This is a genomic window from Acinetobacter sp. Root1280, assembly GCF_001425285.1.
Classification (GTDB): domain Bacteria; phylum Pseudomonadota; class Gammaproteobacteria; order Pseudomonadales; family Moraxellaceae; genus Acinetobacter; species Acinetobacter guillouiae.
This window is the reverse complement of the sequence record NZ_LMED01000012.1, coordinates 519,045-576,715: the sequence shown is the minus strand read 5'-3', so window position 1 is coordinate 576,715 and position 57,671 is coordinate 519,045. Positions and strand designations below refer to the sequence as shown.

Genomic DNA, 57,671 nt, shown 5'->3' with positions numbered 1-57,671 from the left:
GAAGTTCGTTCAATCCATATCGCTGGTATGCCTGTGTATGAAAAAGACTATCGTCTCAGTGCTCGTTCAGTGGATTCACAACCCTGATTTTTATTCAAAATATAAAAACGAGTGCGTCAAGAGAGGATGCACTCGTTTGGTTTTAATTCAATTTAACTCAGTTGATTTTAAATGAATTAATGAAAAACTGTTTCTAACGCTTTTAATCCGACTTTAGGATCAAGTAATCCATTATAGATCTCAGGAATTTCACGTTCTACGCCAAAGAACTCATAAATTGCAATCATGGCACCACGAACAGAATATTCAACAGTAAAAACCACATCATCTTCAATTTCAACAAATTGCCCCAAGAATGCGAAGTTTTTTGCGCCTTGTGGAATAACCTGTGGGCGGTCACCAGGCTTACGGCAAGCAAATAAAGCTGATGCATAAGGCATCATGGCTGTTGTTACAATAGTGTTTGCTAGAACATGCTCAAGAATGTCATCAAAACCGAGTTGATGAATCAGTTCAGTGAGTATTTCATTGCCTGTTGCTTGTGACATCGGTTTTTTGATGTAGTCACCTGTTTGATCAATTTGGAAACCATAGCCCCAGAGGGTAAAGGTGCCTTCTGGTAAATTTGCAAAATGCGGTTGAGCAGGCACCACAATCGATAAATGCCAACCAGATTCAAACCAAGTCATCAGTGCCCCAGTGCCTGGCTGGTTGCCTGTGTAATCAATGATGCGATTTAACAGAACATCGTCTTTCATGGTGAGTGTAAAAGACTCCCATTTATGTTCATCAATGTTGCCATAAAAGGTCATTGGTCGGCCAAAGTCAGGTGCTTTTTTCGCAAGGGTTTCCCATAAGGTCCAACCATGATCAAGTCGATCACGAATAAGCGCTGGAACATCATCATTCCCAGCATAACGAGAATCTGCTGTAATTGAACCTAAAGTAAATATGGCAAGATCATTCTCTTGAAGGTTGATTTGCTCAGTACCTTCAGGAAGGTTGACATACAAACGTGTTGCACGACGTTCTAGGGTTGCGTCATCGGTTTGAAAGTCTGCATCTGTCACATAATTGCCAAAACGAACATCTACGCCTTGTTCAAGCAACCAACGTTGTAGCGGCAAAATCATGGAATCATATTGGTTGTATTTGGTTCTTTTTACCCCAGCGAGGGTATGAATGCGTGGTAACTCTTGGATAAAACGTAAGAAATAACGACGAAGTTCTGCTGCACTGTGCCATTTTTGGAAGGCAAATGTCGTACGCCACATACGCCAAAAGTTCGTTTCAAAGAAGGTCTCATCGAAAAATTCATCAATACGACGGCTGCCAATTTTTTCTTCTTTCGCTGCCAATAAGCGTAGCATTTGCGCGCGATGGCGTGTATATAAACCCAGTTTAGCGGCATCTGAAATTACATGCTGCGCATTAATTAAACGGGCTTGTGCATGGGTTTTGACTTGCTCATTGAACTCACGACATTCTTCACGAACAGAAATTTCAGGATTTTCTAAGGATGGAATACTCGAAAATAAGTCCCAAAGACATAAATATGTTTCATCTGTCAGCATCCGCCCGCCACGGGTAACCCATGCTTGTGCAGCATGTGGCGTATGGCCGCCATCCATTGAACCACCTGAGACGTCTAACTCTTCGAGAATGTGAATATTTTTAGCTGGTACTTTGGCATCACGTATGGCAAATGCGGCAGCTGCCATTCCGGCAATTCCACCGCCAATGATCCACAAATGTGCTTGGCTTGCATCTAAGCGGTTGGTTTTGTTGTTGTGCATTTTTTACCCCTGAGTATAAATATTGATTTTGGATAATTTAAAACCATAGTTTTATTATGGTTTTTTATAGCCTATAAATACATGAAAATGGAAGTTAATTTTTGTGATTAATGTGGTCTATTTTATGGCTTTTTAGGATATTTTATATACCTTGATGATTTTATTGATATAATTAAGATATTGAAAAATAAATTTTTTATTGAGTTTTTACTCTAAAAATATTTGTTTACTCTGTTTGTGGTGATAATGCACAAGTGTACTTAAATTTATGATTGAAATTTTGATGAATTTGCATTGAATAAAAGTGTAATCGCGAAATAATAAAGATTTTTATATCTTCAAAAATCGGTTGTAGCGTAAAATATCTATTCTTAAAAATAGTCTAGGTCGGGGTGTCTCTTGGAATCATTATTGATTTTGGGTTCAATTGCATTGGCATTAATGCTAGGCGCAATTAGCCCTGGTCCTACATTTGTTTATGTGGCTAAAAATTCAATTGCGATTTCTCGTAAACATGGTCTGTTTACTGCTTTAGGGACAGGCATGGGCGCAGCTTTATTTGGTTTTTTAGCTGTAATGGGATTACAGGCAATCTTATTGGCTGTACCTTCTGCATATTTAGCTTTAAAAATTTGTGGTGGTCTGTATTTACTTTGGCTGGCTTATAAAATTATTAAACATGCTAAAGATCCAATGGCACAGGCATCTGACTCATCTACGGTGATGAGTTATCAACAAGCGTTTCGTTTAGGTTTAATTACCCAGTTAAGTAATCCTAAAATTGCGATTATTTTAGCCAGTATTTTTACTGCGCTTTTACCCAAAGACATTCCAACGTATTTTTATTTTGTTTTGCCTATCTTGTGCTTCTTTATCGATGCTGGCTGGTATTCACTGGTTGCTGTTGCGCTTTCAGCGGAAAAGCCGCGCCGTGTTTATTTGAAGTTTAAGAAAGTCTTCGATCGAGTCGCGGGCGGTGTCATGACATTACTTGGTTTAAAGCTAATTTTTGGTATGAAATGATTGTTTTTACGAGCAAAAATAGTCATGCATTTTATCAGCAGACCTTGTTTGTTAAAAAATAATTAACAGTATATTTAGTTTGTGTTATATATTTATTCATTATAATGGTTTAGACCTTAGAGAGATGTAATTTTGAAAAAAATATTATTGATTGCTGCCTTAAATGGCTTGGTACTTACAGCTTGTTCTACCACTGAAAGCTCTAAAACCATCCAAGCACCTCAAGTGGCTGCTGTGACTTCAGCGGTTAAATATTCAGGTGCGAAAACAGTAGTTTCGATTGGTAAGTTTGATAACCGCTCAAGTTATATGCGCGGAATCTTCTCTGATAATGTCGATCGTTTAGGCGGTCAAGCAAAAACGATTTTAGAAACGCACTTGCAACAAACAGGATATTTTTCAGTCTTAAATCGAGACAATTTATCTGAGCTGCAACAAGAGGCTGGTTTTGGTAAAGCATCTCAATCCATTAAGGGTGCACGTTATGTGCTCACTGGGGATGTATCTGAATTTGGGCGCAAAGAAGTGGGTGATCATCAATTGTTTGGGCTACTAGGGCGTGGTAAAACTCAAATTGCCTATGCAAAAGTCAATATTAATGTTGTTGATGTAAAAACAGCAGAAGTTGTCCATTCTGTGCAGGGTGCAGGTGAATACGCGCTCAGTGAACGCGAAATTTTAGGTTTTGGTTCTACAGCATCTTATGACTCAACCTTAAATGGTAAGGTTTTAGATCTGGCTGTACGCGAAGCGGTTAATCACCTTGTCACAGATATTCAAACAAATAAGTGGTCCGTACAATAGGTTTGAATAAATGAAACGGGTTTTATTATTTTTAAGCTTTTTTGCAACGTTAACTTTGGTTGGGTGTGCATCTGGACCACAGTCTTTATATAGTTGGGGCGGATATCCACAGCAAACCTATTTAATGCTGGCGGTTCCAGAAAAAACTTCGCCTCAGCAACAAATTTTAGCGCTTGAAAAAGATGTTGAGAAAGCAAAAGCAAAAAATGCCGCAGTGCCGCCAGGTTTATATGCGCATTTGGGCTTGTTAAATCTTAATATTCAAAATGGCCCACGTGCAATTGAATATTTTGAGTTAGAGCGCCAAATTTATCCAGAGTCAACCGTATTGATGGATCGTCTATTGAAGAAAATGATCCCTCAATCGACTGAGGTAAATCCCAAATGAAAAATATGAAACAATTTTTCGTACTTGGTTTACTGATGATGCTTTTCACCGGTTGTGCGGTGTCACCTAAACAGAATCGTGATTTAGCAGCATATCGTGAGCATATCCCTAAGTCGATTTTGGTACTTCCTCCAATCAATGAGTCTCCTGATACTCGTGCAACCTATGGGTATTGGTCAACAGTAACATTGCCTGTAGCTGAAGCTGGTTATTATGTATTTCCAATTTCTGTTGTTGACACCATGTTTAAAGAGAATGGGGTGACCAATGGATTTGATGCTCAAGCAATTCCACCTCAAAAGTTAAAAGAGATTTTCGGAGCGGATGCTGCGTTATATATTAAAGTTAAAGAGTATGGTTCTAAATATCAGGTGATTCAATCTGTAGCTGCAGTTGCAGTAGAAGCCAAACTTGTAGATTTACAAACTGGTACATTACTTTGGCAAGGTGAACAGCGACTTCAGCAAGCCAATGATAATAGCAATGCAGGTTTGATTGGCGCGCTGGTCGGTGCTTTAGTTGATCAAATATCCAATCATTTGTCAGACAAAGCCTATGCTTTATCCAGTACTGTAAGCTCGCAATTATATTCACCGAGTCTAAATCAGCAAAAAGGTCTGTTATATGGACCACGATCTCCAAACTTCACCCAAAATGTGGTGAAACCTTAAGCACTGGTACTGTTTGCGAGCATCAAATAAAAACCCCAATTTAAAAATTGGGGTTTTTGTGTTTAAAGCATATTGCTGATTAGTGCACCATAGAAATCTTGTCTAAGAAGAATTTGGTTCTTTCATGACGCTCATCCGGCTTATTAAAGAAGTCATCTGTTGCACAGTCTTCTAAAATCTTGCCTTGATCCATGAAAATAACTCGACTTGAGACTTTACGAGCAAAGCCCATCTCATGAGTTACACACATCATGGTCATGCCTTCTTTTGCCAATTGACTCATGACTTCAAGCACTTCACCCACCATTTCAGGGTCTAATGCCGAAGTAGGTTCATCAAATAACATGCACACTGGATCCATACACAGACCACGGGCAATCGCAACACGCTGTTGCTGACCACCAGACAGTTGACCTGGGAACTTATTTTTGTGGGCTGCCAAACCAACGCGATCTAAATATTGCAACGCTTTTTTCTCAGCCTCTGCTTTAGAACGATTTAAAACCTTAAGTTGCCCAATGGTTAAATTATCCAAAACAGTCATATGTGGGAACAATTCAAAGTGTTGGAATACCATTCCCACACGAGAACGGAATTTTGCCAGATCAGTTTTTGAGTCTTTTAACGCTGTTCCATCAACAACAATATTGCCTTCTTGGAACGGTTCTAATGCATTTACAGTTTTAATCAGTGTAGATTTACCAGAACCTGAAGGTCCACACACCACCACAACTTCACCTTTTTCAATTGAAGTGGTGCAATCTGTAAGAACTTGAAAATCTCCATACCATTTTGAGATATGTTGTATTTCTATCATTGGCATATTGATTCTCCAATTATCGAATTATTGCTATTTTTTGATGTAAACGCTTCACAAGTCGTGAAAGCGCAAAGGAGATACAGAAGTAAACAACTGCTACAATCAGGTAGAAAGTTGCTTTGGTTTCAGCACCGTAGGTATTTGCTAAGGTATTGGCATTGCCCAAGAAGTCTGGCGCACTAATCACGTAAACTAATGATACATCTTGGAAAAGTACGATAGATTGAGTCAAAATGACAGGTAGCATGTTTCTAAAAGCTTGTGGCAACACGACATTGGACATGGTTTGTCCATAGGTGAAACCAAGTGCATAACCTGCATTGACCTGACCTTTAGAAACAGACTGAATCCCTGAACGTACAATTTCTGAAAAGAATGCTGCTTCAAAAATTGCAAAGGTCACCACACTTGAAAACAGTGGGCCATAATAGGTATCTGACTGAAACTCAAAAATCTTTGGCAATAAGAAATAGAAAATGAAGATCACTTGAATCAGTGGTACACCACGGAAGAAATCGACATAAACTTTAGCAAAATTACTGGCGACTTTATTGTTGGATAAACGCATCATGGCCAAAGGTGTGCCAATCAGAATCCCGCCAATAATCGATAAAATCGTCACCGTAACGGTAAATTTAAAACCTGCGATCAGCGTTTGAATAACATCTTGATTTTGTAAAATACTAAAATCCATGACTATTTACCCCCCGAGCCTAGACCAGGAACAGCCATACGTTTTTCAATCCAAGCCATGATCAATTTAATGGTATAGGTAATGACTAAGTAAACTGGTGTCGAAAGAATAAGAATAACAATATCTTGGGATGTTTCTTCACGCATGGTTTTGGTATAAGCAAAGAAGTTCAAAACACTCAGTGCATAAAGCACGGCAGAGTTTTTGAAAATATTCATTGCTTCAGAAGTGAGTGTTGGCCAAACAATACGATAAGCGACAGGGAGAATGACATAGCGATAACTTTGGCTTTGATTTAAACCAATTGCAAAAGCTGCATTTTTTTGTCCATTTGAAACCGTATTAATACCTGAACGTACTTGTTCAGCAATACGTGCTGCAGTATATAGACCGAGTGCAAATACCCCAACCACTGCAGGATTGTCATTGAGAATATTTTGCCACCATCCACCATGAACCATCTCTCCACTACCAGTACTTAAGCTGAGTGGTAATAATTGCGGGAATACAAATGCCCAGAAAAACAGTTGTACGATCAGGGGAATATTTCGGAAAAGTTCGACATAACAGGTACCAATAAATGAAAGCGGTTTATTGGGTAATGTACGTAAAATCCCGATGAGAGATCCAAGAAGAAATGCAATGAAAAATGCAGCAATCGCGGTCCAGACCATAGTCCAAACACCTGAGCCTAGGAGTTGTAACCAGGTTGGTGCATCTGCAACAGGGGAATAACTTTCACCACCAATCGCTTTACAGACAGATTCAGCCCATGCAGCTTTATCAAGACTATATTCATTCGAGGGGAGACAATATGCTGTCCAGTTAAGTGAGCCTACGGACATGTGTGCTCCTTGTATTTTTAATTTTATAAAAATTTATAGACCAGACTTTAAATCGAATCTGATCTATAAACCGTTGTTTTAAACTACGTTATTAGTTAATACCAGCATCCGTAGGATTAGCTTTAAGCTTTAAATATGATGAGCTCATTGGCATATTTAAATTGACATTTTTAGGTGCGATTGGTGATTGGAACCATTTTTTATATAGCGCCGCCATTTGACCATTTTTCCACATTGTTGTTACTGTTTTATCTGCGATTGCTTTATATGCTGCATCGCCTTTTGGTAACATAATGCCATATGGTTCAGAAGAAAGTACTGGACCTACAATTTTAAAGTCTTTTGGATTTGATGATTTTGCAATTAACCCTGCAAGAATATTGTCATCCATCACAAATGCTGCAGCACGGCCAGAAGCGACCATGGCAAATGAGTCTGAGTGGTCTTTACCATAAACGTTGTTTACGTTGACTTTTTCGCCTTTCTCACCCATTTTGATGTATTTGTCAGATGTAGTCCCTTGGGTGGTTACAACTGCTTTACCATTTAAATCTGCAATTGTTTTAATTGGTGCACTGGCTTTAACTGCCATGCGTACTTCTGTTGCATAATAGTTGGTTGAAAAGCTTACCTGTTGTTGGCGTTGAATAGAGTTTGTTGTCGTACCGCACTCCATATCGATATTGCCTGCCAACATTTCTGGAATACGCGTAGAAGAGGTAACTGCTTTATATTCAACTTTAAGATTTGGCATCTTGAGCGTTTTTTTTAGCTCATTGGCAAAGTTATTACAAATATCAACAGCGTATCCCATTGGTTTACCACCAATCACATAAGAAATCGGATCAGATGACTCACGGTAACCAATGATCACTTTCCCTGATTGTTTGATCTTTGCTAATGTATCTGCTGCTTGAACCTGTGAAAAAGCACCGCCAGCCATAAGTACACCAAGCGCTGTGGTTAAAACTTTTTTTGATAGTGTTTTTGTAGATAGTGTCATTTGAGTTCTCCATTACATGATTTTTTTGGCAGTTTAAGCCGCTCGTTTCTAAAATTAAGCAGTTATCGTGCCAAACCTTTTCCTTGAAACTACGATTCATCATATTTCTTTATATCATTATTTTTATACTCACTATTCCAATAAGTAAAGGATAAAAATAATAAATTTCATAAACTAGAAATGTGACTGGTCTCACAAAGTGGAACCTATTTTATTTAAATATTTTGAAATAAATAGCCCTAAAGCCATTTATTTTTGCTTATAGGTTTTAAATCTCTATTTATATAATTGATGACTATTTCAACAGATCTGGATCGAAGGTCTTTTTAAAAAATTGAATAAAAAAACGACATAATTAAAATTTATCTTTAATTGATAAATAACAAACATTTTTATGTAACGTATTCATTTTTTTTACTGGTCCTAATCCCTTTCCTGTGATATAAAAAATCAGTAGGCATGAATTTTGCATTGCTTATTCACATAAGATGAAATGAAATAATACAGTGTGGGAATTATGGGTATGAAGTTATCGGTTGGATTAAAAGTTGCAAATTCGTTGTCGCTTACGCCACAACTGCAACAAGCCATTCGATTACTGCAATTATCGAGTTTGGAGCTTGAGCAAGAAATTCAAATTCAACTTGATAGTAATCCTTTGCTTGAAAAAGTTGAAGAAGAGACACATGAAAGCCCTGAAAATGTAAAACAAGAACAACAAGAATATGAGCTTTCAGATTCTTTAAATGCCAACCACTTACCTGATGAACTGCCTGTAGATACAGATTGGGATGATGTCTATACCCATCAATCAACTGCAATGGAGCGCCCTGAGTTTGAGGATCGTGAAGACAATCGTCATTCAGAAGCATCATTAAAAGAACATATGTTGGGGCAAGTCAATTTATTGCATTTTTCTCCAGTGGATAAATTGATTGCGTATTGCATTGTCGATGCTTTAGATGAAAAAGGGTTTTTGGCTGCCGATATTGAAGAAATTGTCAGCTCAGTACAGCATCTACTACAACAAATGGATTATGACATTGAAGTTGAAGAGGATGAAGTTCTAGTTGTTTTAAAACATATTCAACGCTTAGAACCGATTGGTATTGGTGCTCGTAGTCTTGCAGAATGTCTTTTTGTGCAAATTGAGGCTTTAGCTACCACCACACTGTTTAGGAAAGAAGCGCTGATGTTGTTGAAACATTATGAGCTTTTGGTCAGTAATGACTTAAATAAACTGATTAAGCAAACGGGTTTAAATGCTGAGTTATTAAAGTCAGCAATTGATTTATTGAAAACCCTTAAGCCATATCCGGGTGCTGAATTTGAGCAAAAAGAATCAGATTATCAAATTCCAGATGTGGTGGTGTCCAAGAAAAATGACCATTGGTATGTTCAACTGAACCCAGATATTTTACCAAAACTTCGAATTAACTCATTTTATTCAGGCATGATTAAACGTGCTGATCAAAGTGATGATAATCAATATTTACGCAATCAAATGCTTGAAGCGAAAAACTTTATTAAAAGTGTTGATGAACGTCACAAAACTTTATTAAAAGTTGCAAGTTGCATTGTGCAACATCAACGTGAGTTTTTAGAAATCGGTGCTGAAGGAATGAAACCTTTGGTTTTGCGAGATGTTGCAGAAGAAGTGGAATTACATGAGTCAACAGTTTCCCGTGTCACTACCAATAAGTTTTTACTGACACCTCGTGGTCTATTTGAGCTGAAATATTTCTTTTCGAGTCACGTTGGAACCACTTCTGGAGGAGAAGCATCGTCGACGGCCATTCGAGCAAAAATCAAAAAGCTTGTTGCAGATGAAAACCCGCGTAAGCCGTTGTCAGACAATACAATTGCCAATTTATTAAAAGAAGAGGGGATTGATGTGGCACGACGGACAGTCGCAAAATATCGTGAATCGTTACATATTCCGTCTTCATCTGACCGAAAAGTGTTGATCTAAATTTTAAAGTGTGGCTATTCTAATTGTTCGTTATGACGAAATAATGAATCGCTTTTTGTCTTTTGGAGTAACTTAAATGATTGCATGATATTGAGCACAGTTTTTTCCTTGGTGAATGCTGTCATGAGATCGTTTGGGTTATGACTTTCATATTCCTATATAAGGAGAGGGATAAAGCTATGCAAATTACAATCCGTGGACATCACTTAAGTATTACACCAGCAATAGAAGAAAATATTCGAGATCGATTTACCCAGATGACCAAGCATATTGATCAGGTCAATAGTATGCAGGTCAAGCTGAGTAAAGATCATCAATTGGATAAAAGATCAAAAAAAGGCAGTGCAAATCATATTGCTGAGGCAATTGTTCGTTTGCCGGGTATAGAGCTTTTCGCCCAAGCGAGCGCTGATGATATGTATAATGCGATTACAAAATTGACAGATAAATTAAAAAGGCAATTAGATAAGCATCGGAAAATGCAGTTGGATTACCAACCAATGGAAATTTTAGCGACATAAAATTGATATTTTAAAAGAGGTTGAAAAGACCTCTTTTTTTTATCTATATTTTTTGTACAAGTTAATGAATTATTTCGGTGAGTTATAGTAAAATATCCGGTTTTTACACTGTCAGTCCTATAAGAGGTCGATGCAATGAATAGTGAACAGCTCACTGAAATCTTAAAAGCAGCTTTTCCTGATGCTGAAGTTGCTGTCAGTGGACAAGCAGGTAAATTTGACCTCCGTATTGTCGATAATCAGTTTGAAGGGAAACGTCCTGTTCCTCGTCAACAAGCTGTTTACGCGCCACTTAATTCTTATATTGCCAGTGGTGAGGTACATGCGGTAACTATTCGTGCGATGACTAAAGAAGAATGGCGCAAAGCCAGTATGTTTGGAGCTTAAGCGTCAATGGATAAATTTGTCATTCAAGGTGGTGTAAAACTCGAAGGTGAAGTTCGTATATCTGGTGCGAAAAATGCGGCTTTACCTTTATTGGCTGCAATGATTCTTGCAGATACACCGATTACATTAAAAAATGTTCCAGATCTAAAAGACGTTCGTACTTTAGTTAAGCTGATTGGTGGTTTAGGTATCACCATGAGTTATGAGGGCGAAACGGTTATCGCGGATACCTCTACACTGGATAATCAGTTTGCACCTTATGAACTGGTTAAAACCATGCGTGCATCTATTTTGGTGCTCGGGCCACTGTTGGCGCGCTATGGTAGTGCAAAAGTTTCACTTCCTGGTGGTTGTGCAATTGGTTCACGCCCTGTTGATCAGCATTTAAAAGCCTTAGAAGCTTTGGGTGCACAAATTGAGGTCGAAGCAGGTTATGTTCACGCCAAAGTGGATGGCCGTTTAAAAGGTGGTGAAGTCATCTTCGATATGGTGACTGTAGGTGGAACCGAAAATATTTTAACTGCTGCAGTATTGGCAGAGGGTGTTACAACAATTCGTAATGCTGCGCGCGAACCTGAAATTACAGACCTTGCACTAATGCTTATTAAAATGGGTGCAAAAATTGAAGGTTTAGACACAGATACCTTAGTGGTCACTGGTGTTGAAAGTCTCCATGGCTGTGAATATTCAGTGGTTGCTGACCGTATTGAAACCGGTTCATATTTGGCCGCGGCAGCAATTACGGGCGGTAAGGTAAAAACCACACATACTGACCCAAATCTTCTTGAATCTGTTTTAGATAAATTTGAAGAAATGGGTGCAGAAGTCACACGCGGTGAAGACTGGATCGAATTGGATATGCTGGGGAAACGTCCGAAGGCTGTCAGCTTCCGTACCTTGCCACATCCAGAATTCCCAACGGATATGCAAGCACAGATCATGGCGGTAAATGCCATTGGACGTGGTTTTGCAACAATTTCTGAAACGATTTTTGAAAATCGTTTTATGCATGTACCTGAGTTAGCTCGTATGGGCGCAAATATTCAGGTTGAAGGTAATGATGCTGTTGTGACAGGTGTGGAAAAATTATCTGCTGCACCTGTTATGGCAACTGACCTACGTGCTTCGTTTTCTTTAGTTTTGGCTGCTTTAGCTGCTGAAGGGGAAACCATTATCGATCGTATTTATCATATTGATCGTGGTTATGAAGATATCGAAGCAAAGTTACAAGGTCTAGGTGCCCAAATTAAGCGAATTCACTAATTTTGGGTTTTTTCTATTAAATGCTATGTTTTATTATTTTTTAATGTAAAACATAGCGTTAACACCATTATTAGTTTTAGTTATTTTTATTTTATTCTATTAAGTTCTATTATTAGAGTTAATTCAATTACGCCAAATTTACGCCACGATATTATGGCTACATTCAGACAACGTAAAGATTCATGGAGGGTTGAGGTTAGTGTAAAAGGTGTTCGTGATAGTGGAACATTCGATACTAAGACTCAAGCCAAAGCATGGGCAGCAAAAAGAGAAACTGAACTTAGAGATCAAGCAAATGGAAAGTTGCCGAGCTTTACTTTACAGAATGCTATTGATCGGTATGTACGTGAAGTTAGCATCAATAAGAAAGCGCACTATAAAGAAATAGCAAGAATCAAAGTATTTTGTAAAAGCTATCCAAACCTATGCAAAAAGCAAATTTCAAAAATAACGACTGATGATCTAGTGCAATGGCGTGATTCTCGTTTAAAGGAAGTCCAAGGGGCAACCGTAAGACGAGAAGCAACAATATTGTCAGGTATATTTACTGTAGCCAAAAAAGAGTGGAAATGGATTTATGAATCCCCTTTAACTGACTTGAGTATGCCACCAATTGCGAAAAGTCGAGATAGAAGGGTCACTCAAGATGAGATTGATAGGTTGTGTTTGGCTGCAATGTGGGATGAATCTACGCCTACAACTTCAACCCAGCAGACTATTATAGCTTTTCTTCTCGCACTTGAAACTGCAATGCGAGCGGGTGAGATTTTAACACTCACATGGGACAGGGTATTTCTGGAAGAAAGATATGTTGCACTTGATGAAACCAAGAATGGTACTAAGCGAAATGTTCCTCTTTCTAAAAGAGCTGTAGAGCTTATTGTGCATCTAAAACCACTCGATAAAACAATGGTTTTTACGTGTAAACGATCTAGTTTTAGTGCGCTTTGGATTGATTTAAAAAAGAAGTGTAAAATTGAAGACTTGCATTTTCATGACTCACGACATGAAGCGTGTACTCGATTGGCTAGAAAATTAGATGTTTTAGACCTTGCCCGAATGATCGGGCATAAGGATTTAAAAAGTTTAATGGTTTATTACAATGCTACCGCTACAGAGATAGCGCATAGATTAGATTAACGTTGTTTTCTTGGTCTACCTTTTTTAGGCTCATCATCTGATTGATTGTTTAACCAGTTTGATATTTCACCTAGATTCCAGCGTCTACCATGCCCACTTCTGGTCACATAACGTGGCTTTGGGAATTCTGGTAAACAGCAAACTGAAGAACGAAAATGTACTTCTCCATAGCCTAGAAATTCGGCTGCCTGAATATCTGTCAACCAAATATCAGACGGCGGTAGTGCCACTATAAAACTACTACCAACATTTGCTATTGCTGTCATTCAACACCATCCAATATTTTAATAAGTCAATTAAGCTTTGTTTAACAACATCCATAGATTTGGCTCTCAGCCCAAGTGGGAATACTGGCAGTTAAATAAGTCGGTTCGGGAAAATCACCACGGCGAATCATTTTCCAAAAAGTTGATTCAGCGACATTTAACAAACCCTTAGTTGCGGGTTTGTGAGATAATTGACGGCGACCCCACGATCAATATAATCTTTTACTGGACGTTCAGAGTGATACGCTAAATCTTTAATTCGGTAACGATTTTCTAGCATTTATGATCTCCATAATTTTAATTCAGTTCTAAGCTTTTGCTTCGATATGTGCATATTAGATAGGTTTGAAAAAAATAAAAATGATACTAGAAATATAAAAAAAAATAGTGCTAGAATTGTTTTACTATATTGATATTAAAGTAATTATGAAAAAAATAACTGAAAGTGATTTAAGGGAATTAAGAAAGGAAATTTTAAGATGTTTTCTTCATGTTGCTGATTCCAAGCTCGGCATTAAATTGAATGGAACTGAGCAACAATTAGTATTGCTCATGGGGGATGTCAAGAATCGAAGTATCAAAGGTTTACGTATTGGTGCCTTGTATTTGGCACTGGAGGAACTCACTAATTATTTGTTGATATTTGATGATTTACCTCAAACAGTTTTAAATAAAGAATACAAGCGTATTTTAAATAATTATATTGAATTTGGATATCATCTCTATGGGTTTGATAATAAAAAATTAAAAAATAGAATTAATGGTTTAAAAAATATTAAAAAAAGATATGAAAAAAATCTCTATGAAAAAAGACAAATTATCTATCGTGTTTTAAGGGAAACTGCATTGCAACGAGGAAAGTGGTCTACTCTTAATCAAGCAGTTAAAGAAGTTTATCCAATACTTGAAGTTGAGTTCAATAAATTTGATGAGCAATGGATTAAAACTAGGATGAAAGAACTAAAAAAACAAATTAAGCAAAATGAACTTGCTTTGAAAGATAATAAAAAACCTTCCTGCGATGAAAGTCAAATTAATTATCAGAATAGAACTTATGTAAATAAAATAAACAAGTGTAAAAGTGAGTATGAAAAGCTTGTAAAAGCTTTAAAAGCTAAAAATATTGGCGATGTTATGGGGAGAACTTTGGCTTTTAATTCAGATTATCAAGAAGAAACTATAATTAATCATTTAAGGGATTGCCCTGATGTACTGATAGAAGTTTTGAAATAAAAATATTACTATCTATGTATAGTCAATAGTGTTAATGTAATTTTTTTAAAAAACTCACTGATATTATTGCGAAAAATCAAAATAACAACTAACTTGAATGATAACAACTAACTTGAAGTGAGGGAAGTATATGCAAAATCGCATTTTGGTCCATCCAATGCTGCATCACGAAAAAAGATTTTCTGATTTTGAGACGAGCTCTTTTAATGATTTGTGTGAATACATCAGTTATCATGAATCATGTCATTACCCTGAAGAAGGCTATTTTTCAGAAATAATCGAGAAGTTGGAAGGGCATATGTATTCACTAAAAGATAGTGCAAAACTTCGGAATAAAGACCTTAAAAAAATAAATGAGAATTTTGCAAAATATTTAAGGCATAATTTAGATAATATTTTTGAGTTGATGAGAACGATGAATGAATTCTCACCAGAAGTTGGTCTATTTAAAATTAAATTTATTCAATTCGTAAAAGATTATAAGAACAATAAGAAAGATACAACTTCGTTAGATGACTCAATAAGCAAATTTATAAAAGATTTAAAAGGCTATATTAATATTGAAAAGCTAACTAAAGAAAAAAATAAATTGCGAACTCGCATTGTGAAAAATAGAACATCACTTTTACAGTATGTTGAAAATTTATTGAATGAAAATTTCGAATTAGAAATTATCCGCTTTGAAGTTTCGTATGAAGCTAATGGCATTAAACAGGAATCAATTAAAGGTTTTGCTCAGTACAGAGATCAATTATTTTACTATCTTAGTAAAATTTTACTCAAAGATAAGCTACTTGGTTATGTTTGGAAATTTCAGCCTCAGCAGAAAGATGGAAATATAAGCTGTCATATCATATTGTTCTTAAAAGGGAATGAGTCTAAATTAAGAAATAAAGAACTGGATATGGAAGATGTTAAGAAAGAGTGGTTTAGGCTAACAAATCATCAAGGGGGATATTGGGATTGTGATTCATATTTAAGATATAGGAGTCAGGGGGCAGGTTTAATTAATAATTTAGATGAAAGCAAAAAAAATGAATTAAAAAATGCAATAAAGTACCTTTCGAATCCTGATTATTTCATTAGGTTGGATTTGCCAAAAGGCATACGTGCTTATGGGCGAGGAGAGATCAAGCTACAAGCGAAATGAACGGATAATTCTTGCTTAGAATTTTAAAGGATTAATTGACTTTTGAAAGAGTATAAGTCACATGCTTATAGGTTATTTTTTGTTTTTTCTTCATAGGATAATGCTGGGTTATTAATATTATTATTCAATTTTAATCAATCTCACTTAGTAAATATACTCTACTATAACTAGTGTCTATTCTTCTAAGTAGTTGGATTGAAATAATAAAAATAAGTTAGAAGGATTGATACATGAAATTCATGTAAACAGTAAAAGATTACATGATGGTTATTTCTATGAGATAAATCTTTCATAGGTAATCAACATGAGTGAATCAGTTAACGAATCAAAAATATTAATCGAGATTGAATGTTTTGTAGAAAGTATAGTAAGTAAAAAGACTGAGCCTAAAAATTTCTATAAAGACCTAACAGACCTACTGATTCAATTTAATCAAATCTATAGTCCACCTTTTTATTATTCCGCTTCCATTGGAGCGTTCCTTAAGTTAATTAATGATTTTGATGAATGCCTAGAGTCAGGTTTCTACTCTTTGTTACTCAATAAATTAAAACAGATCCCCTTTGATAAAATACAACAAAGTTTTAAAAGACATTACCGCATACATGAACGCCGATTGCGTGATCATCGTTATGGTGAGTCTCGAAATACAAAGCAGTTAATTGCACGTATGAAAAAAGTCAGTGATGATTATTCTCGTATCTTGGTTGTACGAGTTGATTTAGCCTATCCGCTTAAACATCAAGTTCAAGTAGGTATTAAAGAATTTAGTCATCATATGAAGATATTAAGAAAAAGAATAAATGATCAAGATAAAATCTTTAAAGGATTGATCGAATCTGCTTGGGCATTAGAGCAAGGCACTGATAAGGGCTACCATTGTCACTTATTATTGGTCTATAAGGGCAGTGAGCGCTGTAAAGCCTATGGTATTGCTAAACAGGTGGGTGATTTATGGAAGTCCATTACGGGTGATTTAGGCTGTTATTTCAATTGCCATGATCCTAACTATCTCAAACAGTTTTCTGATCGAAATACTTTAGGGATTGGGATGATTCATCGTAAGAATAAGGATGAAGTGAATAATATGTTGCATACTGTAAAATACTTAGTTAGACCTGAAAAAGAAAATCAGCATCTACGTGTGAAGTGTAAAAACCGTATGCGGACATTTGCATAATTAAAAAAATCTCAGACCTACATTATCAAAAAGAGAAACACTCGTTCTCAAACAGGTCTGTACTAATGCAAACCTGTTTTGACTAATTCTGAGATAAATATTATGCAAATTCATTGTCCTTATTGCCACTCCGATCAAATCCATCGAATGACTCAACATGTTCCATACGAACGTAATGAGAACCCGAAATCATTGAATGCTTCAATCAATATGGCGAGCATTGGTGCTACATTAGCCAAAAACTTACCGACGTCTATTCCTATTACCCCATGGGTAGGAGGTCTAGCAGGCGCAGTGATTGGCGGGATTATTAGTAGTGTATTTGAGCCACCTGCACGTCCAGTACCTATTCCTATGAGTTACTTTTATTGTGCCAACTGTCAGCAAAGTTTTTATTGAATACAGTTTAAAACTTAAATTTTGGTATTAGGTCAATAAAAACCGATTTGTATATTGTACAAGTCGGTTCCTTAAGAAAGCGTAGCAAAAGTAACGAGTTTTTTGGGTTTAACTAGTGGAAACTCACAGCTTATAGGGAATTAGGCAGACCTCATATCTACGTGATACCTTAAATTTTAATTACTTGGGAAAGTATTAACTCTTAAATCTATGTGCAACATAGCCGTCTATGTGCTAAATTTTATCCTCAATGCAAAGTATCTTGTAGAGTCTCTTTTACACTAGGTCGAAAAGTAAATAAACTATAGATTAAAAAGGGGGTGTTAAGGGGGGCCATGAAGTTGCTTTTAAGCACAATCAGGAAATAGCGCTATTTCTAATTTTAATTTTACGGCCGGATAGTTATCTTAAGTTGGACATTAATATGAGTATCACAAATCTTGATGAAATAGACTATATTGCATATATTCCAGATGAGAAGCATTTGAAATTAATGATTTTAGATAGTTACTTTTGGGATGATGATAGCGTGCGTAATAGTGATATTGATGAAAAAAATACTGCTCATGCTCAATTATTAACAGATAAAATTAATTTATATGTAAAGTACATTCTTTCAGATGAAATTAGTGAGAAATTTGGTTCTCATGAAATTGAGAAAACAAGTATTGAGATAGTACAGCCAAATGAATTCAATGCATTTAGCACACTTTTTTTTGTTGATGTTACAAATTTTTTAGCTAAGAATCATATCCTGATTAGTTATAGAGTTTTTGAAGGATAATTGATAAATTTAAATGGATTAAGAGAATTTCTATTTTATAAGATGTTAATAAATCGTTGTCTTTGATTGAGAAAAGGCTGTGATTTTAAATGATGCGTGCTTAAAAAAAGAGGCTTTAACTTGGTAAACTATAGATACTTATCAGAAGTTAACCATGAGCAAAAACTAGAAGATTTATAAAGCTGAATTTAAAGCGGAAGTAATAAAACTAATTGAAGAAAATAATGGCAGTGTCTTAGAAGCCACAAGACAGCTTGGCATTTCAATGAAAAATAAAACCGATTTGTATATTGTACAAGTCGGTTTGTTTGAAAAGGAAAAAGAGCGAATAGTTCTTTTTTTGTTTGAAAAAACTAAACGAATCGGTAAAACTTTCCATTAATTTTTATATCAACATATTTGACCTGTTTTTCTGGACAGGGCATCAGTGAAACATTTAGCCCCATATCAGTTAAAGTTTCACCATCTAGACTCCATGTATCTACTTCACATGAATGACTATCTTTAGCTGTTATTTTTACTTCATTAATCAGCATATCAGGGAACCCAATAGGTTTACCTAAACTTATGGATTCTATCAAGGTAGGTTTATCCAAATTCATACTGTACATAAAGTATAAACGTGGGACAGAATCGTTATAACAATCCACACTGTATTCGTTAGCACCACAACTTTCAACGACTGGGATGGATTGAGAATCTGACTGTGTATTGGCTATTTTTGAGTGTTGTAATTCAGCTGCTGTAATAGAGGGGTTAGTCTCCAGAGTAGATAGTTGACTTGCTTCAGGTTGAGACACCTGTGATTGAGCAGGATTAATATCTGATGGAACGTTACTGCTGATTGGTGATTGCTTAGATTGATTCCATACAAGATAAGCTATTCCAGCAAGGGCAATAATAATGATCACATTGAAGATCAGTTGCAGATGATTTTTCATGTAATTATCCTTTTGATATTCTATAAAGTTAGATCACGTTGAAACTCATTTAGAACGAACAAAATGTTTCACACATCATGAAGAAAATAAGCAACCCATTCATATACAGAAATAAATAAGCAGTTGTAATGACTCATAATGTTGAGGTCTTTGCCATGAATGACTCAATATCGTTCTAAGGTGGAGCTACCTAGGTTTTTAAGCCTAGGCATGCTTATTTCTTTTTTGATCATGGATATAAGCAATAATAGAATGAGCGCAACGATTAAAAATTTGAGAATTATAGTGAAGCACAGGTCTCAACTAGTTCTTTAGCAAAAGCTTTATTGGCTTTTGTAGATATGAACGAAGCCATTTCTTTATTGTTAATAAAAACATTAATTTTTTTGGCTTTTCCTAGATGAGCGATAAGTTTATCCCAATCATTTCCATTCAGTCTGGATTGTGTTTCATTGGGTACTTCAAGTGCTTTTCCATCAATGATAAAGCTGAAAGATGATTGCTTGTTAAAGCTTGCATACGCTTTACTTCCAGTTGAGAGTTCCACTGAGTGATCAACGTTTAAAACACCGCCACTGTTGCATGAAATGGTCAATTTTTGGTTTTGACCATTTTGGAGGGAATACAAACTAAAGCCTTGTGCAAAACTATCTTGCCAGATATTGGGCGCTGCTTGAGATGTGGAATACATACACAGTATGAAAGCCATTAATGTGAATTTTTTCATGAGAAGATCCTATAGATATTTTTAGATTGGACTTTATTTAGAGCGAAGAACTAAGCCACCGATGATTAAAAGAATAAGCATTCCACCAATGAACTTACCCACGGAAGGGAACATCACCGCAGGCCAAATCACACCTTGCCCCAAGTGATAGGCAAAGGACTTATAGCTATGTTGACCCCAAAAGTTTTGATAGATGGCGAACAGTAAGCCGATAATCAAATAAGAACGGATTAACCAAGATGTAATAGATGTATTCATTTATTTTTCTCCAAGTGCAAATTTAAGAAGTAAGACAAACAGTCCGAAAAGGATCATCAAGCCAATAAAAGGTAGTCCTAGAAAACAGATGATCGCAATCACACAGATGATTCCAGCAATGACTCTCATGATTTATTCCCTCATGCATTGCAGGCCACTTTGTATCATGTCGTATTGAAATGATTCAGTCTGGCTCAGGGTGTATAGATTGTTCTTTAAACCTTCTTCTCCATATTTGCTTTCAAGTTTTTGATAGGCACATTTACAGGCAGATCGCTCCATCCCTGTAGATTGACAACCATTGATAAATTCTCGTTCAGCTTTACTGGCACAACCCAGTGTCAGTAGTGAACAGCTGATAATTAGAATTGAAGTTTGAATTTTCATCATTCTCCCCTAATTTATTGTTTTTGCTTATTTTGGAATTGATCATTTCAACAGCATGACAAAATGCAAAGACAAAGCCGTCTTATTCCAAGGACAAATAAGTCTTTAGATTGAATGTCTGTTGAATGAAAAACTAGCTGTTATGCCAAAGGCATTGCGATACCCAATAGGGCTTTAGAGAAAAGAGTAAAGAAAGAAAATGCTTAGTCATGATGACTACTCCTATATGCAATAGAAGTTCTGCCTAATCACTGCTAAATGATTATGGTGGCAGAACGAAAAGGGGTTAGCAGACTGGGCATATAGAACCAGCACGCGCGGACGCGTCCCCCTCCCGTTCTACCGCAAAGGGGGACGAGAAGGTTTCACATAGGACTTATTCTCAGAAAAAATAAGTCTGATGCGCTATATACAACGGTCTGCTAAAACCGACTGACAATGTAGGTCAGCAAGTTAAGGATAATCGTGAGTATCTCTTTAGTCAATTGAGTGATTTAAAAAGTGCTTTATTTCCATTCGATTAGAAAAAATTTCAGCTATATATCATAAACGTGAATCAAGAGATTCAATTTCATTTGAACTTTCTCACCTTTGGTCTGCTCTCTCAGCAGGCCTTTTTTATGCCCCAAGTATAGATTAGCAATTCTGCAACATTACATTTTAAAAGGAAATTCTAATGGCTCATTTAATTGAACAAATGGCTTATGTTGGACAAACCCCTTGGCATGGTTTAGGGAATCAACTGACGCAAAACCAACCGATTGATGTTTGGGCACAACAGGCAGGCATGGATTGGCGCATCGAATCCTCCGATGTTAGTTATATGGCGCAGAATGAACGTGGGCAAAGCATAATCATGCCCTATGAAGAACAACGGGTACTTTATCGTTCAGATACCCATGCACCTTTATCGGTGGTCAGTCAGCGCTTTCAAGAAGTGCAACCTCAAGAGATTCTACATTTCTACAAAGACTTGACAGAACAATCTGGCTTTGAACTCGAAACAGCAGGCGTACTCAAAGGTGGTAAGAAATTCTGGGCTTTGGCGAAAACTGGACAAACGAATGCACTCAAAGGCAAAGATGTCAGTAATGGTTATATTCTATTAGCCACGGCTTGTGATGGTACGCTTGCCACCACAGCACAATTTACTTCCATTCGTGTGGTGTGTAATAACACCTTAGCCATTGCACTGAAAGGGCAGGAAGCAAGTCGAGGTGTGGTCAAAGTGCCACATAGCACTAAATTTGACGCAGAAAAAATTAAACAGCAGTTGGGTATTTCTGTACGGGCATGGGATGAACACATGTATGAAATGAAGCAACTCAGTCAACGTAAAGTGACGCAACAGGAAGCGGCTGCTTATTTCGATGCTGTATTTAACAATACCAGTCTCAGCCAGACACAACAGGATGAAAGCATTATTCAGTTTTATCGCAATGTTGCCAATCAAGCCGAGACTACAAAAGCAGAACCCAACGGACGAGCCATGTCTAAAGTCATGACCATGTTTAATGGGCATGGTCGAGGTGCAGAACTCAGTTCAGCCAAAGATACAGCCTATGGTTTACTTTGCGCTATAACAGAACATTGTGACCACGAACGCAGAGCCATGAGCCAGGATCACCGCCTTGATTCAGCATGGTTTGGTGCAGGCGCAGGCTTAAAACAACGTGGACTAGAACAGGCTTTAAGAATGATTGCTTAAAACAGGTATCGAGGTTTTATTTAAACAATATCGCCATCACTCAGAGGATTTGATGACAGATGATAGTTTTGAGTACAAGTTTAAGATTGGGGATTTAGTGGTTTTAGTTTATCCCATTCAGGATGTGCAGGTGAGGACAGTGGACGAAATACCACACCCTCAATATCTGGTCTTAGATGGATATCGGCATATCTACCATACTGACTTTATCCGTCTTGCAACGTTTGAAGAAATTAAGCTGAGTTATCGCATCGACTAAATACAGCTTAAACATACTGATTTCACTTCTAATCCCATGCCCAAAATCGGCATGGGATTTTTTATGCACAAAATTAGATAAATACAGGAATAAACAATGAATAGTGACTCGAATATTGTAACTCCATCCAAAGCAGTAATAAAAAGCCAAGCTTTTATTGCACCACGTTTATTCAGTGCCAAACGTCTGGTAAATACCAAAAGCATGAGCCAAGCCGAATGGTTAGAAGTGCGTCGGCAAGGCATAGGCAGTAGTGATTGTGCAGCTGCTTGTGGACTTAATCCTTATATGTCAATGCTTGAACTTTGGATGATTAAGACAGGGCGGATTCAACAGAACATTGAGGATGAAAGTGAAGGACATGCACCGCTCTATTGGGGCAAACGCCTAGAGCCTTTGGTGGCTGAATACTATAGTCTACATACCAACTACAAAGTACGTCGAGTCAATGCGGTATTGCAACATCCAGATCCAGATAAACATTTTATGTTGGCAAACTTGGATTACTCGGTAGTCGGTGATGCAGATGTACAGATACTTGAATGTAAAACCGCTGGAGAATATGGCGCAAAACTATGGCGAGATGGTGTGCCTTTATACGTGCTGTGCCAAGTGCAACATCAACTGGCTGTGACAGGTAAACAAGCAGCACATATTTGTGTGTTGATCTGTGGGCATGAAACTCGAATTTTTAAAGTGACGCGTTCAGAATCGGTGATCAAGCACATCATCAATGCAGAACAACACTTTTGGGAATGTGTGGAAAAAGACACCCCACCAGATGCTGATGCGAGTGAATCAGCAGCCAAAGCCTTACAGCTACTTTATCCAGAACATATTCCACTGAGTACCACAGATTTATCCGAAGATACGCAAGCCAATCAACAATTTGAACAATTGATTAAGTCACGTCACCAAATCGAAAGACATCAAGAGCAATTTGACCTACTTAAACATCAACTGCAAGCCAAGATGCAACAGGCTGAACGAGCGACCTTTCAAATAGGTTCTGTTACTTGGAAAAAGTCCAAGGACTCCATCAGCTTAGACAGTAAGGCTTTACTCAAAGCATATCCAGAATACTTAAACCAATTTCCACAAAGCAAGCAGGGTTCACGGCGTTTCAACATCTATACAGATGATGATTGAAAGGCAATTAGCCTAAGCAAAACAGAAGACTCCAGTTAAACATCCCATACCTGAGCGTATGGGATTTTTTAAGTTGATTCCATTTTTAACCAAACAACTAAAGCAAAGAGGAAAATACCATGATTAAAGGTTTAGCCATCACACCACCCATACTCGGCAGAATCAGTATCGGTAAAGTCGTTGAAAAGAATGGAAAACGGCTGCCTGAAAAGGATGATCAATTTACCATTACTAGTCAAATTCAAGGCAAAGATGGATGGGTCAAACATCCGCTTGATGAACAACTTCGAGCCAAAGTACCGAATCAAAAACTCAGAATCATTCCAGTGCGTATGATCTTTAATGATCCCGAACTTAACCTTCGAGCTGAGTACACCTTATTTGATCGACAAACAGGGCGACCTGTGTGTATTGGCAACGGTGAGACTTGCCAAAGGCAAACTAGTCAAGGCATTGAACGTCATCCATGTCCATCACCAGATTTATGCCCATTGGCACCAGGAGGGAACTGTAAGCCTTTTGGTAGATTGCATGTCAATTTGGATGAATCGGATGAATTGGGTACTTTTATTTTTAGAACGACTGGCTTTAACAGCATTCGAACCTTGGCAGCACGCTTGTCTTATTACCATGCAGCATCCAATGGCTTACTTTCATGTTTGCCACTACAACTCATGCTCAGAGGCAAGAGCACAACTCAAAGTTATCGAACACCTGTGTACTACGTAGATTTAACACTTAGGGATGATGTCAATCTTCAACAAGCCATTCAAACAGCTAAAGAAATTGATCAGCAGAGTAAAGCAACTGGATTTAATCAAGTGGCTTTAGATCAGATGGCTAGGCAATGCTTTAGTAATGCGCGGTTTGAAGTGAATGCTGAAGAGGGATTGGATTTGGTGGAGGAGTTTTATAATGATGAAAATCAAGATACTGAAGTAGAAAAAGCACAATCTGAAACTACAGCTCGAACTAAGACAAAGCCTAAGCCGAATCAGGGTGAGGGGTTTGTGCAGGATATGCAGAAGGGATTGCAAGGAAGTGTGAGGGCAGTGAATTAATAGCAATATTTATCTTTGTTTTTCTTGAAGATGAAACTAGGATCTTGATGATCATGGGGGGATTTACCCCCTTATTTTTTTGTATTTTATCAAGTAGATAAGTTTGAAAAGGAAAAAACTTTTTTTAATGTTATGATATTTATCATTACTTACTTATAAAATATTTAGTTATGTCAGCCATACTTTCTAATCAACAAAAACAATATTTATCATGGTTGCTGACTAAAAAATCTGCTGATAACTCAATTGACTCTTTAGCATCTACATTGATTGATTCACAAGTTGATTTGAATCCACATCAAGTTGACGCAGCATTGTTCGCTTTTAAAAATCCATTATCTCAGGGCGTACTACTTGCAGATGAGGTGGGCTTAGGTAAAACGATAGAAGCAGGTTTAGTGATTGCTCAAACTTGGGCAGAGAGAAAAAAGCGCATTTTAATCATTACGCCAGCGAATCTTAGAAAGCAGTGGTATCAGGAGCTTTATGACAAGTTTGGCTTGAAGGCTGTTATTTTTGAAGCGAAAATTTATAACCAACTAAAAAAAGAGGGTAACACAAAGCCTTTTATTCAAGATGAAATTATTATCTGTTCTTATCAGTTTGCGAAATCAAAAGCAAATGACTTAAAGAACATTGCTTGGGATTTAGTCGTAATCGATGAAGCACATCGACTGAGAAATGTTTATAAAAAACAGAATGTAACAGCAAATTTAATCAAACAATCCCTAGCTCATGTGCACAACAAAGTACTATTAACTGCAACCCCATTACAAAACTCTTTATTAGAGCTTTATGGTTTGGTGAGTATTTTAGATGAGCGAGTCTTTGGAGATTTAGAAAGCTTTAAAAGTCAATTTATTACAGGGGATAAGGAAGTAACACTTCCACAACTTCGAGCAAGATTAGCAACGGTATGTAAACGAACTCTAAGACAACAGGTACAGCCTTTTGTTTCATATACGGCACGTCGTGCAATTGTTCAGGACTTTACACCATCTAAAGACGAACAACAATTAAGAGAATTGGTAGCTGACTATTTACGTCGCCCTAATTTGCAAGCTTTACCAGTTGGGCAAAGACAGTTGATTTCTCTTGTGTTGTGGAAGTTACTGGCTTCATCAACTCAGGCGATTGCTGGTGCTTTAGCCACAATGACTACTCGTCTAGAAAAGAAATTGCTTGATCAAGATTCTAATATTTTGGATGAGTTAGATGATGACTACGAAGCTTTAACAGAGTCTGGAGATGACTATGAAGAGCTTCTTGAAGAAGATGAAATTTTATCAGCGCAAGAAAAGCAAGCTATTGAGTTGGAAATTGCTGAGCTTAAAGAATTTCAATCTTTAGCTATAAACATTAAACAGCAGTCCAAAGGGCAAGCTTTACTTACAGCATTAGAAACAGCATTTGAGGCTTTGCAAGAGTTAGGTGCAGAAAGAAAAGCCATTATTTTTACTGAATCGAAACGGACTCAAGAATATTTAACTGAATTGCTGAAAGGTACATCTTATTTTGATGGTTTGGTTTTATTTAACGGCACCAATAATGATGATAAAGCGAAGAAAATCTATAAGGAATGGATTGAGCGATATAAAGGGACGGATCGTGTTACAGGTGCAAAGTCAGCAGATACACGTGCAGCATTAGTTGATTACTTTAAAGAGCAAGGTTCTGTCATGATTGCGACGGAGGCTGGTGCGGAAGGGATTAACTTGCAGTTTTGTTCTTTGATTATTAACTATGATTTGCCATGGAATCCACAGCGTATTGAGCAACGTATTGGACGTTGTCATCGTTATGGGCAAAAGCATGATGTCGTAGTTGTAAATTTTGTTGATCGAAGTAATGAAGCTGATTCTCGTGTTTATGATTTACTCTCTGAAAAGTTCCAACTCTTTGATGGGGTCTTTGGTGCAAGTGATGAAATTCTAGGAACAATTGGTTCTGGTATGGATTTTGAAAAAAGAATCGCAGAAATTTATCAGGAGTGTCGTGATCCTGAGGAAATAGCGCAAAGCTTTGAAAGTTTACAGAATGAGCTTTCAGCTGAAATTAATGAAGCAATGCTAAATACTCGTAATTTGCTGATGAATCATTTTGATGAAAATGTTCTTTATCGTATTAAGTCTGATGCTGTTCAAATTCGACAGACTTATGAGCAATATTTATTGGCATTGCTCAATGATGAATTTAGCAGTCATAAGGCAAATGTCGTATTTGATGAAAATGGTTTCCAATTAAATGATGCAATTACGATTGATGGAACATCATTCAATAAAGGCCGCTATGATCTAGCCAAAACAAATACACATGAACATGTCATACGTTTAAATCATCCTTTTGTTCAAGCCTTATTGGATCGATTCAAGGCACAAATACTCAAGCCTGCAAAATTGGTATTTGATTATGATGCTTATGGTTTACAGGTATCTAGTTTAAAGCCATTCATCGGTAATTCAGGTTTTTTAATTGCTGAATTGTTAGAAGTTTCTAGTCTTGGTCGTCTTGAGCAACATCTTGTTTTGAGTGCAATAACTAATTCAGGTGAATTTTTGGCGGATGATGATCCTGAGAAGCTTTTAAAATTGCCTATGAAATCTCAAGCTGATATTACTCAAATTGTATTGCCTGAGAAGATATGTTTAGAGCAAGAAAATCGTAAGAATAGGATTCTTGAGGAAGTCAATGTTCGAAACCTTGGATTTTTTGATCAGGAAATTATCAAACTTGATGGCTGGGCTGATGATTTAAAAAATGGTCTTGAGGTTGAGATTAAGGAAATTGATAAAGCAATTAAAGAAGCAAGAAAATCTGCGACCATAGCAGCTTCATTACAAGATAAGTTGAATTGGCAAAAGACACAGCGTGAATTAGAGATGAAGCGCACGAAGTTGCGTCGTGAGTTATTTGATCGACAAGATGAAATTGATATGCAATGTAATGAGTTGATTGGTCAATTAGAGGGGCAGCTTGAACAAAAAATTGCGATAAAGAAGTTATTTATGATTGAATGGCAATTAAAATAGGCATTATAAAATTTTGAAGATGACATATGGTTGAGGATATTCGTGATAAGCAGATTTCACGTATCGTTATTGAAGGTTATAAATCCATAGAAAAGTGTGATTTAGAGCTAAATACATTAAATGTATTGATAGGTGCGAATGGTGCTGGTAAATCTAACTTGATTAGCTTTTTTAAGCTAATAGGTAAAATTGTTGATGAGCAACTGCAATTGGCAGTTGGAGAGTCTGGTGGACCAGACTCAGTATTACATTTTGGGCGGAAAAAAACAGAACGGCTTAAAGCTGAACTTTATTTTGGTAATAATGGGTATAAATTTAGCTTAATTCCTACTCAAGATAATCGAATGATGTTTGAGCGAGAAGCATTGTGGTGGAATGTTCATGGTGATTGGAGAGCTAGAGGCGGGCATTTCGAGAGTTATATTGCAGAGCAAAAAAACAAGACAAATATTTATAATTATGTAGTTCCAGCAATTATGAGTTGGACGTTGTATCACTTTCATGATACGAGCTCGACTGCCACAGTGAAGCAAATTCATAATATCGGTGATAATGAATATTTAAGACAAGATGGGAAAAACTTGGCTGCATTTTTGTATCGGTTGAAGCAACAATATGAGTCAAACTACAAACGTATTGTAAAAACAATTCGTTTAGTTGCTCCATTTTTCGGTGATTTTCATTTACGTCCTACAGTTGCCAATCCTGAAAAAATTCAACTGGAATGGATTGAAGCTGGGCAAGATGAACCTTTTAATGCTAGCGCATTATCAGATGGTACTCTGCGTTTTATCTGTTTGGTTACAGTATTACTGTTACCTGATAAATTTATGCCAGCAACAATATTAATTGATGAGCCTGAACTTGGTTTACATCCATATGCAATCAAGGTTTTAGCTAACCTCATAAAGTCTACAGCTATAGATCATCAAATTATCATTTCAACACAGTCCGTTGAGCTACTCAATGAATTTACATTAGAGGATCTGATTGTTGTCGATAAGATTAAAGGAGACTCGATTTTTACAAGACTGGATTCGGAAAAACTATCTGAATGGCTTGATGAGTATTCTCTTGGTGAACTGTGGAAGAAAAATATCATTGGGGGGAGACCTAACCGATGAAGCGTATCTATATTTTGGTCGAAGGACAAACAGAAGAGTCTTTTGTTGATGAAGCAATGGTTCCTTTCTATGCTCAGTTAGGTATTTTTATTCAGCCAATTATTGTATCTACAAGTAAAAGTTGTAAGGGGGGGATAACCAGTTACGCCAAAATAAAACCTCAAATACTGAAGCTTTGTAAACAAGATAGAAATGCATGGGTAACCACCTTTTTTGATTTATATGCTTTACCTAATGATTTTCCAATGAAAAGTAGTTCTGGTTATAGTTCTTTAAATGATTGTCACGATAAAGTGGATTTTTTGGAGAATGCTTTACAGCAGGATATCAGTGAACAAAACTTTTTGCCCTACATTATGCTGCATGAATTTGAAGCTTTACTATTTGTTGATCCTGACAAGTTTGAATGGTGGGTTGATGACGCATCAATTATAGATAGTTTGCATCAAATCAAAGAAAGCTACTCTTCACCCGAAGAAATTAATAATAGTCCACAGACAGCACCATCTAAACGTATTTTAGGTTTAATTCCTGATTATAAAAAAGTTGTACAAGGTACAATTATTGCGATGGAGATAGGTTTAGATGAAATGCGTAGGCAATGTCTGCATTTTAATCATTGGTTGGATCGTTTAGAAAATTTAAGAGATTTATGATGTCAAAAACAAAACTTGAATTAACTTGGATTGGTAAAGATAAGCGACCACGCCTAGAGCCGAGAATTTTACTGGAAGATCCTTTAAAATCTTATCATGCAACGAATAAAGTTTCAGAAGATGATATCTTTGATAATAAATTAATTTTTGGAGATAACTTACTCGCACTCAAAGCGTTAGAACGTGAATATGCAGGTAAAGTAAAATGTATTTATATTGATCCACCATTTAATACTGGTTCGGCATTTGAGTACTATGATGATGGAGTTGAACACTCAATTTGGTTAAGTTTAATGCGTGATAGGTTTGAAATTTTTAAAAATTTATTGCGTGAAGATGGTGTGTTAGCTGTACATCTTGATGATTCTGAAGTTGCATATTGCAAAGTATTGCTCGATGAAATTTTTGGCCGTAATAATTATTTAAATACTATTTCATTGACAACGAATGATCCTTCAGGATTTAAAGCTACAGGGGCTACAGTTTTCTCTACTGCTAACTTCATATTGATGTACGCTAAAGATAAAATTTATAAACCTTTAAAAAAGATTTTTATACCTAAAGGCTATGATAGTGGGTACAATAAATATTTAATTAATAAACAAGAGCATTATTCAAAATGGACGTGGATCGGAATAGCTGAAGCTACCGCAAAACATTTAGGTTTTGATAAAGTTAGTGATGCAAAGAAAAAGTATAAAGAATATTTTGAAGATGAGGTTGCTGAGTTTGCATTAAACAATGCAGATAGGATATTTCAATTAGTCGCTATAGGTGGTGGTGCAGCAATTAAAAGAAAAGAAACTATTAATAAATCAAAACTAGTTCGTGAACAAGTATTTGTGCATCCTCATGAAGATGTACCAGATTTCTATATTGCTAATGGTCGCCAACTAGTTTTTTATGAGAAACGTCTTGTAGAAATAGATGGGATTATGACTCCAGCAGAATTAATTACAGATATTTGGACAGATATCTCATGGAATGGGATTGGACCCGAAGGAGCTGTAGATTTTAAAAATGGTAAAAAACCTGAGGCTTTAATTAAAAGAGTCTTAGATATGGCTACTGAGCCAAGAGATTTAGTTCTAGATTCTTTTGGAGGGTCAGGTACTACTGGAGCTGTAGCCCATAAAATGGGGCGTCGTTGGATTATGGTGGAATTAGGAGAGCATATCCATAGTCATATTATTCCAAGACTTAAATGGGTGGTTGATGGAAGTGATCATAGTGGGGTATCCGAAAACCTAAATTGGCAAGGTGGTGGTGGTTTCCGTTATTACAAGCTCGCACCAAGTTTGATGAAAAAAGATCAATGGGATAATTGGGTCATCAATCCTGAATATAATCAGGAAATGCTTGTTGAAGCAATGTGTAAGCTAGAAGGTTATACCTATACGCCATCAGAAACTGAGTACTGGAATCATGGTAAAGGCAGTGAAACTGATTTTATTTATGTCACAACACAGACATTGACTGATCAACAGTTACAAGCGATTTCTGAGGAAGTTGGAGAAGGACGTACTTTGCTGATTGTTGCAAGTGCATGGCGTTCTAAAAATATCGATCGTTTTATCAATCTGACTTTAAAGAAAATTCCAAACAGTATCATTAAGGCGTGTGAGTGGGGGCATGATGATTACAGTTTGAATGTTCAAAATCTACCGATGTCAGAGCCTGATATTGAAGAAAAGACAAAAGTGAAGAAAGTTAAAAATACGCAAGAACAAAGTCAGGTAACGGGTGACTTATTTGGGGATCAAACATGACAGCATCATTTCAACATTCACAGCGTAACCCTGTTGCCCAAGTTGTTAAAGACTTAAAAGCACGCTTGTCTTTGCGTGCACCACAAGCAGAAAGCTTAGAGAAACTCGATCTGGCAATTCAAAATGCCAAAGAATTACTAACAAAGCGAGGACGAGATACTGAAGTTAATGAGCAAACATTGGCAAAGTTACAAACAGTATTTCCAACGTTAGCTGACTTTGAAAGAGACTTTCCAAGTATTTGTTTTAGCTTAGCGACAGGTGTTGGTAAAACCCGTTTGATGGGTGCTTTTATTGCTTATTTGCATTTGGCATATGGTATCAATAATTTTTTTGTTTTAGCACCGAACTTAACAATTTATGAAAAGTTAATTACCGACTTTACCCCAAATACACCCAAATATGTTTTTGCAAATTTAGCTCAATTTAACTTTCAGTCACCAATGATTATCACAGGCGATAACTACGATAGCCGTGATACTGCAACTGCAAGCTTATTAGGTCAAATACGTATTAATGTGTTTAACATCTCAAAAATTAATAGCGAAGTTCGTGGTGGTAAAGAACCACGTATTAAGCGTATGCGTGAAGTATTAGGTGAAAGCTATTTTAATCATTTAGCTGTTTTAGATGACCTTGTACTATTAATGGATGAGTCTCATCGTTACCGTGCGAGTGCAGGGATTAAAGCGATTAATGAGCTTAATCCATTAATGGGATTGGAAGTAACAGCAACACCATTTGTAGAAACGAATAGAGGTCCTGTTGCATTTAAAAATGTAGTGATGGATTACCCATTAGCACGAGCAATGGAAGATGGCTTTGTGAAAGAGCCAGCAGTAGTGACTCAGCGTAACTTTGATCCAAGAGGCTTAAGCACAGAGCAGATAGAAGAAATTAAGCTTAAAGATGGTATTCGCTTACATGAAATGACCAAGGTGCATTTAATTAACTATGCGCAAAATACAGGTCAACAAAGAGTCAAGCCATTTGTGCTCATTATTGCACGTGACACGACACATGCGGCTCAATTAAAAGAGAATATTGAATCTGATGAATTCTTTAAAGGTCAATACAAATATAAAGTAATTCAAGTTGATAGTAGTACGAAAGAAGAAGAAATCACACAACGATTATTGTCAGTCGAAGATCCAAATGAACCAACAGAAATCGTCATTCATGTAAACATGCTAAAAGAAGGGTGGGACGTAACAAACCTTTATACGATCATCCCTTTACGTGCTGCAAATGCTCGTACTTTAGTAGAACAGTCTATTGGTCGTGGTTTGCGTTTGCCTTATGGAAAGCGTACAGGTGTAGAAGAAGTGGATCGCCTAAGTATTGTGGCACATGATCGATTCCAAGATATTGTAGATGAGGCGAATCGAGAAGATTCCATTCTTAAATTAAAAACTTATATTCTTGAACCTGAAAATGAAGAGCAAGAAGTCATCAGTGTAACAAGTACATCTCGTTTAGATGTGCTGTTAGGTACTGGGCACAGTCAGCAAACGGATACTCAAGAAACCGTCACTATTCAAGATCAGGTTGAGCTGAAAGATGAAAAGGCAAATGAGACAAAGCTTAAAGTTGATTTGGATTTAACTGATCCAAATGTAATTCAGGCAATTCAGCAAGTGAAGAAAGAGATTCAAGCACAAGCAAAAAATACTGAAACAGTAAAACATAGTGAAGATTTAACTCGTCAAGAAGTTCAAGCTCAAATGACTGCAAATGTACTTAAGGCGATACAAGATAATGTTTCGGATATAGTGCAGGAATTAGATTTTGGCGAAGAACAGAGTAGCAAAAAAATTCCATCGGAAGAAGAAGTTCTAAAAATTGTTCAGCAGGTTACAGAGGTACATATCCAAAATACAATTGATATTCCACGTATTTCAGTAACTCCTTCTGATGATGTAACAACAGGATTTAATTCATTTAACCTTGATATACAAGGGCTGCATCTACAACCACAAGATCGTGAGTTAATTGGTCAAAACTTAAGTAATAATCAGATTTTCAGTATTAAGGCTGATGAAGCTTTAAATGAAAAGAGTCCTCAAGATCGTATCGTTTATGCATTAATCGATTTTGATGATATTGATTACTTTACTCAGGCAGAATTGTTGTATGACTTATCGAATCAAATGGTAGATTATTTTAAAACCTACTTAACTGATGATGAGGTAATACAGGTTGTTGAACAGAATTATCAAACGATAGCCAATAATATTCATGGTCAAATGCAAGAGCATCATTGGGAAAATGCATCAAACTATAATGTTGTAATTAACCGCAGTTTTGTTGAGCTAAAACAGCCAAGTTTTACGGCAGTAAAGGAAATTCCACCTCAGTCCATTCGCGTGACACCTTCTAAAGGAATATCGATTAAAAAGTTACTTTTTACAGGTTTCGCAAAATGTCTTATGGTCTTTCAAAAGTTTGATTCAGATACAGAAAGACGCTTTGCAATTATTTTGGAAAGAGATAGTAATAAATGGTTTAAGCCTGCTAAAGGGCAATTCCAAATTTATTATAATTTTCAAGGTGCACAGCCTGAATATATTCCAGACTTTGTAGTTGAGACGGATAAGTATTATTTACTTGCTGAAACAAAAGCAGAAAATGAAATGACTTCGGAAGAAGTGATTATCAAGGCTCAAGCTGGAAGTGAGTGGTGCAAAAATGCCTCGACAGTGTCGACTAAACCTTGGCATTATTTATTGATTCCACATAATGAGGTTACTGAAAACAAAAGATTGGATGACTATTTGCGTTTTAAAGTAAATGTATAAATTGAAATGCTTAAGAGGTTTTCTCTTAAGCATAAATTCTATATGTTAAGTAGATGGATTATATGGGTTTTTGGGGCTAGGAGGGAGTTGTGAGCTTACAAACAAACTTGAAGGGGCGTCTTCGAAATACGATCCTACCTAAAACCCATGGTTTAATGCCTGTTTTTGAAGCGGTTGTTAATTCTATACAATCTATTGAGGAAAAAGGGGAAGGGAATACTGGAAAAATTATTCTTCAAATTGATAGGGATAAGCAATCTACTCTGGATTTGGAATCTAAAGAGTTGCCTCCAATCGTTGGTTTTACAATTATTGATAATGGTTGTGGATTTAACGATGAGAATTTTAAATCATTTAAAATACTTGATTCTGAACATAAAATTGAAAAGGCTGTCGCGGTGTAGGGCGACTAATGTGCTTGAAGGTTTTTGATAGAGTTGAAATTGAAAGTCATTTTGCAAGTGTTGAAGGTTGCCTAAATAAAAGGACTTTTAATTTTAATGATACATTGGCTGTCCATAAGGAACAGTTAGTTAATAGTGACGTTAAAGAATCAGGAACCACTATTAGGCTGATTGGCTTTGAAAAAAGTTATAGAGAAAAATTATCAACAAAAGGGCTCTCGATTGCTAATCAACTTTTAGAACACGTTCTTTGGTATTTTGTACGCCAAGGTGGTGCACCAAATATTACTGTTATTGATGGAATTGATAGTTTTGATTTAGATGATCTTCTACAAAAGCATATGCACTCAAGTGCAGTTCATGAAACCATTAATATTTTTAATCATTCTTTTGACTTAACACATATTAAGTTTCGTTTAATGGTGAAATTATCCTGACGCATGAGCTGGCTGAATTTATTAAACAAAATCATTCAGTGGAATTGTCCATTTTAGCTGAACAGCTTGGATTTTCTAAAGATGTGTTACTTCGTTTTAGAAAACGTCTTAATATAAGAAGGAAACTATCTGATTATGCATGGGTCATTGAACATCAGGACGAAATACTCTATGAGCGTTGCGATGTATTGTTCGAAAAATATCAATTAAATCAGGGTGACATTGGTCGATATATTCGCTATCTAGTCCATAAGGTTGGCGTTATCAGGACTCGAAAACGAGCAAGAAAAGTTGAAGACGAAATTCAAGCAAAAGTTTTAGCACATAAAGACATTATTATTTCATGTAATAAAATTATTGATTAGGTTGAGGCGATGGATATTGCTGTCTCTACTGCAACAAGAGTTCATAAACAAATGTGTATGGAGCAAAATTTACCGACAACAGCCGAAAAATTAAAACAAAAAAGTGCAGAGAGAAAACAATGGTTATTATGCAACAAGAGTTCATAAACAAATGTGTATGGAGCAAAATTTACCGACAACAGCCGAAAAATTAAAACAAAAAAGTGCAGAGAGAAAACAATGGTTATTAGACAATCAACACGCTTTATTAAGTCATGATTTGACTATTAAGGAGATTGCTCAAAATTTTAATCTCACACAATCACAAATCAAATGGGCAAGGATAGATTTAAAAAAGCTACTCAATATTCCCAAAAAACATTTAGCTATTGTTTGGGTTAGAGCGCATCAAGCAGATTTGGAACAGCTAAGCTATGTCGAGTTACAAAACAAATATCAAATGACTCAAGGACAAGTAAGGCATGCTTTAAGAGTGCTTAAAAAGCTGAAACAAAATGAGACATAAATTGTCGTTTAAAAAATAACTATAGACAGTTCTGTATAGACAGATTATTAAGTTGTTTAGTAGAATGGATCACAATCTAAAATCAAATAATAAACTATGTCTAACAATATTTACGCTGCCTTGGAGCAGCTGGGATTGACAGCTCAAAAGCGTGCGATCCATGCCCTATTTTCAAATTCGGTATTAAATGATCAAGTCTTCCTTCAACGTGTAGATGGAACTCATGAACTCAATGAGGGTGTACATCTAGAACTCATTTGTCTTTCAACCAATGCCCAAATTCCATTAAAACAATTTATTGGGAGTCAAGTAGCCGTTGATATCGTCAACGATAAATCTGAACTCAATCGAATTTCAGGGATTGTAACGAAGGCTGATATTGGTGCAAGCGATGGCTCACTTACGATTTATCGCCTAACAGTAGAAGATCCCACTGCACTTTGGAAACAGCGTAGAAATAGTCGTGTCTTCATGGCGAAATCTGCCGTTGACGTGGTTCAGAGTATTTTTTCCGAGTGGCAGCAACGTAGTCCATTGTTTGCTTCAAGTCTAACACTGGATAAAAGTGGTTTAACCAAAGACTATGATGTAAGACCATTCATTATGCAACATAATGAATTAGATTGGGAATTTGTTCAAAGGCTCCTCGCCTCGGAAGGTATTAGCTGGCTCATCGACGAAGCACAACTTACAGTTTCCAACTTTGCAGAACAAATTCAACCACAAAAGCTACGTTTAATCGATGACAATAATCAATTTAAATCACTTGATCGACGTAGCATCCGTTTTCATCGGAGTTCCGCTGTAGAAAAGCAAGATTCTATAATTTCGTTTACAGGATTACGTGCCATTCAACCCACAGCAGTGCATATCCAACGTTGGCAAGCTGATGCACTGGAAACAGAAGAAGGTGCAGGCTCAGTTTTAACTAAACATCGACATTCAGACAATCAAGATTCAGCGAGTTTAGGGTTAGAACAAGCATGGCACTTTAGCCCTGCATGGATACAAGACTTAAATGGTGAAGATGGTGCAACCAAATCAGGCAACAGCCAGATTGAAAAGTTTAACCAAAACCTCAGTAACTAAGCACTTTAGCCCTGCATGGATACAAGACTTAAATGGTGAAGATGGTGCAACCAAATCAGGCAACAGCCAGATTGAAAAGTTTAACCAAAACCTCAGTAACTACTATGATTCACAAGCCAAACAATTTACAGCTACCTCAACTGTACGAGATGCACATGTTGGGTATTTTTTTGAGCTGAATGAACACCCGACAATCGATCTAAAAGATTCTTCAGATAAACAATTCTTGATCATATCTAAGACCTTCTATAACCAGAATAATTTACCAAAAGACCTGACCAACCAAGTTGAAACTTTACTTAAGCAAAGCAATTGGCAAACGACCAATATCACCACCAACAATAGTGATGAACGTCAAGCCAATGAGTTAGTGCTACAACGGCGTAATATTGCGATTGTCCCAGAGTATGACCCACTTCAACACCGACCGATTGCATCCCCACAACGGGCCAAAGTGGTGGGACCAAGCGGAGAAGAAATTCATGTCGATGAATGGGGGCGTATAAAAGTACGTTTCCTATTCACCCGTAATGAAGACAACATCCATGATGGTGGTGCTGGTTCTAATGACAATGATACCGACTCGGCTTGGGTCGATGTATTGACCCCGTGGGCAGGTGAAGGCTATGGTGCGCGATTCTTACCCCGTATTGGTGAGATTGTCGTAATTGACTTCTTTGATGGCAACCTTGACAGACCATTTGTCGTAGGACGTATCCATGAAGCACAAAGAAGCCCGACCAAGTTTGATGATAAAGGCAAACTGCCTGATACCAAAAAACTTGCAGGAATCAAAAGTAAGGAATATCAAGGCAGTGGCTATAATCATCAGGTTTGATGATACGACCAATCAGATCAGTAGTCAGTTACACAGTAGTCATGCGGCAAGCCAACTCAACTTAGGTAATCTCAGTCATCCTAAAGAAACTGATACCAGTGAAGGACGAGGTGAAGGCTTTGAATTGCGTACCGATCAGTGGGGAGCACTCAGAGCCAAACAAGGCCTATTGCTTTCTACCTATCCTCAAGATTCAGCAAGTGGCGATCATCTTGATGCCTCTGAAACAAAATCCCAACTTGAATCGAGTTTGAGTAATTCAAAAGCTTTAAGTGAAGTTGCCAAGAATCAACAGACTGACCCTTTAGAAATGCTAGATGGTCTAAAACAGTTTATTGAGCAAATCGAACAAGAAAGTGAAGCTAAGGCAAAAGCATTTAAACAAGCTTTAATGATTTTGACTTCACCAAATTCTATTGCACTGAGTACGAATGAAGATGTTCACCTTTCAGCAGATGGACAAATCAGCCATAGCGCAGGCGATAGTATTAACCTAAGTACCCAAAAGAACTTGGTAGCTCATGCACAAAGTAAAATCAGTTTATTTGCAGTACAGGAAGGTGCGAGGCTTTTTGCAGGAAAAGGCAAAGTAGAGATACAGGCGCAGGGAGATGGTGCAGATTTAATCGCACGTAAAGGCATTCAAATCATTTCAACTGAAGATACAATCTATATTACGAGTCCTAAAGAGATTAGATTAGTTGCAGATACCTCAGAATTAAAGATCAATGGTTCAGGCGTGTTTGCAACGACTGGTGGTTTGTTTGAGAGTAAGGCTGGGCAGCATAAGTTAGTGGGTGGTGCGAAAGCCAATTATGTGTTACCGCATTTACCTATCACTGACTTGAAACATGATGACTTAGTTTTAGAATATTTACATAGTGATGGTTCACCAGTAAAAGGAGCAGATTTTGAGATACTACTTTCTGATGGTAGTAAAAGAAAAGGTAAGTTAGATGAAAAAGGAAAAGCTGTAGTAAAAGCTGTACCCGCTGGTAAAGCTAAAATTCAATATGGCGAAGATCAAAGTAAAGCTGATTATCAGCCACATGAAATTGATGATTGGTTTCTTAAAGATGAACTAACATCATCAGATGAAAAAGAAAAATAGAGAATAATATGTCTTCTAATAACCCTCAAAACCAAGCATTTTGGAAAAAAATTGCTGAACGATCTACTAATATTCAACAACAGTTTTGGTATGGTGCAGACAAACTAGCAAAATATATTCAGGATAATCCAGAGAATTACCTAACTTATCGTGAATATGATACAAGTAAACCAGATCCTAATATGCCTTGGTGGAGACAAATATTTTTTTATCAAGGGCAGGCAGCTATCAATGAAGGTGTGACAAATCATAATACAGTCGTAGCTTTGAAAGAAAGTAGTAGCTGGATTTGGGGGATGCTTAAAGGCGATTTTAATAAAAATCCGACCATGTCACAGATTATCGTTGGCGGCTTAGTCAGTATGATCCCTTTAGTGGATCAAGCATGTGATATTAGAGACTTAATCGCAAATCTTATAGCTTTGTCTGAAGAAAATGGTAAGACACAAGAAAATTACATGGCTTTGTCTCTAACAGCTTTTGGTGTAATTCCTGAAATTGGTTCTGCGATGAAAACCATTGTTAAAGCTGTAAAATTAAAAGGAGTAACAAAAAAAAGCCTTATTACTCTTTTTGAGACTTTTGAAAGTGCTTTTAGTGCCTTGAAAATTAAAAGTCCTTGGAATAAAGCTCCTGAAACTTGGCTAAGATCAAAACCTTGGAAAAAGATGGGAGAAACAGCTCTTAATGCTCTCAAAAAATGTATTGATCGAATAGTAGAAGGAATTAATAGATTCTTGAATTTAGTTGGTGGCTCACTCAAAAGGATGTTGGAAAAGTTAAAACAAGGAATAACTAATGTAAAAAATGCTATAAAGAAATACATAGATGAATTTTGTGAAGATATACAAAAGAGAGTTCAGGATTTATTGCCACAGCCACAATTGGCGACGGCAGGTGGGCATGGGCACAATGCCCCAACAAACCGATATGAAACTAATATTCAATCTGGAAAAACGACAAATACAACCAATCAGCAAAAACAACATACCCCTGATGAAGGAAAACCACCAAAAGATAAAGATCTTGATGATCCATGTATATTGAGACCTTATAAACCAGATACGTGTAAACCGTTAGGTAAAACGGGACATCATGTTGTACCTGATAGATGCTTCAGATTAGGACAAAGAACAATAAACCGAAAACCGATTGCAAATGCCATAACAGAAAATGAAGGTTTAGTAATTTGTGCATCTAAAGGTGGAAGAAATTCAGAGCATAATAAAATTCATCAATATTATGATCAACGTGAAAAACTCTTAGGGTTAAACGGAGATCCTACATTTACAACAACTCTTTTTGAAGTAGAATCTTTAGGTGCATTATCAGTATCCACAATAATTAAAAAATGTACTAAAGCGAATTTATTGGCTCAATTAAGATCTTATCATCAATTAAAAGGTATGGGACCAGATTTTTTAGTGAGAGCAGACCCAAGTGGAAAAGCTGTTGTAAATGAAAATAGTGTAGGAAAAGATTACACTCCTCCAACAAATAGTCAGCCTAGGAATAAAAAATTATGACCGAAATTTCAGATATTACATACCAAATAGGCTGTGCTATTTCAGAAGATATTTTCTATGCAGCTGCAAGTTTGGATGATTATTCAGAGCATGGATTTACTAGGATGTTTATATTACAAGATACTAGTGGAATTCCAGAATGGTCATATCATGATCTAAGATTTACTGTAAATAGTGTTTGTTTATTAGATAAAGCTGATGTGAATGATGATAGGTTAGTATTTGCTTTAGGTGAAGATGGTGAAGTCGAAAAATATGATGGTATTGATAGCTATGAAGAATATATCCCTAATGCGGGCTTAAATGGTAATTGGAGTGGTATTTTAGGATACATGAATTCCATTAGAGTTATTGGTTATAACATGGTTGCTGGAGGAAGTTCAGGTCAAGTTTACTCAAAATCATGTGATGGGAAATGGAGCACAATAAATATCTCTTTTGAAGGTAATAATGAATTTCTTGATAAAATTGAAAAGCATAATATTTTTCCTGACGTATTTGATATTTCTATTTTTGATGTTAATGGTTTCTCAATAGATAAACTGTATGCAGTTGGAAGATTAGGTAATGAAGGGCTAATAGCTTTTTATAATGGAAAATCTTGGAAATTTGTTTCAAAACTCACCCCTGCTGACCTACATTCGATTCTAATTGTTGATCAAGAAAATATATTGATTTGTGGTGCTCATGGTAATTTATTGTTGGGAAACATAGAAATAGGATTTAAACGACTCACTTCAATGGGTATCGAGGACGATTTTTACAATGCAGCCATCTTTAATAATGAAATTTATATAACAAGCAATCGGTATCTTTATAAATATCATGAAGGTCAATTTACTAAAGTAAATATTAGGGATGATATTAATAGTAGTGGATTTATTAAAGTAGAAAGTATTGGTAAAGTTTTATGGGTTTTAACTGAAAAACTTATTATAAAATTTGATGGTAAAACATGGACTTTTTTTGAAAACCCAGATAATAACTCACCTAATAATGATGTAATTCTAAATGTTAAAGCAGGCGAAAAATGCCCACAATCTGGCTATTGGTTTACCGTTGCACAAGTGAATTCACGACAATATTTTGAACAAGGTGATGTATTCCCTAATATTAAGAGTGATTGGGGGGATGTTTATTGGCAGTTTTATGGTGATGAGTAAGCTTTTAAGTTAGTAAAGAAAACCATTCATAAAATGAATGGTTTTTTCTTAGTTACAATAAGACATTAAAGTACTAAAAGAATTACATCTGACAATTACACCCATTTTTAGGAGATGGTACTAAATTTACAAAGATTTGTGTATTCGCAGATAAAAAAGTGCGTGTAGCCGTGTACCAAAAAAATAAGTAGTCCAATATGAATAGTTTCCATAATGGTCCTGATGGTTTTATCTTGCCACAAGTAAAAAACCAGTAAAAACAATAATATGCGTTAAATTTTGGGTATTGTTGTCACTAATGCAGAAAATCTTTGGAAATAATAAGGAATAGATGATGGGTGAGTTATTTCAACAAGCAGAAGCATGGTTGGATCAGATTGAACAGACACAAGATTACGGCTTGCCTTATGTTGATATTGAGTCGAAAACTGAACCAGTACGCTTAAACTTAATGATGTCTTTTTGGTTTTACGATGGTGACCAATTAGAGGTTAAGGAAAAGTTTGTAAAGAAAATACAAGATTATATTGCTTTGACTGGTGTTGAGTTTCAGCGAGAAGCATCCGTTAAAAACCAACGTGAACGTAAATTTCGTAAAGAAGATTTTCCTGAAAATTTATTAGAAGATATAAAAAAGGAAAAAGATTCTGTTATTTATTATTTTTCAGACCAACCCAAAATGAGTTTTGCACCAAAATATGGTGTAAAAACTACATTCAGTTCAGAAATGGCAAATAATGAACGCTATTCAACAGTAAATTTTATCTTTCCATTTAACTTTGCAAATAATAGTGATCAACGTTTGCAATGTATTGAGTTTTTTAAATCAATTGTTCGAGAAATAAAAATAGAACAAGCCTATTGTGGTTATCGAGTGGGACAACCTCTAGATTTTACTCAAGCTGTACCATGGCAGGCATTTGAAACCGCAGCTAATTATCGTTTTCTTGGTTTAGATATTGATAAAAATATGGCGCAAACTAGTGCTGTGACAAATGATGAACCTTCTTTAGAAAAGGGTGTCCGTTCAACTGCATGGTTGGTCTACTTGGGGCAGCCCTGGCTTGAAAAGCTTAATGAAGTACAAGCCATTCAGAAACAAAAACCAAATACGCCATTACAGTTAGAGCCGATTAATCAAGGCATGTTTTTTAAAGCTGATGAGTCACCACAATTGGCACGGATAGGTTTACCACGCCCTCAAGGCTATCAGGCTTTAAACAACATATTAAAACCGATTCGAGAAAAGATGTTACCCCTTACTCAATATGCGGATTCATTGGCTGAATGGGAGCCCATCAAGGGATGTTTTTTAAAGCTGATGAGTCACCACAATTGGCACGGATAGGCTTATCACGCCCTCAAGGCTATCAGGCTTTAAACAACATATTAAAACCGATTCGAGAAAAGATGTTACCCCTTACTCAATATGCGGATTCATTGGCTGAATGGGAGCCMGTTTTTTTTCAGCCTGAACAATGTGATTGGTGGCTTGAGCGTTGGGATAGAGAGGATGATGTAGMATTAYTGAAAAAATATCCTGTTCAAAATAATTTTAATACTGAATAATTTAGAATATGACAAAAGCTTTCCTAAACACTTGTATGACTGTTGTTCTGCTGATGGTRATTTTATCAAGTCAGAATACAGTTGCTCAAACAACAGATATGGTTATTTCAAAGAAAGAGAACTCTAAAATGCTAGAGCCAAATGAAGTCATGAAACAATTCATTAAAACCTTCCCTGAACTTAAAATATCTGACTTTCCTGCCGTAGGTTCAGAGGRTTCAGCTTTTAGGTGGTTGATGACTTGGCAATCAGAATATCAAATTGCAAATGAATATATAGCAAGTGCTGACTACAAAGATTGGGAAACAATTGCGGAACGAATTCAAGATTTGAAAATAACACAAGGTAGAATTAAAGGAATTGATTCGACTTTAGATAAAGCTTTTAATTATATTAAAGAATTCGAAGAACAAGATACTCAAGTTAAATATGATGAAGATCACCCTCCTAGCTATGAGGAACTCTTTAGCGGGGATGAGGATGAATTGGATATGGAAACCATTTTCTCAATTTATTATGAAAATGTAGTAGAAAATATATTGACCAATAATTTTGATGTAATTGGCTTAGATAATGGTGAGGGAGCAGATTTTATTTTAGCAAAACCGAATAATCCCGAACTGCCTAAATTAGCAGAAATGTTACAGTTAGTTTTTCAAGAAAGCCAAGTTTCTTTATATCAAGTTAATTCTGGCTTAGATAATGGTGAGGGAGCAGATTTATTTTAGCAAAACCGAATAATCCCGAACTGCCTAAATTAGCAGAAATGTTACAGTTAGTTTTTCAAGAAAGCCAAGTTTCTTTATATCAAGTTAATTCCGACCATCATCAATATAATTTTAAATTCACAATAGATAAATTGAAAAAAACAAAATAATCATAGGTTTATTTGGTGTTTTTTAATTAAAGCAATGCAAATTGGCAGCTTGATGGGGGAAGGTGAGATACTAGATCAACTTTTGTAGGGGGTTATAGCAGTGGGAGGTACTCTTATCGGAGGGTATTGAATAGCCACCGATTTTGTAGACACTTTTTAGTTGAATCGAGAGTCATGTATGGATTTGTTAAGCAAAAATGATTGGGAGTCATTAAGACGCGAACCATATCAAAAGTACAAGGATTATGAATACACTATCAAGCAAGCTTTAGCATCAACCCGAACAATTGCTGAAAGATTAAATGACAAAGATTTTTTAAAAGACAAGCCTAAAGGTGCAATTTATTTATCGTCTAATCACTTTTTTGAGGCTTCTTTAGAACTTGAATTTTTTAGCTATTCAGCTGGTGTTTCTGTAAAAGTATTATCTGAATACTTTCCAAATGTTATTTATGCTCTTAAAAAAGCAGAATTTTTTCATTTAGATTTTCACAAAAGTAGTGAATGTGATGGGCATTTAGTTCCTCATTTAGAATTGACTACCGATGAATATTGGGAAGCATTGCAATTAGTCTGCTTTTCCATCTTATTCGCCCAGCCTGAACATCTATCGACAATTATGGATATTTTGGCTTACGAAAATGATGAACAGGATGCTCTATTAGATAAGTTGGCCTCACCTTGGTTACCAGACAGAGATATTTCTAATATTTATTTAAGACAATTGCCTTATCGAAAACTAGATAAAGTATTTGCAGCCAATGAAGAAGATCGACCACAGTTAATGTCTCAGTATATGGATGAATGGTATGGTGCAAGTAAACGAGAACCTTATCATGATCGTCATAAGAGTAGTCAATTTCCTGGCTATTGGTCAATTGAGGCGGCAGCAGTTACAGTTATTTTACGAATAGATGACAGTAGTTATCGAGATAAACCTTATTATCCAAAAGAATTGGTTGATTATGCTAGAAGCCAATAAACACCTTTAGACGAACAAGGAAATCCTGAAAATGGTTTAAGTCGTTTACGTTGTATTTCATGCGAAGTTTGCCCACAATCAGGTGACTGGTATAGTCCAGCAAACAATATGGAAAAGCGTCATTTTAATCAAGTGCAAACTCTTATGCAGATACTACAACCGGTTCGGGAAAACCAAATGGTGGCTCTGGTAAACCTAGCGGAAAACCAAATGCGGGGGGTGGGAAACCAGGAAAGAATAATTCAACTACCTCCACACCATCATCTGGTGGAAAAACTAGTAAAACTCAATTAATTGTACAAATGAGTGAAGAATGGATTTCAAAAAATATATCAGCATCAGTTCCTAATTCAATTTATTCTCAAGTTATTAGAAATGGTCGGAATGTTTATAGTAGATATATTGTTTATAGCCCTTTGTATTCCGATACATCTATTGAAACAATAAAAGCGGTCCAAGTACCATCTGCAATTAAAGACTCAATTAATCATGCTAAAGTTCTGATGGCTGGAATGCAAGAAAATGAAAGTTTACATCGGAAACATGCTGCTGTTTTGTATAATGAAGCTGAAGTTAAGACAATAGTGAATACAATAAAAACAAAACTGAAAACTAAATATTCCAAAAGCCCTAATGTTGATATATCTAAATTAAATCAGGAAAAATAGGATGCAAGTACAAAATCAAAGAAGACAAGTTTTCTTGACAGATGAAATTTTTAATAGAGTTAATACTTTTTTTAAGGAATTACCTATTGAAATTCAGGATAGCAAAAAGCTGTATGAAGGCAGCTACGCTGATATCAGACGTTTAGATTATTTTTTATCTTTACATGCTTACGATTTGTTAAGTTTAAATTTTACTGCAGGTTTTAATATTTCTGCTTTGAGACTTCAACTGGAAGATATCATTGTTAAGTACGAGGAATATACCTTAGCGTTGCGTAAAGATGAGGAGGATAATGATTGGGCTCCGTTTTACTTTACCGCTATAGATGAATATGAGCGTTGTATGCAATTAATTGGTTGGTGTTATTTATTGCATCGACGTGATTTGCTCCCCCGCATTGCTGCAATGCAAGATAAAATTTATCATGATCAAACTGATCAAACTGATCAAACTGATCAATTAGATACCTTGTATGAGGATTTTTTATCATTCGAATTAAATGATCGTTATGATGTTGATCAATGGTTTTTTGATAATCCATATGGATCGTTAATTTTTAGCAAATATCGAGATACCAAAGAAGAAAGTATCCAAGATATTCAAGAGTATTTGAAATTATGGTATCCAGCCTTTGAAAGTGCAGCTTGGCATGATACTCATAAAATGGATGAAGGTTTATATTTCGGTTATTGGGCAATAGAAGCTGCAGCATATGTGTACTTACTAGATTTGGATGATAGTGAAATAACTCATCTGGTCTATCCAAAAGATTTAGTTAAATTTGCGCGAGAGTTTGTACCGTCTGAAAATGATATTACTAATCCAAATGCTAAAATATTAAGATGTGAAGCTGGGCAAATTTGTCCACAATCAGGTGAGTGGTATAGTCCAGCGAATAATATGGAAAAGCGTCATTTTAACCAAGGTGAAGTTATGCCAGAGATTCCTAATAATGCTTGGGGTGAAACGATTTGGTATTTAACAGTGTAAGAAGATGCCTTACGGGGCATTATTTTTGGAATAATATGGTTTTTGATAAAATGATAATAATGTTGACAGAGATTCCTTGTATGAGAATTATGTCTAAAGAATTGGCTAAGAGGTAGTGATAAATATTTTGGTGTTGACTAGAGGCTGTTGAGAATCTACGAGAGTTAATAAAACCAGCACACAACTGGATGATGGCTTAAAAATACGTGTCTGTTTTACCACTACGCATTGCTATACGTTTAAATTTTTTATATTTACAGAAGTAATTTCTATGGAAATGACACTATTTATACATATAGGTGTCAAATGTTCTCACTACTTTTCGGTTAGATTTTGGTGGGATGACCATCTTTACTTTTCGCTCGTTCGGTTCTTGGATTAATCAATCCTCATTAAAAGCTTTATCTATTAGTAATGTTTGAAAATCAATATCTTCAATTAAAGTTTGGGTTTCTGATAAATCATGATATTGACCAGACATCAATCGAACGTACGGGGGCTGCAAAGATTGATGAAGCTCTAAACAATCGAGTTACTCGAGCGAACATTAAAAATGGTCATACCAAATAAAATTGATTTATTAAAAATGAGGACTAAATAGTGTCAGACTTCACAGACCAACGTAGACAGCAATTTCTAACCAAGGAATATTATTTAAAGACAAAAGAATATAATGAAGAAGGGATTACTTTATATTTAGAAAGTGATGCTTTTGAAAATGATGAATATAATTGTGGCGAAGCATCAAGATGGCAGTCTATTACATGGATATATCAAGCCTTATTATATTTGGAATATACAGCAGGAAAACCCATTAATGAACTGCAAATTCTATTTGAAAAATTGATAGAAAGTTATGAAAAGCAGTCTGAAGCTTTAGCTATTTTTCATAAATCAGAAAAACCTTCGGTTATCCCGACTCAGAATGAGAGTCTTAATATACTAGGTCTCGGTTATTTACTGCACCGTAATGAACTGTTTCCTCGAATTCATTCTTTAGTTAATGGTGAAGGTGATAGTCATACAGGCGAAGATGAAATTATTAATAAATTTTTTAAGTTTAATGATTCTACTCACCCAACTATCAACGAAGGGAACTTATTTACTTTGGGTTATGCCAAGTTATGTGATGTGATTGAAAATGTCTTAGTAAAGAACAATAAGGATCATTCAATAGAGCTTCTAGATGAATATCTGTCAGACTGGTATCAAATGAATAAAAATGAAATTTGGCATAATGGTCATTTAGATTTAGAAAATAAAACTTCTTATGTAGGTTATTGGGCATTTGAAGCTGCTGCACTAGTTTATTTACTTGATTTAGATGATAGTTTGTTACATAAGCACTTATTCTATCCGAAAGATATTGTAGAGTGGGCTCGCAATCAGGCAAAAGTAATTATAACAAATGATGATGTAATTCAAATAAAAGTAAAAGGTGGGGATAAATGTACAAAAACTGGTTATTGGACTACTCCAGCTCAACCAGGCACAAGACCTTACTTCTCAAAAGGTGAAATTTTACCAACGTTATCACAAACTGATTGGGGGGACGTATATTGGTATTTTGATGGAGAAAATTAAACGCTTAAATTGTATTAAATTTAACAAAGCCATCTCGGGGTAATTTTTATTTCGATATAAAAATTACCCGAAATTTACGCCATAATTTAAATTTTTATTTATAAGTTTATGAAATTTAACATTTATAATATTTATAGTGTCCAATCCATCATCGGAGCGACCGAAATACGAGGCGTTAAAGATTGGAGCTCAGACATACAGTCAACCTGAAAAAGATAGAATTTGTAAAATTAATAAATATTAATTTTTTGTATTTGCTTAGAACTCCGATATGGCAGAGTTATATGAAGTTTGCATAACTCCACCAATATGTTAATGCTGTGCGAGTTAAAACTACAACAGCATACCACCAGAGGCTTCTATTCGCTGACCTGTGATCCAGTTAAATCCTTCACTAAAAATCGCAGCGATTGCTTTTCCAACATCATCAGCTTCACCAACACGGCCTAATGCCGTGATAGATGCGATCATCCCCTGAACTTGTTCACTATTGCGGACGGCACCGTCTCTAAAATCAGTCGCAATAGCTCCGGGCGCAATCGTGTTGACACGAATCCCTTTGGAGGCGAATTCTTTTGCCATATAACGTGTCATGACTTCTACAGCGCTTTTTGCCATTGCGTATGCAGCTGACCCAGGCATAGAAAAGCGTGTTAGACCAGAGGATATATTTACAATATGACCGCCATTTTCAATGAGTGGTAGCAATTTTTGAGTGAGAAAAAATGGACCTTTCACATGGATATTGAGCATATCATCTAGATCATCAATACTAGTTTCTTCAATACTCGTATGTAAACCTGTCCCAGCATTATTGAGTAGGTAGTCAAAACTTTCACGACCAAATTGCTCTTTTAATACGAAACTCAAGCTTTTTACCAAATCATCAAATAATGTGATATCTCGAATATCAGATTGAATGGCAAATGCGTTTTGACCTTTTTCTTTAATCTTCTCAACCACGTCTAGAGCGGCTTTTTCATTGCGATGATAAGTCAAAATGATGTCAATATTTTGCTCAGCGAGTTTAAGCGCTGCATCTCGACCTATTCCACGACTCCCTCCGGTGATGAATGCGATTTTATTCATGTACTGACCTCATATTATGCTGATTAACTGTTGATAAAATTAAAGTACAGGAATTAATTGTCTTGATAAATATGAGTAATCAGATAAGACTGTTCATAAATAATGAACAATTGGAAGTGATGTATGGATAAGATTGAGACGATGAAACGTTTTATCGCTGTTGTACAAAATGGTAGCTTTACCCGTGCTTCAGAACAGCTCAAGATTCCTAAGTCAGCAATCTCTATGTCAATCACTAAGCTTGAAGATCATTTAAAAACTCGTTTACTTTATCGAAATACAAGACACGTTTCTCTTTCAGAAGCAGGTCAGCGCTATTATGTCGAATGCTTAAGATTATTGGATGAGTTAGAAGGCTTAGATAATCAATTTCAACAACAAAGTGAAGAACTCAGTGGTGTGATTAACATCGATATGCCTAGTCGGTTTTTTTCTAGCGTGGTGGCTCCCCATCTACCTGCATGGTTTCAACAATATCCAAAAACACAGATTAAACTTCTTGGGGTTGATTATCGTATTGATCCTATCAAGGAACGAGTAGATTGCGTAATCCGTGGTGGTCAGCTTGAAAGCAGTAATTTAATAGGACGCCATTTGGGTATTATGGAAATGGTTAATTGTATTAGTCCCAACTATGCGGAACATTACGGTATACCAACATCATTAGATGACCTCAAAAATCATTATATTGTTGATTATTCGCATGCTGACACCCAGTCGCAAAATGCTTTTGAATACAATCAAAATAATCAAACCTACCTTGTACCAACTCCCAGTCTAATCAGTGTCGGCACAACGGATGCCTATTTAGCTGCAGGCTTAAATGGACTAGGGATTATTCAAATTCCGAGAATTGGTGTTAGACAACAATTGGCAAAGGGTGACCTTATTGAAGTATTAACAGCGTTTACCTGTGCACCGATGTCTTTGTCGATTTTATATGAATCGAGAAATAATCAACCCCGCAGACTAAGTGAATTTATTAATTGGTTGATTCTTCTATTCAAAAAAAAGAATCACGATACACTGTAGTTTCACTAAATGAACCCGATGTCGCTTATGCGCAATGTGTAGTGATTGCTCAATTTTGTTTAGGTTTAATATAGCCAAAGGCAGCTTCTTTGAGCTCCCTATCATTTCATACAAAATACTGACGAAATAAGGCTGCTGCCAATATTCCTGCTGCAATCGCCAATAGTGGTTTTTTAAGCAGTAGCATAACGATCAATGTTGTCAGTAACGCCAAACGAGCGCCATGATCACCTTCAACGGCAATAGGAGCCAAAAGTGCAACCAGTACAGATCCCGACATTGCATTAATGAATCGTTGCACACGATCGCTAATAGGTACATAAGACATAATCAAAACACCACCCCAGCGAGTGGCTAATGTCACAATGGCCATAATAAAAATAATAATTAATGGATAAGTGGTGCTAATCTCTAGGTTCATAGCTGTTTCTCTTTCCAGAAAATTCCGACAATTCCGCCAAATAAGGCACCCACAACGACATGACTATTTTCTGGTAAATACCAATAAGCCAATAATGAGCTACAGGCTGCGATTGTCCAGATGATGAGTATTCTGAGATTTTTTTGTCCACCGACAACCATCGCCAGTAGAAAACAAGCCATGACCATATCTAATCCCAGCAATGCTGGATGATGAATGACATTACCAAAATAGAACCCCAGTCCTGTGCCTAAAACCCACGCGAGCCAAAGCGCAATGCCCCCTCCAAACAATAATCCCATGCCTGATTCACCACGATTAAATGCTTGTAGTGAGAGTGCCCAATTGGCATCAGAAATAACCAGCAAGATACTGTATCGTTTGATGGGAGGCAGGTGGCGTAACCAAGGATAAAGAGATGCGCCCATTAAAAGATGTCGAGCATTGATAAAGAAAACTGTGACTATTAAGGGAATCAGTGATATTTGCGCGCCCCATAGTTCTAAAGTCGCAAATTGAGATGCTCCTGCAAAAACAAAGCTACTCATTAACATGATAGAGCTATTGTCTAGTCCTGTTTGCGTTGCAGCTAAACCGAAAGCAGCCCCAAAAATTACTACGAAAGATGAAATTGGAAGAAGGCTTTTAAAACCTGACCAAACTTGGGAATAACTTAAACTGTAAATATCTGGGTCAACATTCGACAAAATAATTTCCTTATCTTTTTAAATTTTCTAGTGAGCTATATACCTAATGATCGCTGATGAAAATTAGGGGGAAATTTCCTTCTTTTCTTAATAAATTATGGACTTAGAAAGTTAGAATGAAAAGCGCATAATTCTTACATATACTATTCGAAAATCGAATAATTTGGGGTGATCATGAATCTACAAAATCTACAGATTGATTGGTTAAAATGTTTTGTCGCAGTTGTTGATACAGGTTCTCTTTCAAATGCAGCACCTGAGCTATACCGTTCACAGTCTGCTGTCAGTATGCAGTTAAAAAAACTGGAAGGTGCTTTAAAATGCCAACTTTTAGTTCGAACGCATAGACAAATTCAACTCACTTCTGAAGGGCAACTTCTTTTAGGTTATGCAAGACGGATACTTGATCTACACCATGAAACACAAATGGCTTTCAATGGAGAAGAGTTAACCGGTCGGATTAGACTTGGTGTACCCGATGATTACGCTGCTAAATATCTAACGCCTGTGCTTAAGCGTTTTGCACCGCGTTATAGTGGTGTTGAAATAGAATTTATTTGTGAACAATCGACTTCATTGATCCCACGTATAGAAAATGGCGAGATTGATTTAGCATTGATTTCAAGGGATAACCCCCGTCAAGGCACTTTATTGTTTCATGAGCCAATGGTGTGGGTAGGTTCTCCCCAATTTGAATTATGGCGTGAAGATCCGATACCTATTGCTGTTTATGAAAGTACCAGTTTAGCTAAAAAAAGTGCGATCAATTCGCTTGCATTGCAAGGTCGCCGTTATCGTGTTGTTTATAATAGTTCAAGTTTAATCGGGCAAATTGCAGCAGTTGAAAGTGGTTTAGCCGTCGCAGTTTTCACACAATGTAGCGCGCCTCAGCATTTAGAAATTTTAGGAGCAGAGCACGGACTAGGCCCATTAGTACCCATGGAAGCATCTGTATATAGAAGTCGAGCCTCGCTTAATTCAAAAGCGGTCGATCATTTATATGAGCTGTTAATTAAGACATTAAGGCAATCCATTACTTATTAAAAAGATTTTTATTCGGTACCTCACCTTCTTATGTATCAGTATGATGTCTTCGGATGAGATGAGTTGTGCTTTTTATTTAAACATAAACTAAATCTGAAAAAGTTAGAAAAGCACAAAGCGAATTAAATGTGCTTTATTTTAAAATCAAAAGTTGCTCATCCTAAATAACCCAAATCTATACTTTTCTTGAAAAGATATTAATAACATTCTGCAAATGCTTCTGCATGGCTTTATATGCCGCAGCACCATCTTGGCTCTGGATCGCTGCCATAATTTCCTGATGTTCATGCTGAGACCTTAAAGGCATATCTTCAGGAGTGTATAGACTACGCATACGACTGAACAGCTCGGTATATTGTTTCCCGAGCAAATATTTGAGAAAAAAAGAAAAAGCACTGTTTTGACTGGCTTCGGCAATACGAATATGAAATAAACGATCTCCAATATGCTCACTGGAATGTTCCAGATTATCTCGGACATTCATAAAAAACGCTTCTTTAATCTCTTCTAATTGTTCATCTGTACGATGTTTTGCGGCAAGTTCAGCGAGATACGGTTCAATTTGCAAACGTGCTTCTAAAACTTCAAATGGCGTAACCGCGGAATCCTCTTTTAAATGAGGAATTAACAAAGGATGAATATTGGTATTAAAACCTGTTTGTTCTGAGTGGTCATCTTGCTGATCTTTAATGACATACACGCCACTGCCAAGTTTAACTTCGACAACCCCATTGACTTCAAGCGCGATTATTGCCTCACGTACAGAAGTACGACTCACACCTAACTGCTGGGCAAGATCGCGCTCAGGCGGTAACTTTGAACCTAACTGATAAATTCCATTCTTTATATCATCTTGAATCTTATTAAAGATATTTTGATAGAGACGAGTTTGAGTCATAAATTTCAACTTTTACAAAAATTGGTCTTGCCAAAACACTTTTGATCAATTAAATTGACTAGACCAATTAATTGGTCTAGTCAATTTAGCATTTACCATAGTATAAAGTAAAAAGCAGGGACGAAGGAATGAGATTGATAAATAAAACGTGTGTGATTACCGCAGCAGCTCAGGGAATTGGTAGAGCCACTGCATTAAGCTTTGCAGAACAAGGTGCAAAAGTAATCGCAACAGACATTAATTTGGAGCTGCTTGAACAACTCAAAAGCTATTCAGAAAATATTCAAGTGGAATATTTGGATATTACAAATCATCAGCAAATTATTGAATTTTCTAAAAAATATCAGAAGGTCGATGTGTTGTTCAATTGTGCTGGCTGGGTTCCTGCAGGTTCAATCTTAGAATGTGATGAAACACAGTGGCAGCGTGCTTTTACGATGAATGTAGATTCGATGTACCACATGGTTCAGGCTTTTTTACCAGCAATGTTGAAAAGTGCCAACGGCTCAATCATCAATATGTCTTCAGCGGCATCAAGTATCAAAGGTGTGCCGAACCGCTTTTCATACAGTGTCACTAAAGCGGCAGTTATTGGTATGACCAAATCCATAGCAGCGGATTTTATCGGTCAAGGGATCCGTTGCAATGCGATTTGTCCGGGAACTGTGGATTCTCCTTCACTGCATGATCGTATTGAAGCTCAAGCGAAAGAACAAAACAAAACCATTGATGAAGTCTATGCCCAATTCGTTGCTCGCCAACCTATGGGACGAGTCGGTAAAGCAGAAGAAATAGCAGCACTCGCACTCTATCTTGCAAGTGATGAATCCTCATTTACAACTGGAACCATCAATATGATCGATGGTGGTTGGTCAAATTAATTTTCAAGCAGATCTAGGATAGAACAATGAAATTATTAAGATATGGTGTAAAAGGACAAGAAAAGCCAGGGGTCTTAGACCCACAGGGACAAATTCGGGATTTATCCTCAGTGATTCAAGACATCAATGGTCAGGTGCTTACCACCGAGTTAGATAAAATTCGAAATCTGGATTTATCGAGTCTGCCTTTGGTTGCTGAGGGGGTGCGCCTTGGTGCATGTGTAGGTAATATCGGTAAATTTATCTGCATTGGTTTGAATTATTCTGACCATGCCGCAGAAACAGGTGCAGAAGTTCCCGCTGAACCAGTGGTTTTCAATAAATGGACCAGTGCTGTGGTTGGACCAAATGATAATGTGGAAATTCCAAAGAATTCATTCAAGACAGACTGGGAAGTTGAATTGGGTGTCGTCATTGGTAAAGATGGTCGTTACATTAGTAAAGAACAGGCAATGGACTATGTTGCAGGTTATTGCGTGATTAACGATGTTTCTGAACGCACATTTCAGCTTGAAGGCACAGGAACTTGGGATAAAGGAAAAGGCTGCGATACTTTTGGTCCAACCGGTCCATGGTTAGTCACCAAAGATGAAATTGAAAATCCACATAATTTGAAAATTTGGTTAGAGGTCGATGGTCATCGTTATCAGGATGGCAATACCAATACCATGATTTTTGATGTACCAACCATTGTGAGCTATTTAAGTCAGTTTATGAGTCTACAGGCAGGTGATGTAATTTCTACAGGCACACCGCCAGGTGTAGGACTTGGGCAAAAACCACCTGTGTATTTAAAAGCAGGGCAAGTGATGCGGTTAGGTATTGAGGGATTAGGCGAACAACAACAGAAAGTTGTTGATGCTGAATAAGCCAGATTTATCTCAATAGATTTAATTTTTAACTAATACAAAAGAGGCATTCAAATTCGATGTCTTAGGAAGACTTGTCTTTAAAAAAGCTCAGAATTTAAAAAGGAATAGGAATGTTAAAAATAACGGATTTAGAAGTATTGGATATTCGTTTCCCTACTTCACAGCAGTTGGATGGTTCAGATGCAATGAATCCAGATCCAGATTATTCAGCTGCTTATGTCATCTTAAAAACGGATCATCCAGCGCTGACAGGACATGGTCTGACATTTACCATTGGTCGTGGTAATGAAATTTGCTGTGCAGCAATTGAGGCGATGCGTCATCTTGTTGTTGGTCTAGATATCGATGAGATTAAGAAAAATCCTGCTTTGATGTGGCGACATTTAACTTCGGATAGTCAATTGCGCTGGATTGGTCCAGACAAAGGCGCAATGCATTTAGCGACAGGTGCAGTGGTCAATGCAATTTGGGATTTATGGGCGAAAAGTGAAGCTAAACCGGTTTGGAAACTGGTTGCAGATATGACTCCTGAACAATTAGTGAACTGTATTGATTTTCGTTATTTAACCGACTGTATTACGCCTGATGAAGCTTTGGATTTATTGAAATCTAATGAGATCGGTAAAGCACAACGTGAGAAAATCCTGCGTGTAGAAGGCTATCCTTGTTATACAACTTCAGCCGGTTGGTTAGGTTATAGCGATGAAAAACTTGCACGACTTTGTCAGGAAGCTGTTGATGAAGGCTTTAATTATATCAAATTAAAAGTGGGGCGCGATATTGAAGAAGATAAGCGCCGTGTCAAGATTGCGCGTGACATTATTGGTGCTGACCGTCATTTAATGATTGACGCCAATCAGATTTGGGAACGTGAACAAGCCATCGACTGGGTTAAACAGTTGGCATTTTCAAACCCATGGTTTATTGAAGAACCCACATCACCTGATGATGTCGAAGCGCATCGTGCTATTCGATTTGCGATTCAGCCGATTCAAGTGGCTACAGGTGAAATGTGCCAGAATCGCATCATGTTTAAACAATTTATTATGCGTGAAGCAATTGATATTGTTCAGATTGATGCTTGTCGAATGGGAGGAATTAACGAGGTATTAGCTGTATTACTGATGGCCGCAAAATATCAGCTTAAAGTTTGTCCGCATGCAGGTGGCGTAGGCTTATGTGAATATGTTCAGCATCTTTCTATGATTGATTATTTATGGTTCTCCACTTCTAAAGAAGGTCGTGTCACAGAATACGTTGACCATTTACATGAGCACTTTATCGATCCTTGTGTGATTCAAAATGCAGCTTATATGCCTCCAACACTCGCGGGTTTTTCAATTGAAATGAAACAGGCATCCATAGAGAAATATCGATTTAAGGGTTGATTGACTGAGTTATTGATGGTCAAGCTCATGCATGCCAAAGGGAAGTGGTGTGTAAGTACTGTTGGATCAGTCTGATATGCAATACATGGTTGAAATATCAACAGATTCTAGTATTACAGGGCATGATTCACAAAGTAAATCTAACTGATTTGTGGTTTTATCGTTGATGAGTTTTAAGGGTGATTTTAAAGCTCATCCAATCTGGAAAGAGTGAAAGTGCATAAAGCCACAAGGAGTATATAAGTGATTGATAGTCATATTCATTTTTGGAAATACAATCCAGTTGAATTCCCGTGGATGACGGGTGATTTAAGTGTCATTGCACAAGATATGTCGCCTGAAGATTTGTTGGCACAATTACCTGCCAGAATAGAGGGTTTAATTGCTGTTCAGGCACGACCTTCTTGGCAAGAAAATGAATATTTGAATGGACTGGCAGAACAATATTCTATCATCAAAGGGATTGTGGCGTGGTTTGATTTTGAAAAAGATGCAGAAATGCAGTTGGAAAAATTCAAACAAAATAAGCAGATAAAAGGCTTTCGTCACATGCTTCAAGATGAGCCTGATCCTACAGCCTATATGTTGAACAACCCTCAATTTAATCTGGGCGTAGAAAAAATCCAACAAGCTGAGTTGCTCTATGGCGTTTTGATCCACCAGAAAGATTTGGATGCAGCCGTAAAATTTTCCCAACGGCATGATCAATACGAGTTGGTAATAGATCATTTAGCAAAACCTCAGATGTATTCCAGTGAAGGTTTTACTGTGTGGAAAAAGAGCATGAAAGAATTAGCCGCTTTAGCGCATGTAAATTGCAAAATTTCAGGTTTGGTGACAGAGGCGGGCGCACACTGCAAAGCACAGGATTTTCAAGCCCACCTCGATATTGCTTTAGAACTTTTTGGTCCTGAACGCTTGCTTTGGGGTTCTGATTGGCCTGTGTCTTTTGCGACCCATCGTTATGAAAAATTATTGGCATTTTGGGATGAATGGACATGCAACTGGAGTGCCTCAGAACGTCA

Annotated in this window: 58 protein-coding genes and 3 pseudogenes (2 of these 61 cut by a window edge); 45 read left to right on the top strand and 16 right to left on the bottom strand. The window is 36.6% G+C overall.

The features are described from left to right. On the top strand, positions 1 to 87 hold the 3' portion of the coding sequence (locus tag ASC84_RS22920) for an NF038215 family lipoprotein (protein ID WP_171252542.1). The gene continues 87 nt to the left of window position 1, outside the view; 87 of the gene's 174 nt are visible here — the last part of the coding sequence; its start codon lies beyond the left edge, outside the window; it ends in the stop codon at positions 85 to 87. A gap of 89 nt (positions 88 to 176) precedes the next feature. On the opposite strand, the gene ASC84_RS12560 is transcribed toward ASC84_RS22920, so the two are convergent. After that, a complete protein-coding gene (locus ASC84_RS12560; RefSeq protein ID WP_056515152.1) occupies positions 177 to 1,796 on the bottom strand; it encodes an oleate hydratase in 1,620 nt (539 codons plus the stop codon). A gap of 399 nt (positions 1,797 to 2,195) precedes the next feature. On the opposite strand from ASC84_RS12560, the gene ASC84_RS12555 reads away from it, so the two are divergent. The 4 genes from ASC84_RS12555 to ASC84_RS12540 all read left to right on the top strand — a co-directional run bounded on the left by ASC84_RS12555 (position 2,196) and on the right by ASC84_RS12540 (position 4,682). After that, entirely contained in the window at positions 2,196 to 2,819 is a 624-nt protein-coding gene (locus ASC84_RS12555; protein ID WP_056515150.1) for a LysE family translocator, read from the top strand. A gap of 132 nt (positions 2,820 to 2,951) precedes the next feature. After that, a complete protein-coding gene (locus ASC84_RS12550) occupies positions 2,952 to 3,623 on the top strand; it encodes a CsgG/HfaB family protein (protein WP_056515147.1) in 672 nt (223 codons plus the stop codon). A 10-nt stretch (positions 3,624 to 3,633) separates the two neighbouring features. Continuing rightward, positions 3,634 to 4,011: a DUF4810 domain-containing protein gene (locus tag ASC84_RS12545; protein ID WP_056515144.1), complete on the top strand. Its 378-nt coding sequence runs from the start codon at positions 3,634 to 3,636 to the stop codon at positions 4,009 to 4,011. After that, complete coding sequence (locus ASC84_RS12540) at positions 4,008 to 4,682, top strand: DUF799 domain-containing protein (RefSeq protein WP_056515140.1); 675 nt, start codon at positions 4,008 to 4,010, stop codon at positions 4,680 to 4,682. Before ASC84_RS12545 ends, ASC84_RS12540 begins: the two co-directional genes overlap by 4 nt. A 79-nt stretch (positions 4,683 to 4,761) precedes the next feature. On the opposite strand, the gene ASC84_RS12535 is transcribed toward ASC84_RS12540, so the two are convergent. The 4 genes from ASC84_RS12535 to ASC84_RS12520 form a co-directional block, all read right to left on the bottom strand. Next, positions 4,762 to 5,505 (bottom strand): amino acid ABC transporter ATP-binding protein, encoded by a 744-nt coding sequence (locus ASC84_RS12535; protein WP_004723740.1) that lies wholly within the window; start codon positions 5,503 to 5,505, stop codon positions 4,762 to 4,764. A 13-nt stretch (positions 5,506 to 5,518) separates the two neighbouring features. Next, positions 5,519 to 6,196 (bottom strand): amino acid ABC transporter permease, encoded by a 678-nt coding sequence (locus ASC84_RS12530; protein WP_004723739.1) that lies wholly within the window; start codon positions 6,194 to 6,196, stop codon positions 5,519 to 5,521. 2 nt (positions 6,197 to 6,198) lie between these two features. Beyond that, positions 6,199 to 7,041 carry an amino acid ABC transporter permease gene (locus ASC84_RS12525; protein ID WP_004723738.1) on the bottom strand — a complete coding sequence of 281 codons (843 nt, stop codon included), beginning with the start codon at positions 7,039 to 7,041 and terminating at the stop codon, positions 6,199 to 6,201. A gap of 91 nt (positions 7,042 to 7,132) precedes the next feature. Next, complete coding sequence (locus ASC84_RS12520; RefSeq protein WP_004723734.1) at positions 7,133 to 8,044, bottom strand: amino acid ABC transporter substrate-binding protein; 912 nt, start codon at positions 8,042 to 8,044, stop codon at positions 7,133 to 7,135. Positions 8,045 to 8,567: 523 nt separating this feature from the next. On the opposite strand from ASC84_RS12520, the gene ASC84_RS12515 reads away from it, so the two are divergent. The 5 genes from ASC84_RS12515 (at position 8,568) to ASC84_RS12495 (ending at position 13,327) form a co-directional block, all read left to right on the top strand. After that, positions 8,568 to 10,016: an RNA polymerase factor sigma-54 gene (locus ASC84_RS12515; RefSeq protein WP_034613871.1), complete on the top strand. Its 1,449-nt coding sequence runs from the start codon at positions 8,568 to 8,570 to the stop codon at positions 10,014 to 10,016. A gap of 179 nt (positions 10,017 to 10,195) precedes the next feature. After that, on the top strand, positions 10,196 to 10,537 hold the full coding sequence (gene raiA, locus ASC84_RS12510) for a ribosome-associated translation inhibitor RaiA (RefSeq protein ID WP_004723731.1): 342 nt from the start codon (positions 10,196 to 10,198) through the stop codon (positions 10,535 to 10,537). Positions 10,538 to 10,672: 135 nt separating this feature from the next. Then, positions 10,673 to 10,924, top strand: a complete 252-nt coding sequence (gene ibaG / locus ASC84_RS12505; RefSeq protein WP_004723729.1) for a BolA family iron metabolism protein IbaG — start codon at positions 10,673 to 10,675, stop codon at positions 10,922 to 10,924. 6 nt (positions 10,925 to 10,930) lie between these two features. Then, positions 10,931 to 12,187, top strand: coding sequence for a UDP-N-acetylglucosamine 1-carboxyvinyltransferase (murA, locus tag ASC84_RS12500; protein ID WP_056515137.1), 1,257 nt, complete (start codon positions 10,931 to 10,933; stop codon positions 12,185 to 12,187). 153 nt (positions 12,188 to 12,340) lie between these two features. After that, on the top strand, positions 12,341 to 13,327 hold the full coding sequence (locus tag ASC84_RS12495; RefSeq protein WP_056515134.1) for a site-specific integrase: 987 nt from the start codon (positions 12,341 to 12,343) through the stop codon (positions 13,325 to 13,327). Here ASC84_RS12495 and ASC84_RS12490 read toward each other — a convergent pair. Further along, positions 13,324 to 13,593, bottom strand: a complete 270-nt coding sequence (locus ASC84_RS12490) for a hypothetical protein (RefSeq protein ID WP_056515131.1) — start codon at positions 13,591 to 13,593, stop codon at positions 13,324 to 13,326. The genes ASC84_RS12495 and ASC84_RS12490 overlap by 4 nt on opposite strands. Before the next feature lie 41 nt (positions 13,594 to 13,634). Then, positions 13,635 to 13,873 (bottom strand): annotated as a pseudogene (locus ASC84_RS22365) (helix-turn-helix transcriptional regulator). Positions 13,874 to 14,019: 146 nt separating this feature from the next. On the opposite strand from ASC84_RS22365, the gene ASC84_RS12485 reads away from it, so the two are divergent. From ASC84_RS12485 to ASC84_RS12465, 5 genes are all read left to right on the top strand, one after another. Next, positions 14,020 to 14,826, top strand: a complete 807-nt coding sequence (locus ASC84_RS12485) for a hypothetical protein (RefSeq protein ID WP_056515128.1) — start codon at positions 14,020 to 14,022, stop codon at positions 14,824 to 14,826. A 130-nt stretch (positions 14,827 to 14,956) separates the two neighbouring features. After that, a complete protein-coding gene (locus ASC84_RS12480) occupies positions 14,957 to 15,976 on the top strand; it encodes a hypothetical protein (RefSeq protein WP_056515125.1) in 1,020 nt (339 codons plus the stop codon). A 304-nt stretch (positions 15,977 to 16,280) separates the two neighbouring features. Continuing rightward, entirely contained in the window at positions 16,281 to 17,156 is an 876-nt protein-coding gene (locus tag ASC84_RS12475) for an inovirus-type Gp2 protein (protein ID WP_056515123.1), read from the top strand. Positions 17,157 to 17,258: 102 nt separating this feature from the next. Continuing rightward, positions 17,259 to 17,555, top strand: a complete 297-nt coding sequence (locus tag ASC84_RS12470; protein WP_056515120.1) for a hypothetical protein — start codon at positions 17,259 to 17,261, stop codon at positions 17,553 to 17,555. Positions 17,556 to 17,979: 424 nt separating this feature from the next. After that, positions 17,980 to 18,339 (top strand): DUF6572 domain-containing protein, encoded by a 360-nt coding sequence (locus ASC84_RS12465; protein ID WP_056515115.1) that lies wholly within the window; start codon positions 17,980 to 17,982, stop codon positions 18,337 to 18,339. Between the two features lie 353 nt (positions 18,340 to 18,692). Here ASC84_RS12465 and ASC84_RS12460 read toward each other — a convergent pair whose 3' ends face one another. The 5 genes from ASC84_RS12460 to ASC84_RS12445 all read right to left on the bottom strand — a co-directional run bounded on the left by ASC84_RS12460 (position 18,693) and on the right by ASC84_RS12445 (position 20,652). Then, a complete protein-coding gene (locus tag ASC84_RS12460; RefSeq protein WP_056515112.1) occupies positions 18,693 to 19,280 on the bottom strand; it encodes a hypothetical protein in 588 nt (195 codons plus the stop codon). Positions 19,281 to 19,560: 280 nt separating this feature from the next. After that, the gene (locus tag ASC84_RS12455) at positions 19,561 to 20,007 is read right to left on the bottom strand and encodes a hypothetical protein (protein ID WP_056515109.1); all 447 of its coding nucleotides are present in this window, start codon (positions 20,005 to 20,007) and stop codon (positions 19,561 to 19,563) included. Between the two features lie 33 nt (positions 20,008 to 20,040). Further along, positions 20,041 to 20,265: a hypothetical protein gene (locus tag ASC84_RS12450; RefSeq protein ID WP_056515107.1), complete on the bottom strand. Its 225-nt coding sequence runs from the start codon at positions 20,263 to 20,265 to the stop codon at positions 20,041 to 20,043. Beyond that, a complete protein-coding gene (locus ASC84_RS23485; RefSeq protein ID WP_264753251.1) occupies positions 20,266 to 20,394 on the bottom strand; it encodes a hypothetical protein in 129 nt (42 codons plus the stop codon). Positions 20,395 to 20,397: 3 nt separating this feature from the next. Then, positions 20,398 to 20,652, bottom strand: a complete 255-nt coding sequence (locus ASC84_RS12445; protein ID WP_056515104.1) for a hypothetical protein — start codon at positions 20,650 to 20,652, stop codon at positions 20,398 to 20,400. A 676-nt stretch (positions 20,653 to 21,328) separates the two neighbouring features. Between ASC84_RS12445 and ASC84_RS12440 the strand changes: the two genes are divergently transcribed. The 24 genes and pseudogenes from ASC84_RS12440 (at position 21,329) to ASC84_RS12320 (ending at position 48,314) form a co-directional block, all read left to right on the top strand. Next, entirely contained in the window at positions 21,329 to 22,360 is a 1,032-nt protein-coding gene (locus ASC84_RS12440) for a DUF932 domain-containing protein (protein ID WP_056515102.1), read from the top strand. Between the two features lie 355 nt (positions 22,361 to 22,715). Continuing rightward, on the top strand, positions 22,716 to 23,768 hold the full coding sequence (locus ASC84_RS12430; RefSeq protein ID WP_056515094.1) for a YqaJ viral recombinase family protein: 1,053 nt from the start codon (positions 22,716 to 22,718) through the stop codon (positions 23,766 to 23,768). 119 nt (positions 23,769 to 23,887) lie between these two features. Next, positions 23,888 to 24,829, top strand: coding sequence for a hypothetical protein (locus ASC84_RS12425; protein ID WP_056515091.1), 942 nt, complete (start codon positions 23,888 to 23,890; stop codon positions 24,827 to 24,829). A gap of 170 nt (positions 24,830 to 24,999) precedes the next feature. Continuing rightward, a complete protein-coding gene (locus ASC84_RS12420; RefSeq protein ID WP_056515088.1) occupies positions 25,000 to 27,858 on the top strand; it encodes an SNF2-related protein in 2,859 nt (952 codons plus the stop codon). A gap of 26 nt (positions 27,859 to 27,884) precedes the next feature. Continuing rightward, positions 27,885 to 28,982 carry an AAA family ATPase gene (locus ASC84_RS12415; RefSeq protein WP_056515086.1) on the top strand — a complete coding sequence of 366 codons (1,098 nt, stop codon included), beginning with the start codon at positions 27,885 to 27,887 and terminating at the stop codon, positions 28,980 to 28,982. After that, the gene (locus tag ASC84_RS12410; RefSeq protein WP_056515082.1) at positions 28,979 to 29,638 is read left to right on the top strand and encodes a DUF4276 family protein; all 660 of its coding nucleotides are present in this window, start codon (positions 28,979 to 28,981) and stop codon (positions 29,636 to 29,638) included. The genes ASC84_RS12415 and ASC84_RS12410 overlap by 4 nt, the downstream gene beginning before the upstream one ends. Next, a complete protein-coding gene (locus ASC84_RS12405) occupies positions 29,638 to 31,407 on the top strand; it encodes a site-specific DNA-methyltransferase (RefSeq protein ID WP_081409359.1) in 1,770 nt (589 codons plus the stop codon). The genes ASC84_RS12410 and ASC84_RS12405 overlap by 1 nt, the downstream gene beginning before the upstream one ends. Continuing rightward, positions 31,404 to 34,205 carry a DEAD/DEAH box helicase gene (locus ASC84_RS12400; protein ID WP_056515075.1) on the top strand — a complete coding sequence of 934 codons (2,802 nt, stop codon included), beginning with the start codon at positions 31,404 to 31,406 and terminating at the stop codon, positions 34,203 to 34,205. The genes ASC84_RS12405 and ASC84_RS12400 overlap by 4 nt, the downstream gene beginning before the upstream one ends. A gap of 89 nt (positions 34,206 to 34,294) precedes the next feature. Continuing rightward, positions 34,295 to 34,609, top strand: coding sequence for a hypothetical protein (locus ASC84_RS23280; protein WP_227515139.1), 315 nt, complete (start codon positions 34,295 to 34,297; stop codon positions 34,607 to 34,609). 14 nt (positions 34,610 to 34,623) lie between these two features. Then, positions 34,624 to 35,046 carry a hypothetical protein gene (locus ASC84_RS23275; protein ID WP_227515138.1) on the top strand — a complete coding sequence of 141 codons (423 nt, stop codon included), beginning with the start codon at positions 34,624 to 34,626 and terminating at the stop codon, positions 35,044 to 35,046. A gap of 38 nt (positions 35,047 to 35,084) precedes the next feature. Beyond that, positions 35,085 to 35,411 (top strand): hypothetical protein, encoded by a 327-nt coding sequence (locus ASC84_RS12390; RefSeq protein WP_056515072.1) that lies wholly within the window; start codon positions 35,085 to 35,087, stop codon positions 35,409 to 35,411. Between the two features lie 9 nt (positions 35,412 to 35,420). Continuing rightward, positions 35,421 to 35,558, top strand: a complete 138-nt coding sequence (locus tag ASC84_RS22725; RefSeq protein ID WP_155860343.1) for a hypothetical protein — start codon at positions 35,421 to 35,423, stop codon at positions 35,556 to 35,558. A 10-nt stretch (positions 35,559 to 35,568) separates the two neighbouring features. Further along, positions 35,569 to 35,916 carry a hypothetical protein gene (locus ASC84_RS12385; RefSeq protein ID WP_056515068.1) on the top strand — a complete coding sequence of 116 codons (348 nt, stop codon included), beginning with the start codon at positions 35,569 to 35,571 and terminating at the stop codon, positions 35,914 to 35,916. A gap of 96 nt (positions 35,917 to 36,012) precedes the next feature. Further along, a pseudogene (locus tag ASC84_RS12380) lies at positions 36,013 to 37,002 on the top strand (contractile injection system protein, VgrG/Pvc8 family); the annotation flags it as partial. Positions 37,003 to 37,006: 4 nt separating this feature from the next. Then, positions 37,007 to 38,954 (top strand): annotated as a pseudogene (locus ASC84_RS12375) (DUF2345 domain-containing protein); the annotation flags it as partial. An 8-nt stretch (positions 38,955 to 38,962) separates the two neighbouring features. Further along, a complete protein-coding gene (locus ASC84_RS12370; RefSeq protein ID WP_056515065.1) occupies positions 38,963 to 40,480 on the top strand; it encodes a hypothetical protein in 1,518 nt (505 codons plus the stop codon). After that, a complete protein-coding gene (locus ASC84_RS23055) occupies positions 40,477 to 41,643 on the top strand; it encodes a hypothetical protein (protein ID WP_056515063.1) in 1,167 nt (388 codons plus the stop codon). Before ASC84_RS12370 ends, ASC84_RS23055 begins: the two co-directional genes overlap by 4 nt. A 334-nt stretch (positions 41,644 to 41,977) precedes the next feature. Further along, positions 41,978 to 42,991 carry a type VI immunity family protein gene (locus tag ASC84_RS12360; protein WP_056515059.1) on the top strand — a complete coding sequence of 338 codons (1,014 nt, stop codon included), beginning with the start codon at positions 41,978 to 41,980 and terminating at the stop codon, positions 42,989 to 42,991. Continuing rightward, the gene (locus ASC84_RS12355) at positions 42,949 to 43,212 is read left to right on the top strand and encodes a hypothetical protein (protein WP_056515055.1); all 264 of its coding nucleotides are present in this window, start codon (positions 42,949 to 42,951) and stop codon (positions 43,210 to 43,212) included. Before ASC84_RS12360 ends, ASC84_RS12355 begins: the two co-directional genes overlap by 43 nt. 35 nt (positions 43,213 to 43,247) lie before the next feature. Then, positions 43,248 to 43,940 (top strand): hypothetical protein, encoded by a 693-nt coding sequence (locus tag ASC84_RS12350; RefSeq protein WP_227515137.1) that lies wholly within the window; start codon positions 43,248 to 43,250, stop codon positions 43,938 to 43,940. A gap of 327 nt (positions 43,941 to 44,267) precedes the next feature. Beyond that, positions 44,268 to 45,071, top strand: a complete 804-nt coding sequence (locus tag ASC84_RS12345) for a PoNe immunity protein domain-containing protein (protein WP_056515050.1) — start codon at positions 44,268 to 44,270, stop codon at positions 45,069 to 45,071. A 302-nt stretch (positions 45,072 to 45,373) separates the two neighbouring features. Then, on the top strand, positions 45,374 to 45,739 hold the full coding sequence (locus ASC84_RS12335; RefSeq protein WP_056515045.1) for a hypothetical protein: 366 nt from the start codon (positions 45,374 to 45,376) through the stop codon (positions 45,737 to 45,739). 1 nt (position 45,740) lies between these two features. Continuing rightward, positions 45,741 to 46,730 (top strand): PoNe immunity protein domain-containing protein, encoded by a 990-nt coding sequence (locus tag ASC84_RS12330; protein WP_056515043.1) that lies wholly within the window; start codon positions 45,741 to 45,743, stop codon positions 46,728 to 46,730. A 600-nt stretch (positions 46,731 to 47,330) separates the two neighbouring features. Then, positions 47,331 to 48,314, top strand: coding sequence for a PoNe immunity protein domain-containing protein (locus tag ASC84_RS12320; protein ID WP_056515039.1), 984 nt, complete (start codon positions 47,331 to 47,333; stop codon positions 48,312 to 48,314). 333 nt (positions 48,315 to 48,647) lie between these two features. Here the strand turns inward: ASC84_RS12320 and ASC84_RS12315 are convergent, their stop codons facing one another. Further along, on the bottom strand, positions 48,648 to 49,403 hold the full coding sequence (locus ASC84_RS12315) for an SDR family NAD(P)-dependent oxidoreductase (protein ID WP_056515037.1): 756 nt from the start codon (positions 49,401 to 49,403) through the stop codon (positions 48,648 to 48,650). Between the two features lie 123 nt (positions 49,404 to 49,526). Here ASC84_RS12315 and ASC84_RS12310 point away from each other — a divergent pair, with 123 nt between their 5' ends. Beyond that, entirely contained in the window at positions 49,527 to 50,435 is a 909-nt protein-coding gene (locus ASC84_RS12310; protein WP_056515034.1) for a LysR family transcriptional regulator, read from the top strand. A gap of 106 nt (positions 50,436 to 50,541) precedes the next feature. Here the strand turns inward: ASC84_RS12310 and ASC84_RS12305 are convergent, their stop codons facing one another. Both ASC84_RS12305 and ASC84_RS12300 read right to left on the bottom strand, forming a co-directional pair. Then, complete coding sequence (locus ASC84_RS12305; RefSeq protein WP_004723188.1) at positions 50,542 to 50,856, bottom strand: AzlD family protein; 315 nt, start codon at positions 50,854 to 50,856, stop codon at positions 50,542 to 50,544. Beyond that, positions 50,853 to 51,563 (bottom strand): AzlC family ABC transporter permease, encoded by a 711-nt coding sequence (locus ASC84_RS12300; protein ID WP_056515030.1) that lies wholly within the window; start codon positions 51,561 to 51,563, stop codon positions 50,853 to 50,855. Before ASC84_RS12300 ends, ASC84_RS12305 begins: the two co-directional genes overlap by 4 nt. A 174-nt stretch (positions 51,564 to 51,737) precedes the next feature. Here ASC84_RS12300 and ASC84_RS12295 point away from each other — a divergent pair, with 174 nt between their 5' ends. After that, complete coding sequence (locus tag ASC84_RS12295) at positions 51,738 to 52,607, top strand: LysR family transcriptional regulator (RefSeq protein WP_056515027.1); 870 nt, start codon at positions 51,738 to 51,740, stop codon at positions 52,605 to 52,607. A gap of 175 nt (positions 52,608 to 52,782) precedes the next feature. Here the strand turns inward: ASC84_RS12295 and ASC84_RS12290 are convergent, their stop codons facing one another. Next, entirely contained in the window at positions 52,783 to 53,505 is a 723-nt protein-coding gene (locus tag ASC84_RS12290; RefSeq protein ID WP_056515023.1) for a FadR/GntR family transcriptional regulator, read from the bottom strand. A gap of 128 nt (positions 53,506 to 53,633) precedes the next feature. Between ASC84_RS12290 and ASC84_RS12285 the strand changes: the two genes are divergently transcribed. From ASC84_RS12285 to ASC84_RS12270, 4 genes are all read left to right on the top strand, one after another. Then, positions 53,634 to 54,386, top strand: coding sequence for an SDR family oxidoreductase (locus ASC84_RS12285; protein ID WP_056515021.1), 753 nt, complete (start codon positions 53,634 to 53,636; stop codon positions 54,384 to 54,386). Between the two features lie 26 nt (positions 54,387 to 54,412). Beyond that, a complete protein-coding gene (locus ASC84_RS12280; RefSeq protein ID WP_056515017.1) occupies positions 54,413 to 55,255 on the top strand; it encodes a fumarylacetoacetate hydrolase family protein in 843 nt (280 codons plus the stop codon). A gap of 113 nt (positions 55,256 to 55,368) precedes the next feature. Further along, positions 55,369 to 56,646, top strand: coding sequence for an L-fuconate dehydratase (locus ASC84_RS12275; protein WP_056515014.1), 1,278 nt, complete (start codon positions 55,369 to 55,371; stop codon positions 56,644 to 56,646). 243 nt (positions 56,647 to 56,889) lie between these two features. Beyond that, positions 56,890 to 57,671, top strand: the 5' portion of a protein-coding gene (locus tag ASC84_RS12270; RefSeq protein ID WP_056515011.1) for an amidohydrolase. The gene runs 43 nt beyond the window's last position; only the first 782 of its 825 coding nucleotides appear in the window; the start codon lies at positions 56,890 to 56,892; the stop codon falls past the right edge of the window.

Coding starts and splice junctions, on each gene's coding strand:
- ASC84_RS12560 (WP_056515152.1), bottom strand. CDS start 1,796: ATGCACAACAACAAAACCAACCGCTTAGATGCAAGCCAAGCACATTTG.
- ASC84_RS12545 (WP_056515144.1), top strand. CDS start 3,634: ATGAAACGGGTTTTATTATTTTTAAGCTTTTTTGCAACGTTAACTTTG.
- ASC84_RS12540 (WP_056515140.1), top strand. CDS start 4,008: ATGAAAAATATGAAACAATTTTTCGTACTTGGTTTACTGATGATGCTT.
- ASC84_RS12535 (WP_004723740.1), bottom strand. CDS start 5,505: ATGCCAATGATAGAAATACAACATATCTCAAAATGGTATGGAGATTTT.
- ASC84_RS12530 (WP_004723739.1), bottom strand. CDS start 6,196: ATGGATTTTAGTATTTTACAAAATCAAGATGTTATTCAAACGCTGATC.
- ASC84_RS12525 (WP_004723738.1), bottom strand. CDS start 7,041: ATGTCCGTAGGCTCACTTAACTGGACAGCATATTGTCTCCCCTCGAAT.
- ASC84_RS12520 (WP_004723734.1), bottom strand. CDS start 8,044: ATGACACTATCTACAAAAACACTATCAAAAAAAGTTTTAACCACAGCG.
- ASC84_RS12515 (WP_034613871.1), top strand. CDS start 8,568: ATGAAGTTATCGGTTGGATTAAAAGTTGCAAATTCGTTGTCGCTTACG.
- raiA (WP_004723731.1), top strand. CDS start 10,196: ATGCAAATTACAATCCGTGGACATCACTTAAGTATTACACCAGCAATA.
- ibaG (WP_004723729.1), top strand. CDS start 10,673: ATGAATAGTGAACAGCTCACTGAAATCTTAAAAGCAGCTTTTCCTGAT.
- murA (WP_056515137.1), top strand. CDS start 10,931: ATGGATAAATTTGTCATTCAAGGTGGTGTAAAACTCGAAGGTGAAGTT.
- ASC84_RS12495 (WP_056515134.1), top strand. CDS start 12,341: ATGGCTACATTCAGACAACGTAAAGATTCATGGAGGGTTGAGGTTAGT.
- ASC84_RS12490 (WP_056515131.1), bottom strand. CDS start 13,593: ATGACAGCAATAGCAAATGTTGGTAGTAGTTTTATAGTGGCACTACCG.
- ASC84_RS12485 (WP_056515128.1), top strand. CDS start 14,020: ATGAAAAAAATAACTGAAAGTGATTTAAGGGAATTAAGAAAGGAAATT.
- ASC84_RS12480 (WP_056515125.1), top strand. CDS start 14,957: ATGCAAAATCGCATTTTGGTCCATCCAATGCTGCATCACGAAAAAAGA.
- ASC84_RS12475 (WP_056515123.1), top strand. CDS start 16,281: ATGAGTGAATCAGTTAACGAATCAAAAATATTAATCGAGATTGAATGT.
- ASC84_RS12470 (WP_056515120.1), top strand. CDS start 17,259: ATGCAAATTCATTGTCCTTATTGCCACTCCGATCAAATCCATCGAATG.
- ASC84_RS12465 (WP_056515115.1), top strand. CDS start 17,980: ATGAGTATCACAAATCTTGATGAAATAGACTATATTGCATATATTCCA.
- ASC84_RS12460 (WP_056515112.1), bottom strand. CDS start 19,280: ATGAAAAATCATCTGCAACTGATCTTCAATGTGATCATTATTATTGCC.
- ASC84_RS12455 (WP_056515109.1), bottom strand. CDS start 20,007: ATGAAAAAATTCACATTAATGGCTTTCATACTGTGTATGTATTCCACA.
- ASC84_RS12450 (WP_056515107.1), bottom strand. CDS start 20,265: ATGAATACATCTATTACATCTTGGTTAATCCGTTCTTATTTGATTATC.
- ASC84_RS23485 (WP_264753251.1), bottom strand. CDS start 20,394: ATGAGAGTCATTGCTGGAATCATCTGTGTGATTGCGATCATCTGTTTT.
- ASC84_RS12445 (WP_056515104.1), bottom strand. CDS start 20,652: ATGAAAATTCAAACTTCAATTCTAATTATCAGCTGTTCACTACTGACA.
- ASC84_RS12440 (WP_056515102.1), top strand. CDS start 21,329: ATGGCTCATTTAATTGAACAAATGGCTTATGTTGGACAAACCCCTTGG.
- ASC84_RS12430 (WP_056515094.1), top strand. CDS start 22,716: ATGAATAGTGACTCGAATATTGTAACTCCATCCAAAGCAGTAATAAAA.
- ASC84_RS12425 (WP_056515091.1), top strand. CDS start 23,888: ATGATTAAAGGTTTAGCCATCACACCACCCATACTCGGCAGAATCAGT.
- ASC84_RS12420 (WP_056515088.1), top strand. CDS start 25,000: ATGTCAGCCATACTTTCTAATCAACAAAAACAATATTTATCATGGTTG.
- ASC84_RS12415 (WP_056515086.1), top strand. CDS start 27,885: ATGGTTGAGGATATTCGTGATAAGCAGATTTCACGTATCGTTATTGAA.
- ASC84_RS12410 (WP_056515082.1), top strand. CDS start 28,979: ATGAAGCGTATCTATATTTTGGTCGAAGGACAAACAGAAGAGTCTTTT.
- ASC84_RS12405 (WP_081409359.1), top strand. CDS start 29,638: ATGTCAAAAACAAAACTTGAATTAACTTGGATTGGTAAAGATAAGCGA.
- ASC84_RS12400 (WP_056515075.1), top strand. CDS start 31,404: ATGACAGCATCATTTCAACATTCACAGCGTAACCCTGTTGCCCAAGTT.
- ASC84_RS22725 (WP_155860343.1), top strand. CDS start 35,421: ATGGATATTGCTGTCTCTACTGCAACAAGAGTTCATAAACAAATGTGT.
- ASC84_RS12385 (WP_056515068.1), top strand. CDS start 35,569: ATGGAGCAAAATTTACCGACAACAGCCGAAAAATTAAAACAAAAAAGT.
- ASC84_RS12370 (WP_056515065.1), top strand. CDS start 38,963: ATGTCTTCTAATAACCCTCAAAACCAAGCATTTTGGAAAAAAATTGCT.
- ASC84_RS23055 (WP_056515063.1), top strand. CDS start 40,477: ATGACCGAAATTTCAGATATTACATACCAAATAGGCTGTGCTATTTCA.
- ASC84_RS12360 (WP_056515059.1), top strand. CDS start 41,978: ATGGGTGAGTTATTTCAACAAGCAGAAGCATGGTTGGATCAGATTGAA.
- ASC84_RS12345 (WP_056515050.1), top strand. CDS start 44,268: ATGGATTTGTTAAGCAAAAATGATTGGGAGTCATTAAGACGCGAACCA.
- ASC84_RS12335 (WP_056515045.1), top strand. CDS start 45,374: ATGAGTGAAGAATGGATTTCAAAAAATATATCAGCATCAGTTCCTAAT.
- ASC84_RS12330 (WP_056515043.1), top strand. CDS start 45,741: ATGCAAGTACAAAATCAAAGAAGACAAGTTTTCTTGACAGATGAAATT.
- ASC84_RS12315 (WP_056515037.1), bottom strand. CDS start 49,403: ATGAATAAAATCGCATTCATCACCGGAGGGAGTCGTGGAATAGGTCGA.
- ASC84_RS12310 (WP_056515034.1), top strand. CDS start 49,527: ATGGATAAGATTGAGACGATGAAACGTTTTATCGCTGTTGTACAAAAT.
- ASC84_RS12305 (WP_004723188.1), bottom strand. CDS start 50,856: ATGAACCTAGAGATTAGCACCACTTATCCATTAATTATTATTTTTATT.
- ASC84_RS12295 (WP_056515027.1), top strand. CDS start 51,738: ATGAATCTACAAAATCTACAGATTGATTGGTTAAAATGTTTTGTCGCA.
- ASC84_RS12290 (WP_056515023.1), bottom strand. CDS start 53,505: ATGACTCAAACTCGTCTCTATCAAAATATCTTTAATAAGATTCAAGAT.
- ASC84_RS12285 (WP_056515021.1), top strand. CDS start 53,634: ATGAGATTGATAAATAAAACGTGTGTGATTACCGCAGCAGCTCAGGGA.
- ASC84_RS12280 (WP_056515017.1), top strand. CDS start 54,413: ATGAAATTATTAAGATATGGTGTAAAAGGACAAGAAAAGCCAGGGGTC.
- ASC84_RS12275 (WP_056515014.1), top strand. CDS start 55,369: ATGTTAAAAATAACGGATTTAGAAGTATTGGATATTCGTTTCCCTACT.